Annotated in this window: 35 protein-coding genes (1 of these 35 running past the window's edge); 17 read left to right on the forward strand and 18 right to left on the reverse strand. The window is 61.3% G+C overall.

Going from position 1 to position 40986, the window contains the following annotated elements:
• Positions 1 to 391 carry the end of a glycosyltransferase gene (locus tag HF949_RS07400; RefSeq protein ID WP_292899485.1) on the forward strand. 626 nt of this gene lie to the left of the window's left edge, so only the last 391 of its 1017 coding nucleotides appear in the window; its start codon lies beyond the left edge, outside the window; the stop codon is at positions 389 to 391.
• 92 nt (positions 392 to 483) lie between these two features.
• Here the strand turns inward: HF949_RS07400 and HF949_RS07405 are convergent, their stop codons facing one another.
• From HF949_RS07405 to HF949_RS07460, 12 genes are all read right to left on the reverse strand, one after another.
• A complete protein-coding gene (locus HF949_RS07405; RefSeq protein ID WP_292899486.1) occupies positions 484 to 2055 on the reverse strand; it encodes an ABC transporter substrate-binding protein in 1572 nt (523 codons plus the stop codon).
• Between the two features lie 43 nt (positions 2056 to 2098).
• Positions 2099 to 3184 carry a DUF917 domain-containing protein gene (locus HF949_RS07410; protein WP_292899488.1) on the reverse strand — a complete coding sequence of 362 codons (1086 nt, stop codon included), beginning with the start codon at positions 3182 to 3184 and terminating at the stop codon, positions 2099 to 2101.
• Entirely contained in the window at positions 3181 to 4302 is a 1122-nt protein-coding gene (locus tag HF949_RS07415; RefSeq protein ID WP_441338390.1) for a DUF917 domain-containing protein, read from the reverse strand. The genes HF949_RS07410 and HF949_RS07415 overlap by 4 nt, the downstream gene beginning before the upstream one ends.
• Positions 4292 to 5848 (reverse strand): hydantoinase/oxoprolinase family protein, encoded by a 1557-nt coding sequence (locus HF949_RS07420; RefSeq protein WP_292899490.1) that lies wholly within the window; start codon positions 5846 to 5848, stop codon positions 4292 to 4294. The genes HF949_RS07415 and HF949_RS07420 overlap by 11 nt, the downstream gene beginning before the upstream one ends.
• 29 nt (positions 5849 to 5877) lie before the next feature.
• On the reverse strand, positions 5878 to 7557 hold the full coding sequence (locus HF949_RS07425; protein ID WP_292899492.1) for a dipeptide ABC transporter ATP-binding protein: 1680 nt from the start codon (positions 7555 to 7557) through the stop codon (positions 5878 to 5880).
• A gap of 2 nt (positions 7558 to 7559) precedes the next feature.
• Positions 7560 to 8435, reverse strand: coding sequence for an ABC transporter permease (locus HF949_RS07430; RefSeq protein ID WP_292899494.1), 876 nt, complete (start codon positions 8433 to 8435; stop codon positions 7560 to 7562).
• Positions 8435 to 9463: an ABC transporter permease gene (locus HF949_RS07435; protein ID WP_292899496.1), complete on the reverse strand. Its 1029-nt coding sequence runs from the start codon at positions 9461 to 9463 to the stop codon at positions 8435 to 8437. Before HF949_RS07435 ends, HF949_RS07430 begins: the two co-directional genes overlap by 1 nt.
• 131 nt (positions 9464 to 9594) lie before the next feature.
• Positions 9595 to 11496: a helix-turn-helix transcriptional regulator gene (locus tag HF949_RS07440; RefSeq protein ID WP_292899498.1), complete on the reverse strand. Its 1902-nt coding sequence runs from the start codon at positions 11494 to 11496 to the stop codon at positions 9595 to 9597.
• A gap of 176 nt (positions 11497 to 11672) precedes the next feature.
• A complete protein-coding gene (locus HF949_RS07445; RefSeq protein WP_292899500.1) occupies positions 11673 to 12458 on the reverse strand; it encodes an ABC transporter permease in 786 nt (261 codons plus the stop codon).
• Positions 12458 to 13252: an ABC transporter ATP-binding protein gene (locus tag HF949_RS07450; RefSeq protein ID WP_292899501.1), complete on the reverse strand. Its 795-nt coding sequence runs from the start codon at positions 13250 to 13252 to the stop codon at positions 12458 to 12460. Before HF949_RS07450 ends, HF949_RS07445 begins: the two co-directional genes overlap by 1 nt.
• Positions 13249 to 14253 carry an ABC transporter substrate-binding protein gene (locus HF949_RS07455; protein WP_292899502.1) on the reverse strand — a complete coding sequence of 335 codons (1005 nt, stop codon included), beginning with the start codon at positions 14251 to 14253 and terminating at the stop codon, positions 13249 to 13251. Before HF949_RS07455 ends, HF949_RS07450 begins: the two co-directional genes overlap by 4 nt.
• A gap of 110 nt (positions 14254 to 14363) precedes the next feature.
• Complete coding sequence (locus HF949_RS07460; protein ID WP_292899504.1) at positions 14364 to 15200, reverse strand: IclR family transcriptional regulator; 837 nt, start codon at positions 15198 to 15200, stop codon at positions 14364 to 14366.
• Positions 15201 to 15268: 68 nt separating this feature from the next.
• On the opposite strand from HF949_RS07460, the gene HF949_RS07465 reads away from it, so the two are divergent.
• Positions 15269 to 16216, forward strand: coding sequence for a cupin (locus tag HF949_RS07465; RefSeq protein WP_292899506.1), 948 nt, complete (start codon positions 15269 to 15271; stop codon positions 16214 to 16216).
• A gap of 85 nt (positions 16217 to 16301) precedes the next feature.
• Here HF949_RS07465 and HF949_RS07470 read toward each other — a convergent pair whose 3' ends face one another.
• Positions 16302 to 17432, reverse strand: coding sequence for an FAD-dependent monooxygenase (locus tag HF949_RS07470; protein ID WP_292899508.1), 1131 nt, complete (start codon positions 17430 to 17432; stop codon positions 16302 to 16304).
• A gap of 288 nt (positions 17433 to 17720) precedes the next feature.
• Between HF949_RS07470 and HF949_RS07475 the strand changes: the two genes are divergently transcribed.
• The 15 genes from HF949_RS07475 (at position 17721) to HF949_RS07545 (ending at position 31353) form a co-directional block, all read left to right on the forward strand.
• On the forward strand, positions 17721 to 18023 hold the full coding sequence (locus HF949_RS07475) for a recombinase-like helix-turn-helix domain-containing protein (RefSeq protein WP_229447728.1): 303 nt from the start codon (positions 17721 to 17723) through the stop codon (positions 18021 to 18023).
• Positions 18013 to 18783: an ABC transporter ATP-binding protein gene (locus HF949_RS07480; RefSeq protein WP_292899511.1), complete on the forward strand. Its 771-nt coding sequence runs from the start codon at positions 18013 to 18015 to the stop codon at positions 18781 to 18783. The genes HF949_RS07475 and HF949_RS07480 overlap by 11 nt, the downstream gene beginning before the upstream one ends.
• Before the next feature lie 26 nt (positions 18784 to 18809).
• On the forward strand, positions 18810 to 19784 hold the full coding sequence (locus HF949_RS07485) for an ABC transporter substrate-binding protein (RefSeq protein WP_292899513.1): 975 nt from the start codon (positions 18810 to 18812) through the stop codon (positions 19782 to 19784).
• Positions 19781 to 20611 carry an ABC transporter permease gene (locus HF949_RS07490; RefSeq protein ID WP_292899515.1) on the forward strand — a complete coding sequence of 277 codons (831 nt, stop codon included), beginning with the start codon at positions 19781 to 19783 and terminating at the stop codon, positions 20609 to 20611. Before HF949_RS07485 ends, HF949_RS07490 begins: the two co-directional genes overlap by 4 nt.
• An 89-nt stretch (positions 20612 to 20700) precedes the next feature.
• Positions 20701 to 21732 carry a Rieske 2Fe-2S domain-containing protein gene (locus HF949_RS07495; protein ID WP_292899517.1) on the forward strand — a complete coding sequence of 344 codons (1032 nt, stop codon included), beginning with the start codon at positions 20701 to 20703 and terminating at the stop codon, positions 21730 to 21732.
• Positions 21729 to 22469, forward strand: a complete 741-nt coding sequence (locus HF949_RS07500; RefSeq protein ID WP_292899519.1) for an SDR family oxidoreductase — start codon at positions 21729 to 21731, stop codon at positions 22467 to 22469. Before HF949_RS07495 ends, HF949_RS07500 begins: the two co-directional genes overlap by 4 nt.
• 7 nt (positions 22470 to 22476) lie before the next feature.
• Positions 22477 to 23289: an alpha/beta fold hydrolase gene (locus tag HF949_RS07505; RefSeq protein WP_292899521.1), complete on the forward strand. Its 813-nt coding sequence runs from the start codon at positions 22477 to 22479 to the stop codon at positions 23287 to 23289.
• 20 nt (positions 23290 to 23309) lie between these two features.
• On the forward strand, positions 23310 to 24236 hold the full coding sequence (locus HF949_RS07510; RefSeq protein WP_292899523.1) for a VOC family protein: 927 nt from the start codon (positions 23310 to 23312) through the stop codon (positions 24234 to 24236).
• On the forward strand, positions 24236 to 25024 hold the full coding sequence (locus tag HF949_RS07515; protein ID WP_292899525.1) for an SDR family oxidoreductase: 789 nt from the start codon (positions 24236 to 24238) through the stop codon (positions 25022 to 25024). The genes HF949_RS07510 and HF949_RS07515 overlap by 1 nt, the downstream gene beginning before the upstream one ends.
• A gap of 10 nt (positions 25025 to 25034) precedes the next feature.
• Positions 25035 to 26708 carry a thiamine pyrophosphate-binding protein gene (locus HF949_RS07520; protein WP_292899527.1) on the forward strand — a complete coding sequence of 558 codons (1674 nt, stop codon included), beginning with the start codon at positions 25035 to 25037 and terminating at the stop codon, positions 26706 to 26708.
• 3 nt (positions 26709 to 26711) lie between these two features.
• Complete coding sequence (locus HF949_RS07525; protein WP_292899529.1) at positions 26712 to 27536, forward strand: aspartate dehydrogenase; 825 nt, start codon at positions 26712 to 26714, stop codon at positions 27534 to 27536.
• Between the two features lie 13 nt (positions 27537 to 27549).
• Entirely contained in the window at positions 27550 to 29043 is a 1494-nt protein-coding gene (locus HF949_RS07530; RefSeq protein WP_366931298.1) for an aldehyde dehydrogenase, read from the forward strand.
• Positions 29040 to 30290 carry an FAD-dependent oxidoreductase gene (locus HF949_RS07535; protein ID WP_292899531.1) on the forward strand — a complete coding sequence of 417 codons (1251 nt, stop codon included), beginning with the start codon at positions 29040 to 29042 and terminating at the stop codon, positions 30288 to 30290. Before HF949_RS07530 ends, HF949_RS07535 begins: the two co-directional genes overlap by 4 nt.
• Positions 30287 to 30754, forward strand: coding sequence for a flavodoxin domain-containing protein (locus HF949_RS07540; RefSeq protein ID WP_292899532.1), 468 nt, complete (start codon positions 30287 to 30289; stop codon positions 30752 to 30754). Before HF949_RS07535 ends, HF949_RS07540 begins: the two co-directional genes overlap by 4 nt.
• Entirely contained in the window at positions 30754 to 31353 is a 600-nt protein-coding gene (locus HF949_RS07545; protein ID WP_292899534.1) for a pentapeptide repeat-containing protein, read from the forward strand. The genes HF949_RS07540 and HF949_RS07545 overlap by 1 nt, the downstream gene beginning before the upstream one ends.
• Here HF949_RS07545 and HF949_RS07550 read toward each other — a convergent pair.
• From HF949_RS07550 to HF949_RS07570, 5 genes are all read right to left on the reverse strand, one after another.
• On the reverse strand, positions 31344 to 32120 hold the full coding sequence (locus HF949_RS07550) for an IclR family transcriptional regulator (protein ID WP_292899536.1): 777 nt from the start codon (positions 32118 to 32120) through the stop codon (positions 31344 to 31346). The two genes, HF949_RS07545 and HF949_RS07550, sit on opposite strands and share 10 nt — an antisense overlap.
• Positions 32121 to 32404: 284 nt before the next feature.
• Positions 32405 to 35542 carry a UDP-N-acetylmuramoyl-tripeptide--D-alanyl-D-alanine ligase gene (locus tag HF949_RS07555; RefSeq protein WP_292899538.1) on the reverse strand — a complete coding sequence of 1046 codons (3138 nt, stop codon included), beginning with the start codon at positions 35540 to 35542 and terminating at the stop codon, positions 32405 to 32407.
• A gap of 10 nt (positions 35543 to 35552) precedes the next feature.
• A complete protein-coding gene (locus HF949_RS07560) occupies positions 35553 to 36746 on the reverse strand; it encodes an HlyD family type I secretion periplasmic adaptor subunit (RefSeq protein WP_292899540.1) in 1194 nt (397 codons plus the stop codon).
• A gap of 2 nt (positions 36747 to 36748) precedes the next feature.
• A complete protein-coding gene (locus HF949_RS07565) occupies positions 36749 to 38947 on the reverse strand; it encodes a type I secretion system permease/ATPase (protein ID WP_292899541.1) in 2199 nt (732 codons plus the stop codon).
• A gap of 74 nt (positions 38948 to 39021) precedes the next feature.
• The coding region (locus HF949_RS07570) for an Ig-like domain-containing protein (protein WP_292899542.1) at positions 39022 to 40986 on the reverse strand (1965 nt) is incomplete at its 5' end.

The raw sequence follows: 40986 nt of genomic DNA on the forward strand, positions 1-40986 counted from the left end.
CTCGCATGTGACCGATGTCGTGTGTGTGAAAGGGGTGGTGCTGCAGCGCCTGCGCAATCAGCGGCAGATCAGCCTGGGCGTGCGGCATCTGGCCGAGGCATCGGATCTCTCGCGCTTCTACATGATGCGCAATCGCGGGCTGCTCGTGCACTATCTGCGCGCAAAGGGCTGCTACAGGCCGATACCCTTCGCCTTCGGTACGGCGCTCGTCGCCCTCAAGGAAATCCTGCGGCTGGTGGCAGTGGAGCGCCGGTTGAAGGGGATGGGAAGCATCACGCGGGGCATGCGCGAGGCGCGGCGCATTGCGCGCGACGATGCGTGGTCGGGCCTGCCGGAGGCGGCGGCAGGCGGCGCCCCTTCGCACGCGCAAAAAGCCTCGGCCCGATCCTGACCGGCAGAAAAGCTGATGGCCAAACAAAAACAGGCCCCGAGCGGTTTCGGGGCCTGCTGGCTTCGGTTGCGGTGGGATGAGCCGCTTAAGGCTCAGCCCTCGCAGGACCACCACATGCGCGAGAAGTCATAGTCCCAGCTCTGCATGGGCACTTCCGCATAGCCCTGGAGGCAGGAGTGAGCGGCCATGCGCTTCAACTGGGTGAGAAGCGGGATCTCGGCCATGTTTTCGTGGAGGCGCGCCTGGATGTCCTTGTAGATGGCGTTGCGCGCCGCCTCATCCACCGTTGCACGGGACTTGTCGATCATCGCGTCGACCTCGGGGTCGTTCACCCACGACATCGAGGACCAGGTGCCCGCAGCGCGCGAATGGTATTGCACGAAGAACACGGAATCGGGCGAAGGATAGGTCGGACCATAAAACACCTGTGCCGTGTTGGGCGTCGTCTCCACCTTGGTGGCGAGCTCGGTGATGCGGTTCCACGGCTCCGGCTGCAGATCGACCTCGAAACCGATGGTCTCCAGCGTCGATTTGAAAAGCAGACCGATCTCCTCCTCGAACGCCGTGTTGGCGACATAGGCATGGCCGAGCTTGATCGGCTTGTCGCCGGCATATTTTGATTTGGCGACTTCCTCGGCGGCCTTCTCAAGGCTGTATTCGGGGGAGGGGAGCTCGTCCAGATGCGCCTCGGAGAACAGCGAGGAAAGAACGCTCTTCATCTCGCCGCCGGGATAGATGACCTCACGGATGGTCGCATAATCCAGCGCATAGGCGATGGCGCGGCGGATGTGCACGTCATCGGTGGGTGCGAGCTGGTTGTTGACCTTGAGGTAGAAGCCCGTCGCGGTGCTTGCCTCGATGAGCTTGTAGGTGTCGAGCGCCTCGATGGCCTTGTAGGTCTCGCTGCTCTGATACTGGGAGGAGAGACCCAGCTCGCCACGCTGGGCGAGCGCGCGCACCGTGGCTTCGTCGCGCGTAACGACGAAACGCAGTTCGTCGATCGGACGATCCTTGGCCCAGCCGGCGTGGTAGCCCTCATAGCGCTGCATGATCATCTCGGCGCCGCGGGTCCAGCCGCTGAGATTGTAGGGGCCGGCGCCCAGGCTGTTTTCGGCCAGGTAATCCTCGCCCCACTCGCCGTCCTGTTCTTTGGCCACATCAGAATTGACCACGAGAACCAGCGGCGTGATGGAAATGAACGGCGCGTAGACGCGGTTGATCCGGATTTCAACCGTATGGTCATCGAGCGCCTTGACGTTCTCCGGATCGACGAGATCGGAGAAGAGGTAGGCCGGACCCTCGTTCAGCGAAAGAAGGCGCTGCAGGGTATAGACAACGTCCTTGGCTTCCACCGGGCTGCCATCCTGAAAAGTCGCATCCTGCTTCAGCTTGAACGTGTACGTCTGGTTGTCGTCGGAGACCTCCCAGCTTTCCGCGAGCTGGGGCACCACCTCACCGCCACTGCTGACGGTGGTGAGACCGTCATAGAGATTCACGGCAGCCATATATTCGGTGTAGTCGGTGATCTTGGCCGGGTCGACCGTACCGAAGATCTGCACCACGTTGACGACAAGCGAAAGCTTGTCCTGAGCCATAGCCGGCGCAGTCAACGCTGTGGTGGCAGCGAGAACCGCACCGGCCAGCGCATGTTTCAAAAGTCTCATTGTCCTGTTCCTCTTCTCTGGTTCCATCAATGTTGCGTCCTTCTCACCGGGACATCTGGTTCAGCGGCACGTAGTCATGCTCGTAGCCGAAGTATCGGGGCCCAACGAGCTCAAGTCCCTCGGGGGTCGACCATTGGGGATCACAGGCAAGCCCGATCATATTGACCGCCAGCCCGTAGCGAAGCTGCTCTGTTGTGACGGGAAGGCCGCCATCGGCATCGAGCGCGCAGATCAGATCGGGTGTGACGGCCAGCAGGCCATCATCGTCGCGGCAGACCAGGAACTCGTTCTGGAACTCGACGGTGAAGCTGCGTCCCTCGTCTTCGTCGATCCCCTTGAAAAGAGCCTTGCCGCGGGCAAAGCCCCCGACGGTTCGCCGGTCGATGTCGACGACGCGGCCTGTAAACAGGCGCTTGCCGTCCAGGCGCTTCAAAAGGGCGGCCGCAGGATTGCGGCTTGCCTTGCGCTCCGCCGCCATCGTCTCGCCGATCTCCTTGATCAGCGACATGGTGCCGTGAAGAATGCCGCGTTTCACCTCTGCTCCACTCATGGGGTAGAGTGCGACAAGTGCCGCGCCGCCCATTTCCACCGTCTGGCAGCGCGCCAGTCTTTCGGTCCAGCGGTTGGAGATCGCATTGATCACCGAGCTGTTGCCCTTGTCATCGGCCAGCACCATCGGTGTTGCCGAAATGCCATGGATCGTCAGCGTCACCATCTGCAATTCCGGAAATGCCCGGCCCATCCCGTCGCCATCGACCAGCGGCAGCCCGGTGGCGGCTGCAACGGCATAGGGGATGGTGGAATTCAGGCCACCGGCCTCAATGCAGATGAGGGCATCGGCCTTGCGACCCAGAAAGGTCTCGAGCTGGCTGAGCGCCTCGCGCGCTTCCTCGCCATTGGGCAGTTTCTCGACCATCACGGTCGGAGCTCCCATCATGCAGACGGGGATGCACAAGGCGTCGTCGGGAAGTTCGTCGGCGGAAATAACGGTGACAGGACCGTGCGAGGCTATGACCTGCTTTGCCATCAGCTTTCCGATATACGGATCGCCACCGCCGCCGGTACCCAGAAATGCGCCACCCAACGCAATGGCGTCCATGTCATCCGCGTTCACGGAGAAGGATGTCATGCCGCGCCTCCCTTGTCGTTCATGTCCATCGGCTTGAAGGCGATGTCTCCGAAGCCGAACCCTTTCGGGCCCACCACATCAAGCGCTTCGGGGCTGCGCAGGAGCGGATGGCAGGGAAGGGCGAGCACGGCCACGCGCTGGCCGTATCGCAGCATCTCGGTGGAGATCGCCTCGCCGCTGTCGGCGTCCAGAACGACGATCAGATCAGGCACGATGACCTCGATCTCGCCGTTGCGCGAGAAGATCAGGAACTCGTTCTGAATGTGAATGGAGGCCTGATCGTCTTCATGGATGTCAAAACCCTGGATGATTGCTTCGCCGCGGACGAAGCCACCGGCCAGGTGTCGTTTGAGATCGACGATCTTGCCCCGAAACACCACTTCGCCGTTTTCGCTCTCACAGATCGCTTCGACGGGATCGCGGTGCTCGCGTCGGGCATCGAGTACGGCGTTCCCGAGCGAAATGGCTTTGCTGTAGGAGTGCGGAATGGCGTAGCGCTTGATGAATTCTCCCGACATGGGAGCGCTTGCCAGCGTCGAGGCGCCGCCCTGGGAGACGACGCAGGCTCTTGCCATCCGCTCGTGCCAGAGTTCTGAAATCGCATGGTCGAAGATCACCACATTGCCGTGCGGATCGCACATGACACTTGGCGTCGAGCGATGCCCGTAAATGGCATAGGTGGTCATCTGCATTTCAGGAAACGCGCGGCCCATGCCGTCGCAGTCGACGACAGGCAGACCTGCCATGGCGGCGGCGATGAGGGGTTCCATGGAATTCTGGCCGCCGATCTCCTCACAGGCAATCGCGTCCACCTTAATGCCCAGGCGCTCTTCCAGCGCCCTGACACAGCGCAGCCCTTCGCGTCCCTCCTTGATGCGTTCATGCGAAACGAGAGGCGCGCCAATGCCGCCCATCGCCACGATGCGTGCCTCGTCAGGAACGCTTTCCAGAGGGATGATCTCCATGACATGGCCATCACGCAAAGCCTGGCGCACCCGCAGTTTGCCGATATAGGGATTACCGCCGCCGCCCGTGCCGAGAATGCCCGAGCCGATTTCCAGCGCGTCGACCATCGCCTCATCGAGGCGCCAGCGGCCGTCCAGGCGATCAAGCATCATGACCTCCCATCTCGCCCACGACCTTGACGTGAATGCGGGTCGCATTTCCCGGCAGATAGGCCAGCGGCACATCTTCGCGCTCGATGGTCTCGATCGTTTCGGCCACGGCACCGGAGCGGATGGCCTTTTCGCGCGCCTCGTCCTCGGCCTGTTTGAGGCAGATTTCGCGCGTCAGTCCTTTCTCCAGCGAGAAGATGCGGTCGACCTCCCCGCTGATCTGCGCGATTGCAGCGCCAACAGCATTGGCCACGGCGAAATTTTCCGGCCGCATGACTTTCAGGTCGCCGATCTGCTCCGGCATCAAAATCGAGCCGCCACCGACTGCAATGACAGGGACGGGGTCAGGAGAAAGGCGCGTGCGCTCGATGGCGCGCTCCAGCATGCTGGTCATCTCGGTGCGGGCTGCTTCCAGAAGGGCCGGATCGAGATCGGCGACACGGGCGCGGTCACCCACCTCCGCTTCACCCCGGGCTACGGCGATATCGGTCGTGGTGAGCGTGTCACCGCCAAAGACACGTGCTTCCCGCGTGATGCGGTAGCCCACGGATTGCGGGCCAACGGTGACCCGGTCGCCCGATTGGCGCACAAGCGAGCCGCCGCCCAGACCGATGGAGAACACGTCGGGCATGCGGAAGTTTGTACGCACGCCGCCGATGTCGACCACAGTGGCCGCCTGGCGCGGAAAGCCGTGCTGGAGCGAACCGATATCTGTGGTGGTGCCGCCAATATCCACAACGATGCCGTCGCGCACTCCCGTGAGGAAGGCGGCCCCGCGCATGGAATTGGTCGGGCCTGACGCGAAGGTCAGCACCGGGAAGCGCTTTACCGTCTCCGCGCCCATGAGAGTGCCATCGTTCTGGGTGATGAAGAACGGGCAGTGAAGGCCGGCCGATTTCAGGGCCTCTGCGAAAGCTTCAACCGTACGCGCACTGAGCTGAAGCAGGCTTGCATTCATGACGGCAGCGCTTTCGCGCTCCAGGAGTCCGATACGACCGATCTCGCTGGAGAGGACCACCGGGATGTCAGGGCACTTTGTCAGGAGACGCTTACGGGCTTCCTCTTCCATCTGCGCATTGATGGGACCGAATACGGATGTGATCGCGACGGCTCCGATGCGCTTGGCGTTGATGTCGTCGGCAATTCGGTCGATCTCCTCAAGGTCGAGTGCGGCAAGCTCGCGGCCATCGAATTCGTAGCCGCCGCGCACGAGATAGCCATGGCCCCCGACTGCCTCGCGCAGGTCGTCCGGCCAGTCGACCATCGGTGGCAGACAGGCGGTTGCCGGCAGGCCAAGTCGGATCGCAGCAACCGGATTCACATGACGGCGCTCGATCACCGCGTTGGTGAAGTGTGTCGTGCCGATCATGACGGTCGTGATTTTCGAACGGTCGATATCGGCCTTGGAAATTGCCGCTTCCATCGCTTCGCGCACGCCGGAGGTGACGTCCTCGGTTGTCGAGGCCTTGACGCCGGAAAGCACATTGCGGCCCTGCATGATCACCGCATCGGTGTTCGTGCCGCCAACATCGATCCCTAGACGATACATTTTTCTGGTCCTGCCTTTCTGAACGGTTCTCAGGCCGCCGTGTCGACGAGGTAGCGTCGCCGCTCCTCATCGCTCACGCGGGGTTTGTGGGCTTCTTCCTCGTCGCTGATCACCGGAACGGCGGCGATGAGCGCGCGGGTGTATGGGTGCTGTGGCGCCTGGAACAGCGTGCGCGGTTCGCCGGCCTCGACTATCTCTCCGCGCAGCATGATCGCGATCTGGCTGCAGAAATTGCGCATCAGTGACAGGTCGTGAGAGATGAAGAGATAAGTCAGGCCGAGCTCTTCGCGCAGCCGCGTCAAAAGCGCGATGACATTCTTCTGCACGGAGACGTCGAGCGCGGATGTCGGTTCATCCAGTACAATGATTTCCGGATCGGCGGCGAGGGCGCGGGCAATGGCGACGCGCTGCTTCTGGCCGCCGGATAGTTCATGCGGGTATTTTCCGACATAGCTGGCCGGCAGGTCGACCTGCGCGAGAAGGTCAATGATCCGCGTGTCTCGCGCCTTGCCGTGCATGCCGGCAAATGTGAGCGGGACCGCAAGCGTCTGACCTACGGTGCGCTTCGGATTGAGAGAGGTGCCGGGGTTTTGATAAACGATCTGGATCTTTCGCCGGAAGGCATCGCTGCCGCGTTCGCTTGCGACCGATTTTCCATCGACAGTCACCGTACCGCGGGATGCATCGATCAGCCCCATGACCATGCGCGCAACGGTGGTTTTTCCCGAACCCGATTCACCGGCAAGGCCGAAGACTTCTCCGCGCCGCACCGATAGCGACACGTCCGAAACGGCCACATGTCTGGTTCGCCGGCCGATCAGGGGTTTCTGCTCAAAAACCTTTGTAACGTTCTGCATCTCCACGATGGGCGCAGCTGTCGCGGGCTTCTGGTCTTCCACCTTCTTCCCATAAAGGGGCGGGATCGCATCGATCAGTTCACGGGTATAGTCCTGGCGCGGTGTGGAGAAGATCTCGCCGAGACGTCCGTGCTCAACGATCTCGCCATAACGCATCACATAGACATCGTCCGCCATCTGCCGCACGACACCGAGATTGTGAGTAATCATCAGCAGGGAGAGGCCGTTTTCATCGACGAGACGGTTGATGAGTTTCATGATCTCATCCTGCGTCGTCACGTCGAGCGCGGTCCCCGGTTCATCGGCGATCAGGAGATCCGGCTGGTGCAGAAGGGAAAGCGCGATCAGAACGCGCTGACGCATGCCTCCGGAAAGCTGGGAAGGATAGGCGGAGACAATCCGCTCCGGATCATTCAGCTGAACGCGGCGCAGGACTTCGAAAATCCGCTTTTGACGCTCCGCCGCGCCCGTTCTGCGTCCGAGACGCCGGTCGGCATGATACAGGACGTCATCGAGATGCCTGCCGATCTTGAACACCGGGTTGAACGAGGAAAGCGGGTCCTGCATGATCACGGAAAAGGCGGTGCCCTTGAGCGCGTCGCGCCGGGCTGTCGGCATGCTCAGAACATCCTCATCGCGATACTTAATCGATCCGCTTTCCACCCGTGCGTTGCGCGGCAGCGTTCCCAGAATGGCCTTGCTGGTGACCGATTTTCCGGACCCCGTTTCCCCGATCAGGGCGACACGACCACCTTGCGGGATTGTCAGAGCAACATCCCGCAACACATGGTGCCGGCGTCCATAGGTCTGGAAGGCGACGTTAAGGCCCGAGACATCGAGAAGTGCGGTCATCGTCAAACCTCCACGTCGAACATGTCGCGGAGCCCGTCGCCCAGCAGGTTGAAACCCAGGGTGGCGTAGAAGATGGCAAAGCCGGGTGCCAGAACGCCCCACCACATCTCCGGCAGGAACTGCCGACCGTCTGCCACCATGGATCCAAGGTCTGGCGTCGGTGGCTTGACCCCGAGGCCCAGGAAGGAGAGCGTCGCACCGAACAGGATGACGAAGGCGGCATCCAGGGTCGTCTTGACAGAGATGACGGAGATGCAGTTCGGCAGGATCTCGCGGGTCAGAATATGCCAGTGGCTTGCGCCGGCAAGCCGCGCCGCCTCGACAAAATCTTCAGCCGCGATCGACTTGGAAACGCGATAGACAAGACGCGCATGCCAGGTCCACCACAGAAGGGTGATGGCGATCATCGCGTTGACGAGATTGGGTTCAAGCACATTGCCGACCGCAAGCGCCATGACCAGCGGCGGGATGGCCAGCATGACATTGGTGAGCCCGGTGATGAGGCGCTCTGTCCAGCCGCCGAAGTAGCCGGCCGCCAGCCCCAGTGCTGCTCCAAGCGGAACCGCCACGGCAAGAACACCCACAACCAGAAGAAGGGAAACCCTGAACCCGAAAATGACCCGGGTGAGAATGTCACGTCCGACCTTGTCGGTGCCAAGCCAGTAGGTAAGGTCTGGTGCGGCGTGTCGCGCCCGGAAATTGACGGCCGCTCCCACATGTTCGGGATAGGGCACAATCAATGGTGCGAGGATCGCCAGCAGAATGACCGATAGCACCATGGCTGCGCCGATGATGGCGGTGGGATTGCGCGTGAAGCGGTACCACGCCATGTAGCGCGGTGTTAGAGCTTCGAGTTCAAGAGGCCTGCTGGAGGGCATCAGCGCGCCTCCTTCAGACGGAGACGCGGGTCAAGCATGAGCAGGATAATGTCGATAGCGATATTGGCGACGATGAAGAAAAGGCCTGACAAGAGGACAACGCCCATCACCGCATTGAGGTCCTTCTGGAGAATGGCGTTGAGGCCATAGGAAGCAAAGCCACCCCATGAGAAGACGAGTTCGACCACGAAAGCGTTGCCGATCAGCGAGGCGAACTCCAGTCCCATAATCGTCAGCGGTGCGATGGAAGACAGTTTGAGGAGATAGCGGAAGACAATGACGCGATCGGGCACGCCGAAGGACTGCAGTGTCAGCACATGATCGCGTCGCTGGTTCTCGATCATTGCGGACCGCGTTATGCGCGTGATCTGGCCGATACCCGACATGGCGAGCGCAAGCGCGGGAAACAGAATGCGCTGAAGCGCGTCCAGGAACACATCGAAGCGTCCGTGAACAAGGGAATCCACCAAGAGCAGCCCTGTGGGCCCCGTGGGTGCGGCCAGCGAATGGTCGATCCGGCCGATGATCGGCCAGTCCGTGAGGAAGTATGCTGCAAAGAGCTGGAGAAGTATGGCGAAGAGGAAGCTCGGCATGGTGACGCCGACGATCGAAAACAGCCGTCCCGTATTGTCGATCCAGGTGTTGCGATAGCGCGCGGTGATGACGCCAAGCGGAATGGCCAGCAACGCCATCAGGATGACGGTGACAAGGACAAGCTCCAGGGTCGCCGGAAGCAGGCTCGCGATTTCGGTGCTGACAGCCCGGCCAGAGATAAGCGAGCGGCCGAGGTCGCCCTGCAGCGCGTTGGTGGCGTAAGTTACGTATTGTTCGAGCAGAGGACGATCGAGCCCCATTTCCATACGCATCGCGTCGACCTGCTCTTGCGAGGCGCTCGGTCCGAGTGCGATGCGGGCGGGGTCGCCCGGCACTACGCGGGCGAGAACGAAAATCATCAGCGACAGAACAAACAGCACGCCGACGAAACCGGCAATGCGCTTGGCGAAGGTGTAGAGATAGTTCTCCTGCATGCAGCCTCGATCCCCGAACCGCCGCACCTGTATCGGTGCGATCTTTGTTCTGGTTATCCTGCGGCTGTGAGGCGTCCCGTCGCAACGCCTCAAGAGTCTAGGTTTTGATTAATATGGTATAGGTTTTTGCCTCAGAGCCAGCCAAGTGATCGCGCTGCTGCGACCGCTTCAGAACGACGCCGACAGCCCATCTTTCGGTAGGTATTGGTGAGGTGAAACTTGACGGTCACCTCTGAAAGCCGCAGTTGCCGCGCGACAAATTTGTTGGTGCCGCCTTCGGCCACAAGTCGCAAAACGCGTAGTTCCTGCGCGGTGAGCACCGTGGATTTGGCTTCACGCCCAGGAGAAAACCCGTGGAGTTTTCGTAGTGTCGCGCGTCGTTCGGCGGTCGATACCACTTGTGACCCCACCCGCTTGTCATCGACGAGTGCGTCCACCAGGCTTATGTCGCCGAGCAGGTGGGTGATGACACCGATGCGGGCCAGTTCGTCCAGAAGCTCTGCAAACAGGTGACGGGCCCGGGTCATGTCGCGGTGAACCCGTGCCAGGTAGGCGGCCCAAAGCCGCAACCGGCCCCTGTCTCTCTCGCCAATATGTTCATTGCGCAGCAGCGCTTCGATCTGGGCACGCAGCAGAGGCCTTCGGGGAAGGTGTTGAATGAGATGGCGCAACCATGCCATGGCTAGTTCGATTTCGATGGGGTCGACCAGGCGCGAGAGTGCTTCTTCTGCCGTTTCCACCCAAGTCAGGTTGATGCGCGACTGCACGGCCATGAGCCGGTCGGCGGCGGCTTGCCAGCGATTGGCGTTCTGAAGAAGCTCGACCTCGCGCATGGTGATCGCCGTGTTGAAGCGGCGGGAACGCCATTCCTGTACGCGCCACTTGTCGAGAAAACTGATCGCCGCGCCAAGCCCCACCTGGCGGCTGACCACCTGCGAGCAATAGACAAGCGCAAGCTCGACCACCGCGGGCCAGATTTCTCCATAGGCAAACTTGTCAAACTCTTCGGCCACGAAGCGGACCAGATATTCGGCGTCGCCCTTCTCGTAGGCCAGAACGCCTTCCAGCAAGGACATAAGTCGACGATCGGCAGGGACGTCGAAGGGCACGCGCTCAAGGGCCTTCCGCGCTGCCTGCACGCGCAGTTCCGCCTCTGAGAGCATGCCGCGTTGCAGCGAAAAGACGACACAATGCAGTTCGATGTAGAAGACGAGCAGATGGGCCTGTGCCTGCTGATAGTGATAAAGCGCGCGCTTGGCGATCTCCTCGGCCTCGTTCAGTTCCCGCCGCTGCAGGCAGACCGCGAGCATTGCGTTGTAGAAACTGCCGCGATGCAGATGATCGTCAATCGGCAGTTCGGCGAGCATGTCGAAGAGCTTTTCGCGGAGCTGATTGGAGATGGGTTGATCTTCATAGATCGCCATCAGGAACCGGAACTGCCGTACTGCCAGCGGGTAGCGCCCGCGCGCGGAGATGACAGCTTCGAGACTGTGCATTTCGTTGCCGAAATGCTGGGCCATGAGATAGCGTGCATGGGTGACGTTGCCAGCCTTGAGCGCGTGCATGGCAAGCGCCATGGTCAATGTTTCTTCGGTGTCCACCATGGCCCTGGGAAATCGGTTCAGGACGTCGAGACAGGCGTCGTTTCCATGGAAGTGGATGAAGTAGATGCCACCATTTTCCTCAAACAGTGTCAGCGCACGCTGGTGGTCCCCATTCTCCTGAGCGGCGACAATCTGCGTTACGGGATCGTCCATGGACGATTGCGAGCGCTCCTCTTGCGCCACGGTTCCCGACAAGTGTTCTACCGCGCTTCGCCTTGCCACAAGTGTGTTTTCTTCATGGTGATATCGGATTGTGCGGGGAAGCTTGCCGGCCAGCCTGCGGGCCGCGCCTCGCTCATGGCTTCCGACCAAAAGCGTGCACAGCTCAGAGCCTTCATTCCCGCTATGCAGACGAAGCAGAAGCGCCCGCTCGTCCCGGGGAAGCAGGTCGACAAGATCGGCGAGGAGATCAGGCAGCGGCGAACGCATGGGAAGCGGTATAGCGCTGCAAGGGGAATTTCACAAAGCCGTTATGGCTCTGGGAAAAGTCCGCTGCCGGAGGCCCTGGCAAGGAACGGCTGGCCACCGGACCACGGTGGAGGGCAACCCGCAGGCGTGAAAGGGTCGGACTTCCACGAATGCGAGCCTGTGCGAAACCGTTGCGGCTAGGCGTCCCGGGTTTTGCCTGCCACGGAAGCATGCCAAGGGGTCAGCCAGCCACGCAACTGGGCGATCAGCGTGTAGAGCGTTAGCCCGATCAGCGTCAGGAGCACGATGACGGCGAAGAGGCCGGGGACCTGAAGCTCCTGGAGCATGGCGACAGCGAGATAACCGAGGCCCTCATTGCCACCGATGAATTCGCCGACAATGGCGCCGATCATGGACATCACCACCGCCACTTCCATGCCGGCCAGAACCACGGGCAGGGCAGTGGGAAGGTCGAGCATGGTGAAGCGCTGGATCGGATTTGCCTGCAGCATGACGAACACGTCGCGGTCACCCGGTTCGACGGAGCGGAAGGCGACAAGCGCGTTTGAGAAGACCGGGAAAAAGGAAAGTGCCGCGGCGATGACGATTTTCGATTCCAGCCCGAAGCCGAACCACAGGATGAAAAGTGGAGCGAGCGCGATCTTTGGAATGAGCTGCAGGCACACGATGAAGGGTTTGAAGGCCCATTCGAGCATCTGCACACGCGCCATCGCCATGCCGAGCGTGATGCCAAGAAAGACGGCGATCAAAAAGCCTGAAACCGCTTCGATGACAGTCACCATCGCATGACGCCAGACCTCGGCATCGCTCACGAGCTCGATAAAGGCGACGACGATCTGAAAGGGCGTCGGCAGAATGAAGGCCGAAACCTCGGCGGTGCGGACATAAACCGTCCATGCGATCAGAAAGAGTGCTACCGTCGCAACAGGAAGTGCGACGCGGATCAAACGGTCGGTGCCCATCAGTGGTCTCCTGTCAGACTGGCGCGAAGGCGCAGGAGCATGTCCTGGAATTCGGCGTTGCGTTGCAGATCGAGCGTGCGCGGACGCTCGAAGGGCATCTCGACCACTTCGGTAATCCGCGCCGGACGGGCCGCAAGCACCACGACGCGGTCAGAAAGAAAGGCCGCTTCCGTGATGGAGTGCGTGACGAGAATTGTCGTGACATTTGCCTTCGCGCAGACCGACATCAGCTCCATGTTGAGCGTGTCGCGCGTCATGGCATCCAGCGCGCCGAAGGGTTCATCAAGCAACAGAACCTGAGGCTCGGTGATCAGGGCACGGGCGAGTGAGGCCCGCTGGCGCATGCCGCCGGAGAGCGCGGAAGGGCGAACTTTCTCGAAGCCCTTGAGGCCAACGGTTTCGCAAAGGACATGGGCGCGCTCTTCCCGCTCTGCCTTGCTGACGCCGCGCAGCCGCAGCGGCAGGGCAACATTTTCCGCGACCGTGAACCACGGAAAAAGCCGCGCTTCCTGAAACATCATGGAGATCGGGCGGGTGGCTTCCGCAGAGCGTTTGCCATTTTCCCAGACGGAGCGGTTTCGGACGATGATCTCGCCCTCGCTCGGCCGCTCCAGGCCGGCGATGATGCGCAGAAGCGTGGTCTTGCCGCAGCCCGATGGGCCGAGCAGGGAGATAAAGTCCCCCCGCTGCATGTCGAGCGTGGCATCGCCGATGGCGCGGACAGCGCTTTCGCCCTGTCCGAAGGTCTTGCCGACACCCAGAATGCGGATGTCGGCGGTATTTGCGGTGGTCATGCTTTGAGGGCCTGGTCCAGGAGCTCGTTGGTATAAAGCTCCGTGGCCGGGACCTTCCTGTCGATCAGCTTTGCATCGGCCAGCAGCCCGACGGCCATTTCCCAGACCTCCGGTACATTGCGCAGAATATTGTCATTGCCCTTGGAAGCCCAGTTCTCCGCGTTGGTACGCAGATCCTTCTGTGCCGTCTCGAGATTGTTCAGGCCGGTGACCTCGTGCTTTTCGCCGATGGTCCTGAGAATGGGCTGCAGATCCCCGGTCGTGACGATCTCGCTGGCTGCGCGATGGGTCGCACGCAGAAAGGCGACGAACTTCTTCGGGTTTTCCGCGATCTGATCGGGACGCGCCACATAGACCTGGCCGGGCATGCCATCGTCGATCGGCATGACGTTCACATCATCCCTTGCCGAACTGGCGATGATCATCGAGGACGTGTTGCCGAGGAAGGCACCGGCGCGACCGGCCTCGATCAGGGCAAAGGAAGCAGCCGAGTCCGCGACCTTGACCTTCTCCACCGTGTCGGGCGAGACACCGGCACCGGACATCATCAGATCGAGCGTGCCTTCCATGGAACCGCCGAGCGATGCCATGCCGACTGTCCGGCCTTCCAGATCACTGATTTCGTTCACCGGATTGTCCGTGGAGGAAAGAACAAAGAAGGGGGAGCGCTGCGCGATGGTGGCGATGGAAATCAGCGGTGCATCATTGTTGACGCGCGAAACGATGTAGTTGGTGCCACCGGTACGGCCCGAATCCATCTGCCCGGCAATGGTCATCTGCGCGGCAAGTGCCGCACCCTTGCCAGCCTGAAGGTTCATGGAAAGACCCTCTTCGGCGTAGTAGCCCGCAGCATCCGCATAAATGACCGGCGCGAACGCAAGCGAAAGCGAAAAGGGTGTAATAAAGTTGAAGGTCTCTTCGGTGTGTCCCTTGATGGGGAACGAGAGCATCGCTGCACTCCCCATCGCTCCCAGCATCAGGTTTCGTCTTGTCAGTTTCATTTTATGCGCCCCTCTGTTCAAATTTGAACTCAGTGTTCAATTAAGTCTAATCGTAAATCGGCGGCTCTGGCAAGAGCGGTTTGGCTAGCCGGATAACAAGCGTTTGGGGGTCATGTGTCCGTGATTGGGGAAGAAGGTTTTGGCAAACCTCCCAAAAGGCGCGTTATGGCATCTGCCGTGCGTTCGACCTCGTGCCGGACTGTTTCATCGATGCTGTCGACCCGGTCGGCCGATGCTGCCTGAGTGGCGTTTATGGCAGCAACGACATTGCCCTCAATGTCGCGCACGGGCGCGGCGATGCTAACGATGCCGGTCTCGAAATTGCCGATCTGAACAATCGACCGCGCATTCCGGTCACGCTTCCACTGTGCGGTCACCTCACTCAGACTGCGCGGCGTCTGGCCTGGCGCATTCTGGTAGGTCTCGTCGCGAAAGAGCCGGATCAGCTCTTCCTCGCTGAGATCCGCGAGCAGGACGCGGCCCATCGTGGTGCCGGCGGCAGGCAGGCGACTGCCGACATGAACAATGCTGGCAAGCCCCATATGGCTGGGCACGCGCAGCATGTAGAGCACGAAGCGACCATCGCGCACGCCCAGATGCGCCGACCAGTCGGTCGCGTCGCGGAGTTTTTCGAGCTCGGGCAGGGCCACCTCCACCAGCTCGCGCGTTGCCAGATACCCATAGCCCAGCCGGAGAACGGCGGGCCCAAGCGTGTAGCGTGCGGTTTGCTGATTGTGCAGGAGGTATCCCTGGTGCGTCAGCGTGTAGACCGTCCGAAAGGCCGCCGAGCGGGTGGTGCCGAGCTGGCGGGCGATGTCCGAAAGCGTCATTTCTCGGTTATTGGGGGTGAAGGCCTGCAAGACCTGAAGGCCGCGGATCAGGCCGGGGACAATGTATTTGTCGTCGGAGAGTACAGTGTCTCGGGAAGGTGTGGGTGTTTTATCCATAAAACGCTGTCTAGCAGGTAAAACACTCTTGTCCTAGCCTGCGGTCAACTCACAGGAGAGGAAAACCGATGACCATACACACCACTGCTGCTTCGGCGCTTGCTCAGGAACTTGCCGCCCATACGGGACGTTTCACCGACAAGACGTTTGACTGGAATGCCTTTCCGTCGAACGCAGGTTTTGACGATCTGGCGCGTGCGCAGATGCGCTATATCGGCGCCGGCGGCTCGCCGAAAGTGGGCGACACATCGACCCTGAAGCCGGATCATTTCACGCTGAGCCTGATCCACAAAGAGCCCGGCAAATATGCAGCCTGCCATAGCCATGAGATCGAAGAGAGCTTTCTCATCATTGATGGTGTTCTGGTGGTTGGCTGGGAGAAGGATGGCGAGGTGGTCGAGGTCAAGCTTGGCGCCAGGGACATGATCCTCAACGCCCGTGAGATCGGCCATGGCTTCCGCAACGACGGCGTGGTGCCGGTGCTGATGTCGATTTCGGTCGATGTGGGCAAGCCGCTGCCGCCGGTCTATCACTATCATCCCAAGGAGCATCCGGCGGAGCTGGCGCGCAGCTTCGGCGCCGAGCCCGGCAAGACGCTCCCCTTCGATCGCAATGGCAGCCACCCGCTGCAGAAGCTGATGGCGCAGTATGTGGTGCGCCACAGCGAACTGCCAACGATCTGGGAGAAGGCGGGTTTTACCCGCAAGGTTTATGTGGGCGAGGGCGGCATCCAGCATGACACATGCCGCAAGGAAATGCTTGGCATACCCTCCAAGGTTGGCATCAAGCCGATCGTGCGCGACGTAGAGGACGCCTATCTGGTTCTTGAAGGATCGCTCATTGTCGGCTGGGAAGAAAATGGCGAGACCGTGGAGGTGGAGCTCGGCCCGCGCGATCTGGTCAAAACGCCGGCCGGTCGCAAGCACTGGTTCCGCAACAACGCCGCAGCGCCTGCCACGGTGTGGTCGGTTATCGGTTCGTCGAAGCCCGACGGGATTGTCTACGAAGCGGCGTAGGATCACCCATCGCGAGATATGAAAATGCCCCCGGCTTCGGCAAGCCGGGGGCATTTTATATTGCGGTCATTGTTGTCGGCAGCACTCAGGCCATTTCGACAATCTCGACCGCCCACGCATTGTAACCATAGACCCAGTCGGCATTCGTGCCCTGTTTCAACCAGTCATTGGCGAGCGATCCGCGCTGGACCTCGGATGTGCGTGGTATGCGGGCGGTTTCGTAGCGCCGCAGGGCTTCAGGTATGGAGGCCGGGGTGGCGCCTTCGAGCGCCCGGGCCAGAACGACCGCGTCCTCGATTGCCATGCAGGCACCCTGCGCCATGAAGGGCACCATTGGGTGAGCGGCATCGCCCAGAAGTGTGATCGTGTCTCGGGACCAGCGCTCCATGGGGTCGCGCACATGCAGCGCTGAACGGGTCACGGTTTCGCAAGCGTCGAGCAGGGCACGCGCCTCGGGATGAAAATCCGCATAAGCGTCGCGCAGCTCCTGAATGGCTCCGGGCAGGGTCCAGCCTTCCTCGGTCCAGTCATCCTGCGGTGTGGTGGCAAAGACGAAGATTTCAGTCCCCAGATTGAGCGGAAAGGTGACGATCTGGCGATCTGGTGTCGGGCCCCACCATTTGGTGAAGGAATCGAGATTGGGAATGCCTTCACCGCGCTCGCGCGGGAACACGGCCCGGTAGGACACCAGACCGGTGAAGCGGGGATGGTCCTCGCCAAAGAGCGCGAGACGGACGGCCGAATGGATGCCATCCGCGCCGATCAGGAGGTCGGCCTCGAACCGCGTTCCGTCCGTCAGGATTGCCACGGCTCCATTGTTGGTCTCTTCGGCTCCGGCGACCTGCGCGGCAAAACGGATCGTGTCTGGAGCAAGTGCGCCTTCGAGTGCGGCAAGAAGGTCCGCGCGGTGAATGGTCAATTGCGGCGCGCCATAGCGTTCTTCGGCTGCCGTGCTCATGGGAAGGCGAGAGGTCTCCTCGCCGCTATCCCAGATGCGGCTGATGCGGTATTCAGGGCGCGCTGCCGTCTTGCGCAAGACGTCGCCAATCCCAAGCCCGTCGAGCGCATGCACCGCGTTAGGCGTAAGGTTGACGTCGGCGCCGATGCGTCCGAAGGCGCGGGCGCGCTCGAAAATCGTGACGTCGTGCCCCTGTTTTTGCAGCGCGATTGCCGTTGCCATTCCACCGACGCCGCCACCGGCTATGCCGATCTTCATCCAGCTCACTCCCGATATGTTCAAATAAGAACTTATAGTTCAATAAATAACGGTATTCCCTGTGGTGTGCGGTGTCAACGCGGAGCTCTCCCCTGGCGCAGCACAAAGCCTTGCGCACAGCCCTGCCACGCGGTCCTTGCCGGAAGATCACTGGGAAGGAGAACCGAAGATGAAACGCTTTCCAGCGGCCAGTGCCGCTCATGAAGGGGCAGTTGACAAGGGCTGCGGGATTCGTCATTCTAATTTTGAACAATATGTTCTTATTTGAACATGATGCGGGAGAATGAGATGGACGCCTTTAAAGATCGCCTGTCACAGCGTGCCTTCGACACGGGGCGTCCCGGGCTGGAGCATCAATGCCGGGGGCGTGAGCTGGATGAACGCGAGAACGCGCTCGCCGACGCCCTGATGGCGATTTACGCCACCGGCGAGCACGACTTTTCCGCCGTGGCACAGCAACTGGCCGAAAAGGGCGTGGTTGCGCCACGCTCCGGAAGAACAGACTGGACGGAAGAGCTGCTTAACGAAGAGCTCGTGGCGACGAACAGGGAACTGGACGCGGCATACGAGGCTCACGGCTATGGCGCTTGAGTTTCGCTCTGTCACCAAGGAGTTCACCACCGGAGCGGGGCAGAACCTTGTTGCCGTTAACGATATCGGTTTCCGGGTGAACGAGGGCGAATTCGTTTCCGTGGTAGGCCCCTCCGGTTGCGGCAAGAGCACGATCCTGAGCATGACCGCCGGACTCTACCAGCCGACGCGCGGTGAGGTTCTGGTCAGTGACGAACCTGTCAGCGGCCCCAATGCGCATGTGGGCTTCATGTTGCAGAAAGATCTGCTTCTGCCCTGGCGGGACATTGTCTCGAATGTCGAGTTCGGTCTGGAGGCACGGGGTGTCGCGCGGTCGGAGCGTCGCGACCGGGCCATGGCGGAGCTGAAGCGCTGTCATCTGGCGGGCTTCGAGAACCATTTTCCATACCAGCTCTCCGGCGGCATGCGTCAGCGTGCGGCCCTGGCACGGACGCTGGCGATCAAGCCGGAAATCGTCCTGCTCGATGAGCCCTTTTCCGCGCTCGACGCGCAGACCAAGCTCCTGCTGCAAAACAGCTTTGCCCGAACGATCTCCGAGACCGGCAAGACGACGCTTCTGATCACCCACGATCTGGCCGAGGCGGTTTTGATGTCCGACCGTATTCTCGTCCTGTCCGAACGCCCCGGCACGGTCGTGGCGGAGATCAAGGTCGATCTGCCGCATCGCGACGAGCCGCTGCAGCGCCGCGTCATGCCCGAAGTCAGCGACTACGCGGCGCAGATATTCAAGCATTTGAAGCTGGAAGAAAAAGCCATCTGATTGGCCACAAACAAAGGGGAATTCCGATGAAACGCATGCTCAAATCGGCGCTTGCCGCTGCCATTCTGACGGCCTCGGCCGTGAGTGCGATCGCTGCCGAAAAAGTGACTTATCTCTTCCCGGCACCTGACTTCCTGCCGGCTTTTGCACCGTTCCAGCTCGCCAAGAGCAAAGGCTATTTCGGCGATGCTGGCCTTGATGTGACTTTTCAGGTGGGCAAGGGCGGCGCCGATGTGGCCACCCAGGTCGCGGTCGGCAATGCAGATCTTGGCGGAGGCATTGGCGACACGCCGATCATCGTGCGTGCCAACGGGCTCGACATTCGTGGCGTTGCCCTGCTCGGCGGGCGCGGCCTGACGCAGCTTGCCTGGCGCAAGGACAGCGGCATCACCGGTCCTGCAGATCTTAAGGGCAAGTCGATCGGCGTTCTCGCCTTCCAGGACACCACTTATTACAACCTGCTTGGCGTGCTGGCTTCGGTCGAGTTGAGCAAGGCGGATGCTGATATCCAGGCGGTCGGCCCGGGCGGCATCATTCAGTTGACCATTGCCGGAAAGCTGCACGCCATGTCCGGTGTGCCGGAATGGATTGCCGCCATCGAGGCAGCAGGCGTCGAGATGGAGCAAATGCCGGTCGACGAGGTCTTCCCGGCCATGGCGCAGGCCATCATCGCTTCCGACAAGACCATCGAGGAGCGTCCCGAGGTGGTGCGCGGCTTCGTCGGTGCCGTTCTGAAGGCGGTTGCCGATATTTCTGCCGATCCGGCACAGGCGGCAAAGGACTATGTCGCCGCCGTTCCGCAGCATGCGGGCAAGGAAGCCGAGATCGAGGGCATTCTGCGCTCCTATGCCACGCTGGTTTATCCCGAAGGCGAGAACCAGCCGCTCGGGGCATTCGATCCGACACGCATCGGCAAGGTGCAGGCATTCTATGTCGACAACGGCATCGTCCAGACCGCCGTTCCGATCGATGATCTTTACACGAACGAATTCGTCCAATGACACAGGTCGGTTCGATGGAGACCGGGGCGAAAGCCCCGGCCGAGGTGGCAAAGCCCGTTATGAGTTCGCAGAGTAAGACATATCTGGCCAGTCTGGCGCTTCTGGTGCTCGTTTTGCTCGCCTGGCAGTTCCTGCCACCGGCGCTCGGGGTGCCGAAATTCATCATCCCGACGGTGACGGACTGCCTCATCGAGATGAAGCGCATGCTGCTTCAGGAAGGGTTGGTGGGCCACACGCTCTCGACGGCGCTCTATACGGTTCTCGGCTTTGCCATCGGAAGCCTGCTTGGTGCGGTGATCGGCTATCTGCTCGGCATGTCGGAGTTCTGGGAGAAGGTGCTTTCGCCCTACATCCTGGCGCTGCAAATCGCTCCGAAGGTTGCCTTCGCGCCGCTGTTCATCATGTGGTTCGGCTACAACGCCATGCCGAAGCTTCTGGTGACCGTGTTGATCGTGTTCTTTCCCGTTCTGGTCAATGTGCTGCAGGCCATGCGCACGGTCGACCGTGATCTGGTCAATCTGGCACGTGCCTACAACCTTTCCCGCTGGGGCATTTTCATGAAGGTCGAGATGCCGTCGACCCTGCCCAATCTGATGGCCGGGCTCCGGATCGCATCCACGCTTGCGGTGATCGGTGTGACGGTTGGCGAACTGGTGGGCGGAAACACCGGGCTCGGCTTCCTGATTTCCTACGGCGGCGGACAGGCGAATGCGGCGATGGTCTTCAACGCCATCGTGCTTCTGACCGTGATCGGCTTCCTGCTCTACACGGTGCTCGTGCGGATCGAGGAACGGGTGCTGCACTATCTGCCGAAAGCCCAGCATTAGACCGGCGCAAGACAGTGGCCCGAAGCTGGCTTTGAACAAACAAGACCACCGGAGGCGGGAGGCTTCCGGGATCCAGTACGGAGACGGACATGACAGGCATCGACAAGAAATCGCTGATCGAGGAGCGGGTGAACACCGGTCTGCATGGCCAGTGGTACCCGGTGGCCAAATCGGTGGAGGTCAAGGCGAGCAGACCCTATGGAACACGCGTGCTCGGCAACAGGATTGTCCTGTGGCGCGATGCGGAGAACCGGCTGCACTGCGTGGAGGATTTCTGCCCACATCGCGGCGCGCCGCTCTCCTACGGCGAAATTCACGAGGGCAATATCGGCTGCCGGTATCATGGTGTTGTCGTGAATGGCGAGGGTGTGGTGGTGCGGGTTCCGGCCATGCCCGAATGCGCGCTGGAAGGGCGCAAGGCGCTTAAATCCTTTGAGGTGGCGGAAGCTGGCGATGCCGTATTCGTCTACATACCCTCCGCAGAACAGCCCGAAGCGCCGCCGCTGGCGCTGCCGAAAGAACTGACCGATGAGGCCTGGACGGGCTTTCTGTGCACCGGCGAGTGGAAGACCAACTACCGCTACGCGCTCGACAATCTCGCAGACCCGATGCATGGCTGCTACCTGCATGCGGAAAGCTTCACGCTTGCCTTCGGCTCCAAGCAGGACCTGATGAAGCTCGACAAGACCGACACGGGCTTCCGGGTCAGCCGCGTCGGCCAGGTCGGCGAGAATTTCGACTGGACAGAGTTCGAGGTTCATCCCGGCTCGATGTTCTGTTTCCTTGAAATCCCCTATCCGCCGGCAGCCGGTCCGGGCGGCGTGTTCCGCATCATCGGCTTTGTCACGCCCGTCGATGCCACCACCTGCAAGGTCTTCTTCTGGCGCATGCGCAAGGTCTCGGGGCTTGCCCGCGAAAGCTGGCGGTTCCTTTATCGGGCGCGTCTGGAAAAGACCCATTGGGACGTGCTCGAGCAGGATCGGGTGATGCTGGAGGGCATGCCCGATGACGCGCGCAGACGCGAAATGCTCTATCAGCACGATCTCGGCGTCTCCCGCGTCAGGCAGATCCTGACCCGCGCGGCCAAGAGCCAGATCGAAGCCGAGATGGCGGCCGAATGATGCTTCAGGGACGCACCATACTGGTGACGGGAGCCGCACGCGGGCTTGGCGCCGAGATCGCCAGATGCCTGGCGAAACACGGTGCGGATCTCGTGCTTGCCGACATCGCCGAGGAGGAGGGCCGCGCGGTCGCAAAAGAGATCGGCGCGCGCTTTATCCCGCTCGATCTTGGCGAGCCGGCATCGATCGATGCGGCGGCAAAGGCGTTGGGCGAGGTGAATGGCGGCACCCTGCATGGGCTCGTCAACAACGGCGCCATCGCGACAGGCATTGGCGGTATTCCCTTCGATGAAATCGACATCGAAAGCTGGGACCGGGTGATGCGGGTCAATGTGCGCGGCACCTGGCTGATGACGCGTGCGGTCGCGCCGCTTTTGAAAGCTGCGGGCTCAGGCCGGATCGTGAATGTCGCGTCTGACACGGCGCTCTGGGGCGCGCCGCGCCTGATGTCCTATGTCGCCAGCAAGGGCGCCATGATGTCGATGACGCGGTCGCTGGCGCGCGAACTCGGTCCCGACCGTATCGGCGTGACGGCGGTTGCCCCGGGCATCCTGACGACGGAATCCACGGACTACGTGCCGGAAGCCCGCCACCGGCTTTATGCCGAGGGCAGGGCGGTGCCCGGAGCACAGGCCCCGGGCGAGATCACGGAAACCATTGCCTTTCTGCTCAGCGAGGGCGCGCTCGCGCTCACCGGGCAGGTCCTGCCGGTCAACAATGGTTTTGTCTTCAATTGAGGCGGTCATGACGTTCAAAGAGCACATATCCGGCAATATCGCCTATCTCGAGCGCCCCGGTGCGGGCGGTCCGACGCTGGTGATGCTGCACGGGGTCGGCTCCAATGCGGCCTCTTTCGTGCCGCTCCTGCCGCATCTGCCGCGCGACTGGCGCATCGTCGCCTGGAACGCGCCCGGCTATTGCGGATCGTCACCGCTCGATGCCGAATGGCCGCTGGCGAGCGATTATGCCGAAGCGCTGAAGGTGTTTCTCGACCGGCTGGAGCTGGAGCGGGTCATTCTTGCCGGCCACTCGCTCGGCTGCCTGATGGCGGCGTCCTTCGCGAGCACGCACCGCGACCGCGTTGCCCATCTTCTTTTGAGTTCGCCGGCGCTCGGCCATGGCGTCCCGCGGGGTGCCACGCTGAGTGCTGCCGCTCAGGCGCGCATTGACGACCTTGAGGCACTGGGCGCGGAGAAATTCGCCGCGCTGCGTGCGCCGCGGCTGGTCTTCGAGCCTGAAGCCAACACCGACATCGTGGACCGTGTGCGCCATGGCATGGCGCAGGTGAGCGTGCCGGGCTACCCGCAGGCAGCGCGCATGCTGGCGTCCGGCCGTCTTCTGGATGATGCGGAGCGCCTGCAGGTGCCGACAGACGTCATCGTCGGTGCGGAGGATGTCGTGACGCCGCCCGATTCTGCCCGCCGTGCCCATGCGGCGTTGCGCCAGCCATGGCGTGGTGCGCTCACGCTGGTGCCGGGTGCCGGGCACGCCCTTTACCAACAGTCGCCCGCCGCCTTTGCAGCGGCGCTGGACGCGTTTGCGGAAACAGCCGGCTGAAGCCGGCAGGAGGAACGAGCATGGCAGATACAGTTCGCGTCGGCAGCCTTCGGGGCATCATGATGCGCGGGCCTGGCATCACCGGCACGCTGCCGTTTTATGAGGATATGTGGGGGCTAAGCCTCGCCCACAGGGAAGACGGCGTGGCGCTTCTGCGTGGCACCGGCAGCGAGCCATTCCTTTATGGACTGAAGGATGGGCCGGTCTACGGCATCGAATATGTGCATTTCGCGATGCCCGATCGGGCATCGATGGACGCGCTCCACGCCCAGGTCATCGAGCGCGGTGGTGTGGTGCTTGGTGAGCCGGGACCATTCGACGATTATGCCGGTGGCTATGGTTTCGAGATGCTCGATCCGGACAACAGGCGCCTTCGGTTCCGCACCGATGCGCTGAGCCTTGACGAGGAACCCGAATGGGCCAAGCCGCGCAAGGTGAGCCATGTGGTGCTGAACACTCCGGACATGGAAGGCGTTCAGGAATTCTATACCCATGTTCTGGGTTTCCGCGTTTCCGATTACTCCGCCGACCAGATGGTCTTCCTGCGGTGTAATTCGGATCACCATTCCATCGCTCTCGTGCGGGGCAATTATGCAAGCGTCAATCACGTCGCGTTTGAAATGCCCTCGATCGACGAGTTCATGCGCGGCATCGGCCGCATGAAACAGAAGGGTCATGTGCCGACCTGGGGGCCAGGGCGGCATGGGCCGGGCAACAACCCCTTCGCCTATTTTGTCTCGCCCTCGGGCTTTGTCATCGAGTTCACCTCCGAGCTGCAGCAGATCGATGAGGAAACGCACGAGGCCCAGGTCTGGCCACGCGACAAGCCGGAAGCGATGGACCGCTGGATGACGGCGGGCCCGCCGACACCTGCCCAACGCGCAGTTATGCAGGGCAGGCCCGATCCCGGCTTCCCCGAACTCGCACCAGCCGGGGGGAATGTCTGATGCACTACGGATATGACGGCAAAGTCGCGGTTGTCACCGGCGGTTCGTCCGGGATCGGTCTGGCAACGGTGGAAACACTGCTTCAGTCGGGCGCGAGCGTCGCATTTTGCGCCCGTACCGAAAGCCGCTTGAACGACGTGGCCGCGGTTCTCATTCGCGATCACGGCGAAGAACGCGTGATGGCGCAGGCCTTTTCGGTTCTCGAACCGGAGGCGGTAAAGGATTTCGCCAGGGTGGTGGAAGACCGCTTTGGTGGCTGTGACCTTCTGGTCAACAACGCCGGGCAGGGACGCATTTCCACCTTTGAAGACACATCGGACGATGACTGGCGCGCCGAATACGAACTCAAGCTCTTCAGCCAGATCCATCCAACCCGCGCCTTCCTGCCGATGCTGCGCCGCGCAAAGGGTGCCATCGTCGCGGTCAACTCGCTTCTGGCCTACCAGCCCGAGCCGCACATGGTCTGCACCTCTTCGGCGCGTGCCGGGGTGCAGAACCTCGTCAAATCGCTGAGCGTTGAACTGGCTCCCGATGTTCGGGTCAACTCGATCCTGCTTGGGCTCGTAGGTTCCGGTCAGTGGTCGCGCCGCTTTGCAGAACGCGAGGACCAGAGCCAGAGCCGCGCCGAATGGTACGGCGCGCTGGCGGCCAAGAAGGGCATTCCGCTCGGCCGCCTCGGCAATCCGGCGGAAGCGGCTGCCGCCATCGCTTTTCTCGGTTCGCCTGCGGCGAGCTACATCACAGGCGCCCAGCTCGAAGTTTCGGGCGGCCTGTCTCGTTACATTTGAAGGACACGGGATGAAACTCGAGACAATCACAGCCACCGAGACGGTCGGGGATCTCATTGCCCGCTATCTCGCAGAGATCGGCGTTACCACCGTGTTCGGGGTCATCTCCATTCACAACATGCCGATCCTTGACGCCATCGCGCGACAGCAGCGCATCCGGTTCGTGCCGGCGCGCGGCGAGGCGGGCGCCATGAACATGGCCGATGCCTATGCGCGTGTTTCGGGAGAGCTGGGTGTCTGCCTGACCTCCACCGGCACCGCTGCCGGCAATGCGGCGGGCGCACAGGCCGAAGCCCTGACCGCCGGTTCGCGTGTTCTGCATATCACGACGCAGGTCGATCTGGAATTCGCCGACCGTGACCGTGCTGCCATCCACGATGTCCCGCGCCAGCCGGAAATGCTGCGTGGCGTTTCCAAGGCGGTGTTCCGCATGTGGGACGCCAACGGCGCAGTAGGCGCGTTGACCGCCGCGGTTTCGGCAGCACTTTCGGCTCCGAGCGGGCCGGTCAGTCTGGAAATACCGGTCGACGTTCAAAGATCGGTAGCCTGCTCAACAGCACGCATCCACAAACCGCAGCCGATCCGACCGGTGGCGCCCGACAGCGTGATTGACGAGATTGCCGAGCTGGTGAAGGCGGCAAAGCGCCCGCTTCTGTGGCTTGGCGGTGGTGCCAGCGAAGCCGGCAGGGAGGCAACCGAGCTGATGCGTCGCGGTTTTGGCATCGTTACCTCGACCAATGGCCGCGCCATCGTTTCGGAAGCGGAACCAGCGAGCCTGGGCGCCTTCAACATGACGCCGGAGGCCGTCGAGCTATATCAAAGCTGTGATCTGATGATCGTGGTGGGCTCGCGCCTTCGCGGCAATGAAACGCGCAACAACAAGATGCCGCTGCCCCGGCCACTGGTGCAGATCGACGCTGACGCGTCCCAGGGCGGGCGCAACTATCCGGTCGAAGTGTTTGCCCATGGCGACGCCGCAGATACGCTGGCGCGCCTGCTTGAGCGCCTGCCGGACACACTCGACACCGACACCAACCTTTCCTTCGATATCGCCCGCACACGGGCACAGGCCGAAGGCCGGATGCGCGATGTGCTTGGACCCTACCGGGTTGTGGCCGACACGCTGGCTGACCGGGTGTTCACCAATGGCCATGCCTGGGTACGGGACGTCACCATCTCCAACTCCACCTTCGGCAACCGCTATGTGCGCATTGCCGCACCCAATCTCGGCGTTCACGCGCTGGGTGGCGGCATTGGCCAGGGCGTCGCCATGGGCGTCGGGGCAGCGGTTGCCTCCAGGGGGGCGAAGGCGATCACGCTTCTGGGCGACGGCGGAACCATGCTCGGTCTGTCCGAGATGATCACCGCGGTCGAAGAGAATGCGCCGCTCGTCTATCTCCTGATGAACGACAAGGCCTATGGCGTGATCCAGAACATCCAGGACGCACAGTATGACAGCCGCCGCCATTATTCGGCACTGGCGACGCCGGACTTTGCCGGGTTCTGCAAGTCGATCGGCATGCCCCACCGGGTGATTAGCGATGTCGCAGACTTCCCTGCCGCCTTTGATGAAGCTGTCGCCGCTGAAGGGCCGCAGCTCATCGAGATCGATATGTGCGCCATTGGCCCCTTCAACGAAGCCTTTGCCGGCCCGCCGGCGGGTGCTGCAGGCAAGGAGGCGTAGGGAATGAGGCTCGGACTGATCGGCTTTGGCAACATTGCCGGGACGCTGTTTGATTTGCTGGCGAAAACGCTCGATACCCCGCTCGCTCATCTGTGCGTGGTAACGCGACCGGAGTTTGCCGCTGAAACGGAGGTGCGTCTGCGGGCGGATTTTGGTTCCCTGGCAAAGGACATTTCCGTTGCCGGTGATGCCGAAGCGCTGCTCGCCAAAAAGCCGCATCTGGTTGTGGAGTGTGCCGGTCATGCGGCCGTGGTGGCACATGTGCCGCCGGTTTTGCGCGCTGGCACGGATGTGATCATCGTGTCCATCGGCGCGCTATCCGATGCGGCGCTCGAGGCCGATCTTCGGGCGGCAGCCAGCGCCGGCGGCGCACGTCTCATTCTGCCGGCCGGTGCGGTTGGCGGTATCGACCTGCTCTCTGCTCTGGGAGCGGCAGGCGGGCTTGAGGTGCGCTATCGCGGCTCCAAACCGCCGCACGCCTGGAGCGGGACACCCGCCGAAAACACCGTCGATCTGGCGAACCTGACCAAAGCAACCACATTCTTCACGGGCAATGCCCGTGAAGCCGCACGCGATTTTCCAAAGAATGCGAATGTCGCCGCGACGCTGGCACTGGCGGGAGCCGGGTTCGAGGCGACGCATGTGGAGCTGGTCGCCGATCCCTCCGCATCCGGCAATGTGCACGAATATTCGGTCGTTTCACCGCTGGCGAAATACTCGATGCGGATCGAGAACCTGCCATCGGCCGGCAATGCCAAGACATCCGTTTCAACGGTCTACAGCGTTTTGCGCGAGATCCGGAACCGGATCGGTCCGGTGGCGATCTGAGAGGGAAACAAAGATGATCGAACTGCCGCAGAACAGGCTCTTCGTCGGTGGAGAATGGGAAGAGGGAAGCGGTGCCGAGATCACCTCGATCTTCCCGGCCGACGGGAGCGTCAACCGCGTGCTTCGCGGTGCAAGCATCGCCGACGGAGAGCGTGCCATCGAACGCGCGAAGAAGGCGCAGGCAGATCCTGCCTGGCGCAATCTCAAACCGCATGAGCGGGCGCGCTTTCTCTACGCCATAGCCGACGGGATCGAGGCGAATGCAGAGCGTATCTCCCATATCCAGAGCCGTGATACGGGCAAGACCCTGCGGGAGACGGGGGCGCTGGCGGCTTCCGCCGCCGGTACATTCCGCTATTTCGGCGCGGTGCTGGAGAGTTCTGATGAAGCACTGACGGTCCAGCGCGGCGACGCGCTGACCATGTCGGTTCATGAACCGCTCGGTCTTGTGGGCGCGATCACGCCATGGAACTCGCCGATTGCCTCTGATGCGCAAAAGGTCGCTCCGGCGCTGGCTGCCGGAAACGCGGTGCTCTTGAAGCCGGCCTCCTGGTCGCCGCTGGTCTCGCTGGAACTGGCGCGGATCGTCGAGGCGTCGGGCCTGCCCAAGGGGCTGTTTTCGGTGCTGCCGGGCTCGGGACGAGAGATCGGAAACCTTCTGGTCGAGCATCCCGATATCGCCAAGATCAGCTTCACTGGTGGCACGGCGACGGGACGTGCGCTTGCCGTGAAGGCAGCACAGAAACTGATGCCGGTGTCGCTGGAGCTTGGCGGAAAGTCTCCGACCATTGTCTTCGCCGATGCCGATATAGAGCAGGCGCTCGCCGGCGTTCTGTTCGGCATCTTTTCGTCAACGGGCCAGAGTTGCATTGCCGGCGCGCGCCTCTTCGTTGAGCGGCGGATTTATGATCAGTTCGTCGAGCGCCTTGTCGCGGCGACAGGGCGTCTGAAGGTGGGACATCCCTTCGAGGCTGAGACACAGGTTGCGCCGATGGTCCATTTCGATCATCGCGACAGCGTCGCGGAGCATGTCAGAAGGGCGGTCGAGGAGGGAGCCGAACTCCTGACGGGCGGCAAAGCGCCCGAAGGCGAGGTTTTCGACAAGGGTGCATATTATCTGCCCACCATTCTTGCCGGCGTCGACAACACGGCGCGCATCTGCCGTGAAGAGGTATTCGGGCCGGTTCTCGTAGTCCTGCCGTTTGACAGCGAGGAAGACGTCATAGCGCAGGCCAACGATAATGAATATGGTCTGGCGTGCGGCCTGTGGACGCGCGATTTTCCGAAAAGCTGGCGTGTCGGCAATGCCATCGGGGCGGGCACGGTCTGGATCAACACTTACAAGCAGTTTTCAATCTCCACGCCCTTCGGTGGTGAGAAGGAAAGCGGCATGGGGCGCGAGAAGGGTCGCGACGGCATTCGCGCCTATATGGCCCAAAAGTCCTTCTACACTGACCTTTCAGGCGCGCCGCATCCCTGGGCGGCAGCCATGGTGAAAGAACAATGAGCCGGGCGGTCGCCATTGTCGGGTCAGGTCCGTCCGGCTGCTATCTGGCGCAGGCGCTCCTGAAGGCGGAGCCGGATCTCAGCGTCGATCTGATCGACCGTCTACCCGTGCCCTACGGTCTCGTGCGCTATGGCGTGGCGGCCGATCATCAGGGCACCAAGGGGGTGATCCGGCAGTTTGAACGCCTGTTCGAGCGACAGGGGGCAGGGTTCATCGGAAATGTCACTATCGGCGAAGATGTCAGCCTCGATGAGCTGCGCACGGCCTACGATGCCGTGGTACTCGCTGCCGGCCTGTCTGCCGATCGCGCGCTTGGCATTCCCGGCGAAACGCTCAAGGGGGTCCATCGTGCCGGTCGCCTGACACGCGCGCTTTATGAACATCCCGATGCCGAGCCTCTCCCCGAACTGGGGTCGCGCGTGGTCATCATGGGCAATGGCAATGTTGCCATCGATATTCTGCGCCTCCTTGCCAAGACCCCGGAAGAACTGGCGGGCTCCGATCTTGGTGCCCGACCGACCGCCTGGCTTGCCGGTTCTGCAATCGAGGAGATTGAGATTGTCGGTCGTTCGCCGGCAGCAGCGGCAAAGTTCGATCCCGTCATGATCAAGGAACTGGCAAAGCTTGAAGGCGTGAGCATTCGCGTCATCGCTGCGGGCGAGGGCGACGATCCGGAGGCGGCAAAGAAGCTCGCAGCCCTAGAAGCGATTGACGGTCATGGTTCCGGCCCGCGTCGTATCACGTTCCGATTTGGTCTCACGCCAGTCGAGCTTTCGGGCATCGATGGTGATCTGAAGGAAGCGCAGTTCGAGGACGGGCAGGGTAACAGGGTGTCCCTGCAATGCAGCGCCTTTATCACCGCCATTGGTTTCAGCGCCCAGGAAGGCTTGCCACGCGATGCGCTGATTGGCGCGGCGAAGGATGGTGCACTCGGGGTTCTCGATACGGGGCTTTACGCGACGGGCTGGTTCCGCCGCGGCCCGCGCGGAACGATCCCGGACAACCGTGCTGATGCGCAGCGTCTGGCAGAGCGCATCCTTGCGGATTTACAGGCGGGAGATGGATCGCCTGCAAAACCCGGTCGGAGCGCCTTTCCGGACTGGGCGGATGCGGTTGACTATCAGGGCTGGAAACGTATTGACGCGGCTGAACTCGCTGCGGCCCCGGAAAACCGTTGCCGCGCCAAGATTGCCTCGCGCGACGCCATGCTGGCGCTCGCCACTCATCAAGAGGAGCCTCAACAATGAACATCACGGTTCTTTACGGCACCGAGACCGGCAATGCCGAAATGCTGGCCGAGGACGTCATGGCCGAGCTTGAAGGCGAGCATGATGTCGAGTGCAGCAATCTATCGGACTTTGCGCCGGATGCCTTCGATGCCAGGCGGCTGTACCTGATCGTCTGCTCGTCCTATGGCGACGGCGAACTGCCGGCCTCGGCCCAGCCCTTTGCCGACGCCCTGCAGGCAAACATGCCGGATCTGACGGGGGTTCATTTCGGCATTTTCGGTCTCGGTGACACTGAGTACGAAGAGACGTTCGGCTTCGGCAGCAAGACGCTCTCCGAACTTCTGAGTGCAAGGGGGGCAGTGCAGATTGGCGAGCGCATCACGCATGATGCCTCCGGTAGCGACATGGCCGAGGATCTGGCGTTTCCCTGGGCAGCGCAAATCGTGGCGCTGGCTGAGGAAAAAATCGGCGAGACCGTGTGATGAAGGCCGCCGAAATTCGGGCGCTGGTCTGCACACCATGGCGTCATGGGGATTGCGTCGATCTCACGGGCGTCATCTGTGAGGGCCCGCTTGATCTTGCCGGCTGCGACGTCACTGGCGTGAATTTCACGGGTGCCTTCTTTCCGGACGGGTTCGATGCGACAGGCGCGCGCTTTCTTGGCGTCAGCTGGTTCAGCCACAGCCAGTTCGGCAGGGCGGCCAGCTTCGTGGAGTCGGTATTCACCAATGATGCGCGGTTCGATCAGGCAGTCTTTTCCGGGAAGACGTCATTCGAAGGCGCCGAGTTCCGCGGCATCGCCCGGTTCGACCGCGGTGATTTTGTGGCGGGGGCGAATTTTCGCAGCGTTGCGTGCTACGGAAACTTCTCGCTACAAGGCGTATGGATGCGCAAACAGGCGAATTTTCAGGGAGCCGAATGGCTGGGTGGCTTGTGGTGCGAGGCAGCGCAACTGCCCGAGGACACCGACTTTGCTGATACCCAGGTACACGGCCGCTTGTGGCTGCGGCATGCACTCCTCGGCGAAAGGCCGCTGCAAAGCAGCGCCTTTCCGCTTTCGTATGGATACACCTACAATTGATCGGCTGACCAGCCGCGATAGCCCAAAGCTTCTGACATGGAACGGGCAACGGTCTTGAGTTCCCGCTCGATTTTTCCTGCGTGGGGGCCGTTCTCATCAAAGATACTGGCGTGACCGGTCACATTGATGGCGCCGACGGCGCGTGCCTGATGGTCGTGGATCGCGACGGCGGCGGACCCGATCTCGCGTTCAAAGTTTGCAACGCTCCACGCAATTCCACGGGCCCGGTCCGCCTGTAGTTGCTGTTCCAGATCGGCGAGCGTCGTGCGTGTCTTGGTTGTGAAGGATTCCATCGTCTGACCGGCATATAAGGACCGGAGTGAGGCAGTCGGCAGTTCCGCCAGCAGTATACGGCCGATCGTCGTTGCATGCGCAGGCAACCGCGTTCCCTCGCGCACCGTACTGGCGAGGTGGGAATTTGGTGTTTCACGCGCCAGGTAGACGATCTCGCGCCCCTCAAGAACGCCAAGGTGGGCCGACAGGTTAAGTGAATCGACGAGTTGCTTCAGGAAAGGCCGCGCCACATGCAGGATGCTGCGCTCGTTCAACGCTTCCGAGGCGAGGGCGATCAGGCCGGTCCCGAGACGGTACCCGCCATCATCAGCAATAGGTTCGATGATGCTTTCGGCCTCGAGTGTTGCAAGGAGCCGAATGAGCGTCGTTCGGTTGATGTTGAGCGCCTTTGCCGCACTGCTGATGTTGCGGCACCGGTTGCCTGCCGCGATATAGCGAAGCAGCGCAATTGCTCGGGTTACCGGGGGAACCACATAAAGGGGTTCTTTTGTTTCATTTTTATGCTCTTCTGCCACCTATGGCCCCGCTGAATCGGTCTTATTTGCTCACAGTTATCATATTTGAACAGGTTCCAGTAGCAGGCTGGCTTAATGAATGCCGCAAATGTCACGCTTATTTGCCCTCGGGACCGGGAATTGTTCTGCTGATGCTCCCGGAGGGGCGGATTTTCGGCTCCGGCTCCCGTAGCGGAAAGAGATCGCGGCAAGCATTCTCGCTATGATGCCCAAGATGCAAAACCGCATATGAGCTGGAGTTGTCAGTTCGCAGCCGCTGGTGTCGTCCTGGGACCGTTCGCCATGGCGGCTGCAAGCGTATGGAGCTTTGTGCTGTTGGATCCCTTGATCAGCACCATGTCACCGTCACGGATGTCGGCAAGGAACGCCTTGTGCATCTCTTCGAGTGTTGCCGCACGACACCCTTTGCGAGCATCGGGTAGTGCGGCCCAGAAATCCTCGTAGAGAGAGCCGAGAACGTGAACGCGGTCGATGCCGTTTGCCTCGATCAGGGGGGCGAGATCAGTGTGAAAGCGTCGGGCGTCCGTACCCAGCTCTGCCATCTCTCCCAAAAGGGCGATCCGCCGACCATCGCCGGTCCGCTTGCCGAGATTCGCGAAGGCGGCTCTCATGGAGGCCGGGTTGGCGTTATAAGCGTCGTCTATCAGATCGATGGATCGTCCGTTGACGGTGAGCCTATGTTCTGCGCCGCGTCCAGGAAGAGGCAAAAAACTGGGCAGTTGGTTTAGCGCCGCATCAAGGGGGTGCCCGAGGGCCGCCACAGCAGCAAGGATGGCGAGGCTATTCAGCGCCATGTGCTCGCCGGCGGCACCGAGCGCATAGCGCACCGCCTGCCCTTTGATGCAGGCAGCAACAATCCCGTTTGGCGCATCGTAATCGAGGAGCCGGTATTCGCAGTCCTCGCCGGCGCCATAATGGAGGATTTTCAGGTTGCGGGCCTGGGCGGCGGCGTGGACCACATCCCACTCCTGCATGTCGCGGTTGAGGATCGCCACGCCACCGGAGCTCATGCCCTGAAAGATCGCGCTTTTCGTCACGGCGATGTCGCGCGGCGTGGTGGTCTCGGAAAGGTGCGCTGGCGCAATGTTGGTGAAAATGGCGACATCAGGTTTCGCCATGCGCGCGCTCTGACCCATGCGGCCGACCGCCAGCTCGAGCACCACGTGATCCGTATCGGCAGATATCGAGGCAAGGTTCCAGGCGACACCGTGTGGAAGATTGGCATTGTGCGCGGTCTGGGCGACGCTTCCATATGGAGTTAGTGCGTGGGCAAGCATTGCGACAGATGTCGTTTTTCCGGCGCTGCCCGTGATGGCGAGGAGCTTGCCGCTCATGCACTGGCGCGCATGGCGCCCCAGGGCGAGAATGGCTGCACCGGTATCGCTCACCGCAAGAACGGGAATATTGTCGGGGAATGGTGCCTGTGGATCGTCGCTAATGATCGCGGCCGGTGGAGGCTTCATCCCGGCAATCACCTTTGGCGGAATTCCTCTGCCTGTCTTGCCAACACGCATGGTGACCATCTGCCCTGGTTTGCGCGTGGGCGCGTGGATGCACAGTCCCGTGGCTGTCCAGTCAGGCGCCGGCGGAACCATCCAGTGGCCACCCGTTGCCTCGGCAACGCTGGAGGCGTGCCAGATGGCGGCGGTCGGCGTGCGCATGGCAGGCTTGTGGCCGGTGGCACCGCGTGAATCGAGCGCCACCAGTGACTGGAAACCGGGGCGCCGCTCGAGATAATTCCGGTATGCTACGAACCCGGACAAATAGTGCTCCACATCGTCGATGCGCACCCGGAACGCATGGTGGCGAATGAAGAAGCTCCCCGCCACCCGGTTCGGCGTTCGAAAGAACATTGCTGTCTCTGGCCAGAAGAAGCCGTTCAACAGGTATCGGGCGCGAAACTCGAGCGCTTCGCTGAATGCGACAAGATCGATCCTGCGCAGCAGATGCGTCATCTGGGGCATGTCGCCGATCCGACTGATCAAAGAGCGTGCAGCCATCATCAGTTCAAGAAGCGTGGGAAAAGTGGTGATGCGCTGCCGGACGAAGTCCAGATGACCGGCGACATTTTGCAGTCCAAAGATGAAATAGCGCTCTTCCGGTCGATGGCGGGTCAGTTCGTTGACGCAATAGCTCAGCCAATGGTCGTGATGGCGCCAGTGGTTTTCGGCAATGAAGTGGTCGAATGCCTTCTCCACCGCGTCCAGCCAGCGAGGGTCCCTGGTGATGTCGTAGAGACGCATCAGACCGAAGGCGGCTTCGCCCTCGTAATAGATGGTGCGGAAAGCCGTCTTCACTTCCAGGGAGGGATAGTGCAGCACATGGATGAACGATCCGGTTCGCTGATCCTGCATGTATAGGATGCCGAGCGCGAGCATCTCCATCAATGGTAGATGGGTCCGGTCGCCGGTGGTGGTTGTGTATTTGCTGAGCGCGAGCAAAGCGACTGCATTGCCCCCCAGCTTGATTTCGTCTCCGACATCCACCAGGAACGCAGCCCGCCGGCCATCCGGAAGTTCCGCTTCGCGAATGAACTCTCCTTTCATACGTGCGAGCGAGCGGTCTATGGCGTTCTTCAGTGTCGCTTCACGCGTCACTTCCCATGCTTCAAGCATGGCGTAGGTGGTGCTTGCATGACGCAGCGTGTTGTATGCTTCTATTCGACGGTCGAAACAGGGGTGAAATCCGTAAGCGAATGCGCCGTCATCCTTTACCTGCCGGGCGAGATATCCGGAGGCAGACTGCACCAGATGCTCGACCAGGGGTCCGTCGAGAACCTCGATATGCCGCCGCCCGGTGTCCGGTCCCAGCTCGTTCAGTGGATACAGGCCGCCATCGACATCGCGGAACACGCCTTTCGTGGAGAATATGAAAACTGGCTGTTCTTCATTGAATTCCACGGCGGCCCCCCCGGGGTATTTCGACCCCGCATACCGTGCGAAATTCTTTTCGTTGAGGACGGCATGCGCTACGCGATTGCCGCCATAGAGCATCGCGTTTGCGTTCAGCTCCTGCTCGAGAAAGGCCCTGTCAAAGCTGGCATCAAGCGCCACGCCGCACCGAAAATAATTCCGCTTGGTCCGGGCCAGGCTTTCCCTGAGGTTCTTCCATGTGCTGACTTCGGCCCGATCAACCCAGTCCACCCGCAGCCAGCGCCCTTCCAGCCTGTTCTCCCGCATGACCTGCCGCAACTGCGACAACCCGTTTTGCCACGCAGCTTCCAGAGTGTCGCCTGCAGCGTTGACGACGCGCGCACGTGCTTCCCCGTCGGAAACGGAGAAAAACAGCACAACCGGTGGAAACGGCGCCCCAAGCGGCACGATACCTTTGCGCAGAGCCGTTCTGATTTCAGAAAAATCGTCGAATTTCTCGTGTCGCATGGTGTACGCCCTAACGTTCGCGCAGTGCTTCGCGCGCACGGTTGAAAGGTTTGATGAGGTAGTCCAGAACGGTTTTGCTTCCGGTGTGAATGTCGACGGTGGCGACCATGCCGGGCACGATGGGAAAGCGCTTGCCAGCTTTGTTGACGAGCGCGTCGTCCTGGGTCTCGATAAAGACGCGGTAGTAGTATTTGTCCTTTTCCACCTCGTCCTGAATAGTGTCCGGTGAGATCGTCGTTACCTCTCCGTCAATGTCTCCGTAGATCGCGTAGTCATAGGCGCTGATCTTGACGCTCGCTCTCTGGCCCGGATGAATGAAAGCTATGTCGCGTGGCGAGATGCGTGTTTCGATGAGCAATTGATCATCGAGCGGAATGATGTCCATCAGCTTGCCATTGGGGGGGACAACGCCGCCGATGGTGGAAACCTCGATGTTCTTGACGATGCCACGCACAGGTGAGCGGTGGGTCAGCCGCGCGAGACTGTCGGAGCGTCCGCGAACAACCGGAGAAAGGGCGCTCATCTCGGCGTTGGCCTTGGTCAACTCCTCACGGGCGCGAACGAGATACTCGGATTGGACTTCGGCCTTTTTGAGTTCCAGCTCGGCGGCCTGACGCTGGAGGCGGATGATTTCGACATTGCTTGCTGCGCCGATGGCAGACAGCGATTTGTTGATTTCCAGCTCCTTGGTGACGAGAACGAGCGATTCTTCGATCCAGCGCAACGATTCGCGCAGTGAGCGCCGCCGCGCCTCGTAGAGCTCTCGTTCCGATCTGATCAATTCGGGATAGTTGCGAAGTTCGTCAGGAAACTGGAGCGGTGTCTGGTTGACCTCCGCCTGCAGCCTTGCGGAAGCAGCCTGAGCGGCCCGGTACTTGGCCGCGCTTTCCTCAACGTCGGACTCTTTTTTCGTAGGATCGAGCTGGGCCAGTAACTGGCCCGGATTCACCACCTGATCTTCACGAACGTGAAGCGCGGCGAGAATGCCCCCTTCGAAAGATTCAATCGCCTGTTCACGCTTGGTCGGGATGACGCGCCCGCTGCCCGATGACACCTCGTCCAGCATCGCAAAATAAGACCACACAAGTGCTGCCGCCAGCAGAAGGCAAAGAACCCGAACGATGCGCGTGGACCGTGACAGCCGCACATCGTCGTGATCGCCATATTCCCAGCCGGTCACTTCGTCTTTGCGGAGCAGCGCCATGATCAGCTCCCCTCGCTCGCGACTTGACGATTCCCGGATCGGTTGGCCGGCACGACCTTTTTGACGCCCTGCAGTACCTTCAGGGCCGCATCCTTGCTGTCGTCCAGCGCCACGTGACCGTTGTCGAAAACCACGATCCGCTCGACCAGTTCGAGGATGCGCATACGGTGCGTCGCAATCACCACGGTTCTGTCCGTCGCCCAATCGTGGAAGCGTGTTATGAACTGGCGCTCGGTGGCCTCATCCATGGCAGCCGTGGGTTCGTCGAGAAGGACGATCGTCGGTTGTCTGATCAACAGGCGGGCCAGCAACAGGGATTGGCGCTGACCGCCTGAAAGTCCCAGTCCTCCCTCCTGGATGGGGTGATCTAGACCTTTCGGCAGGCGGCGTATGAATTCGTCAGCACCCACCATGGCAAGGGCCTCAAAAAGCGCCTCGTGGGAAGCGTGCGGCGCGCCAAGCGTGACATTGTCCCGGATCGTGCCATGGAAGAGCCGCGCGTTCTGTGTGAGCAGCCCGACATCACGCCTGACATCTGCCGGATCGATCTGGCCGAGCGCAAGACTGTCGAGCGTGACATCTCCGGAAAGCGGTTCCAACATGCCCGAAAGGGCTTGCAGAAATGTCGACTTTCCGGCGCCGTTTTTGCCCAGAACAGCGATCTTCTCCTCAGCCGCAATGTCCAGGTCCTTAACGGTCAGCGCTGGCTTCATACTGAAATCGCCATAGGTAAAAACCGCCATGCGCATGCGGTATGAGCCGCGCAGGGCCGCTGCTGGCACTCGCACCTCCGCATCGGGATGATCAACCGGCATTTCCATAATGGTGTTGAGGCTTTTCAAACCGACTTTCGCCTGCTGGAGACGGCCGAAAACCTGGGTGATCTGCGCCATCGGCGCCATCATCCGCGAGCCCAGAATGGAACAGGCAACCAGCGCGCCCGTGGTCATGTCGCCATTCATCACCATCGGCGCTCCGAAGAAAACGATGACGGCGAACGTACCTGTCTGCACCGTATGGCCCCACCCTGTGAGTGCGCTGGTGATCGAGCGAAGGCGCAACTGGGCGCCGGCTGCCACGGCGTTGAAATGGTTCCAGCGCTGCTGGAAGCGCTCCTCGGCCTGCAGTGCTTTCACATCTTCTATMCCCTGCACCGCCTCGACCAGCATTGCGTTGCGCAGTGAGGCCTCCCGCATGGCTTCGCGCGCACTGGCGCGCAGCTTGCCTTGAGCCATCAGGCCCGGAACGATCAGCAGCAGGAGGGCTGCTGCTGGAATGATCACCAGCGGTCCGCCAATGAGCCAGAATATGCCAAGGAAGAGAAAGAAGAACGGAAGGTCCGTGACGGCCGACGCCGTTGTTGACGTGAGCAATTCGCGGACCTGCTCCATATCACGCAATTGCGCAATGAACGTTCCCGTGGATGTGGGGCGGGCGCTGTTCTTCACCCGCAATGCATGGCCGAAAAGAACGTCAGACATCCGCAGGTCGACGCGTTTGCCCACCGTGTCGAGGATGCCCGTTCGCAGCCGACGTATGATGAAATCGAAAAGCACCGCCAGCAACACGCCTGAAAACAGAACGAAGAGGGTGTTCATCGAGTTTGCCGGCACCACCCGGTCATAAACCTGCATTGAGAAGATGATACCCGCCAGCGCGAGGAGGTTGGCCATGAGCGAGGCCAGCATCACATGGGCGTAGGGCCGTAGATCACGCAGAGCAATGCGCCGGAACCAGTGTTTGCGATAGGGGGCGATGTAGGCGTCGACGCGTTCATCGGCGATTGCGCGTTCTGGACGGGCGAGCACCATCAGCCGTGTCTTGGCCAACAGGTCGTCGAGCGGAATGGGAGTGGACTGGCCGGCATCACCGCTGAAGACCACTGATGCGTGACGGTCCGCACTGAGTGCGGTCACAACGCCGACAAGTCCGCTTTCCAGCTCGACCAGAACCGGCAGGCGCCAGGTATGGAGCTTGCGAAACTGCACCGGCTTTGCCTGCAGTCCCAGTTTTCGGGAAACCCTGACGATGCCTTCTGCTTTGTCGGGCGTCTCGAGGGCTTGCGCCAGTTGCCGGGCACCCTGTGCGGAAAACGGCACATTGTAATGCCGCGCCACGTGCTCCAGCGCCTCGATCCAGGCCCAGAGATCTGGCCCATCTCGATCAGGTAGTTCCGTCTGCTCCATGTCGGGGCCGATCATGCGATCCCCTTCGGTTGATCAATCGGTATGTTTCGGTTGCGCGATCTCGTGACCGCGCAACGAAGTGTCTGGGGCTACACGCCCGCCGAGCCGGTGTCGTCCAGGTCGTCTTCTTGCACCAGGTGGCCGAACGGATCGAGAGGCTCGCTTTCGCCGAGGACGGATCCGCCATCGTTGCCCGTGTCCTTGGCAGTAGTGCTTTCCGTGTCCCGCGAAAGCGTCTCGATGTTGTCCAGCGGCACTTCCGGACTGCCTTCCTCATCTAGCAGACCGAGCATTCTTGCGCCGTCCGCAAGTGTGGCCTGGCCAGGGCCGCTCTCTTCCTCGTTCGGTTGGTCGAGCCCTTCGAGCCCGACCACATCCTCCGTGGCAAACAGCGGCTGGGTCGATGCGATTGCGACAAACGTGCCGGGCCCGGCGCCATGCTCGATATCAATGGTGAGCGTGGCTTCGGCAGTCGTGCCGTTCGGATGCTCCAACCGATAGATGAAGACGTCTGACTGGCCGATCGAGGCCGTGTCCGGATCCGGCTCGTAGCTGTACCCGCCATCGGCGAAGATCGTGAGTGTGCCGTAGGAGCCCACAATCTGCGTTCCCGCCTGTGCAGGTTCTTCATAGGTCACCCCGTCAGGCGCCACTTTCAGAACCGTATAGGTTGACCCCAGCGTGTCGTCCTCGAGCACATTGCCCTGTGTCGATACGCCCCCTTCGGCAACGATCTGTGTCAGATCGCTGTTCTCGAAGGTCAGGTCGGCGCTAACGGTGACGCCGATGGCGATCCCGCTATTGGAGACATTTAGGCGATACTGACCTGTCGGCAGGTCATCAATCGTCGCTTCGATTGTTTCGCCAACGATACCGATCACGTCGATCAGCCCGCCCTCGCTGCTGTTCGCGATCTCCACCCAGGCACCGTCAATGAATTGTTCCAGCGAGAACTCGATGGACTCAAGAAGATTGAGCAGACTGGAAGAACTGACTGAAATGGACAGGTCGCTCTCGACCTGATCCGCAACGCTGAAATCATAACTCCCTTCGCCACCGCCCAATACGTTCGTGTACTGGATGGCATTGTCGACCTGCTGCGTGGTCACGACATAGGTCGTGTCGATCCCGGCTGTGCCGGCGTCGTCCACAGCAGTCATGTCGAGCGTGGCGGCTTGGGTCGGATCGAGATCGTTCCACACCAGGCCTTGCCCGGCACTGTCGATCTGCACATAGAGCGTGGCTGTCGAGGTATTTCCTGTCGCAGGATCGTTCAGCGTGTAAGTGAACGCATCCACCTGACCGATACCATCGCCCGCTGCATTGGGCGTATAGGTGTAGCTGCCGTCGGGATCGATGGTGAGCGTGCCATAGGTGCCGACGATGGTCGTTCCCGGTCCGGCCACGGCCTCACCGTTCACCTGTGCGATCACGGTCGTGGGGGTGACATCATCGACCTGCCCGTCGTCATTCACGTCGGTGATGACATTGCCGGAAACCGGAACCGGATCGTAACCACCGATCTCGGTGTAATCGTAGTCAGTGCCGGACACCTGCAGGTCGCCGAGCACACCCGCCCCGACACCTTCGAAGGTCATGAAGGCCCGATACTGGCCGGATTCGAGCAGTTGCTCAACGCGGTACTCGTTTCCGCTCAACAAGCCAAGCTCGAGCAGCGTCGCTTCACCCGTGCCGTCAATGCCGGTCCATTGCGTGCCATCCCATTTCTGGATGACCAGTGCATAGTCGCTGAGCACACCGAGAGAGGCGAGAGCACTGTAATCGAAGTCCGCTTCCAGAGTGTGGTTCTCTTCTACGCTGAAGTCGACGGTGGATGTTCCCAGAACCTCGGCCTGCAGGTCGAGCACACCGATTGAAACCAGTGCCAGATAATTTGCGCTGCCGTGGTCGACGGATGACGACGTCGGGAGGATGTTCACCTCTGCTCTGGCAAAATCATCATAGGCCTGAATATCAGCGTCTGCATCTGCGTCTGCATCTGCGTCGGCATCTGCATCTGCGTCGGCATCTGCATCCGCATCGGCGTCTGCATC

The sequence above is a fragment of the Nitratireductor sp. genome (assembly GCF_017794765.1).
Classification (GTDB): domain Bacteria; phylum Pseudomonadota; class Alphaproteobacteria; order Rhizobiales; family Rhizobiaceae; genus Nitratireductor.

Excerpts from the sequence above, each read along its gene's own strand:
- HF949_RS07505 (WP_292899521.1), top strand. The coding sequence starts at position 22,477 with ATGACGTTCAAAGAGCACATATCCGGCAATATCGCCTATCTCGAGCGC.
- HF949_RS07485 (WP_292899513.1), top strand. The coding sequence starts at position 18,810 with ATGAAACGCATGCTCAAATCGGCGCTTGCCGCTGCCATTCTGACGGCC.
- HF949_RS07430 (WP_292899494.1), bottom strand. The coding sequence starts at position 8,435 with ATGCCCTCCAGCAGGCCTCTTGAACTCGAAGCTCTAACACCGCGCTAC.
- HF949_RS07410 (WP_292899488.1), bottom strand. The coding sequence starts at position 3,184 with ATGACATCCTTCTCCGTGAACGCGGATGACATGGACGCCATTGCGTTG.
- HF949_RS07420 (WP_292899490.1), bottom strand. The coding sequence starts at position 5,848 with ATGTATCGTCTAGGGATCGATGTTGGCGGCACGAACACCGATGCGGTG.
- HF949_RS07535 (WP_292899531.1), top strand. The coding sequence starts at position 29,040 with ATGAGCCGGGCGGTCGCCATTGTCGGGTCAGGTCCGTCCGGCTGCTAT.
- HF949_RS07545 (WP_292899534.1), top strand. The coding sequence starts at position 30,754 with ATGAAGGCCGCCGAAATTCGGGCGCTGGTCTGCACACCATGGCGTCAT.
- HF949_RS07510 (WP_292899523.1), top strand. The coding sequence starts at position 23,310 with ATGGCAGATACAGTTCGCGTCGGCAGCCTTCGGGGCATCATGATGCGC.
- HF949_RS07525 (WP_292899529.1), top strand. The coding sequence starts at position 26,712 with ATGAGGCTCGGACTGATCGGCTTTGGCAACATTGCCGGGACGCTGTTT.
- HF949_RS07470 (WP_292899508.1), bottom strand. The coding sequence starts at position 17,432 with ATGAAGATCGGCATAGCCGGTGGCGGCGTCGGTGGAATGGCAACGGCA.
- HF949_RS07480 (WP_292899511.1), top strand. The coding sequence starts at position 18,013 with ATGGCGCTTGAGTTTCGCTCTGTCACCAAGGAGTTCACCACCGGAGCG.
- HF949_RS07540 (WP_292899532.1), top strand. The coding sequence starts at position 30,287 with ATGAACATCACGGTTCTTTACGGCACCGAGACCGGCAATGCCGAAATG.
- HF949_RS07460 (WP_292899504.1), bottom strand. The coding sequence starts at position 15,200 with ATGGATAAAACACCCACACCTTCCCGAGACACTGTACTCTCCGACGAC.
- HF949_RS07405 (WP_292899486.1), bottom strand. The coding sequence starts at position 2,055 with ATGAGACTTTTGAAACATGCGCTGGCCGGTGCGGTTCTCGCTGCCACC.
- HF949_RS07440 (WP_292899498.1), bottom strand. The coding sequence starts at position 11,496 with ATGCGTTCGCCGCTGCCTGATCTCCTCGCCGATCTTGTCGACCTGCTT.
- HF949_RS07415 (WP_441338390.1), bottom strand. The coding sequence starts at position 4,302 with ATGATGCTTGATCGCCTGGACGGCCGCTGGCGCCTCGATGAGGCGATG.
- HF949_RS07475 (WP_229447728.1), top strand. The coding sequence starts at position 17,721 with ATGGACGCCTTTAAAGATCGCCTGTCACAGCGTGCCTTCGACACGGGG.
- HF949_RS07520 (WP_292899527.1), top strand. The coding sequence starts at position 25,035 with ATGAAACTCGAGACAATCACAGCCACCGAGACGGTCGGGGATCTCATT.
- HF949_RS07555 (WP_292899538.1), bottom strand. The coding sequence starts at position 35,542 with ATGCGACACGAGAAATTCGACGATTTTTCTGAAATCAGAACGGCTCTG.
- HF949_RS07435 (WP_292899496.1), bottom strand. The coding sequence starts at position 9,463 with ATGCAGGAGAACTATCTCTACACCTTCGCCAAGCGCATTGCCGGTTTC.
- HF949_RS07495 (WP_292899517.1), top strand. The coding sequence starts at position 20,701 with ATGACAGGCATCGACAAGAAATCGCTGATCGAGGAGCGGGTGAACACC.
- HF949_RS07465 (WP_292899506.1), top strand. The coding sequence starts at position 15,269 with ATGACCATACACACCACTGCTGCTTCGGCGCTTGCTCAGGAACTTGCC.
- HF949_RS07455 (WP_292899502.1), bottom strand. The coding sequence starts at position 14,253 with ATGAAACTGACAAGACGAAACCTGATGCTGGGAGCGATGGGGAGTGCA.
- HF949_RS07500 (WP_292899519.1), top strand. The coding sequence starts at position 21,729 with ATGATGCTTCAGGGACGCACCATACTGGTGACGGGAGCCGCACGCGGG.
- HF949_RS07515 (WP_292899525.1), top strand. The coding sequence starts at position 24,236 with ATGCACTACGGATATGACGGCAAAGTCGCGGTTGTCACCGGCGGTTCG.
- HF949_RS07530 (WP_366931298.1), top strand. The coding sequence starts at position 27,550 with ATGATCGAACTGCCGCAGAACAGGCTCTTCGTCGGTGGAGAATGGGAA.
- HF949_RS07490 (WP_292899515.1), top strand. The coding sequence starts at position 19,781 with ATGACACAGGTCGGTTCGATGGAGACCGGGGCGAAAGCCCCGGCCGAG.
- HF949_RS07450 (WP_292899501.1), bottom strand. The coding sequence starts at position 13,252 with ATGACCACCGCAAATACCGCCGACATCCGCATTCTGGGTGTCGGCAAG.
- HF949_RS07560 (WP_292899540.1), bottom strand. The coding sequence starts at position 36,746 with ATGGCGCTGCTCCGCAAAGACGAAGTGACCGGCTGGGAATATGGCGAT.
- HF949_RS07445 (WP_292899500.1), bottom strand. The coding sequence starts at position 12,458 with ATGGGCACCGACCGTTTGATCCGCGTCGCACTTCCTGTTGCGACGGTA.
- HF949_RS07425 (WP_292899492.1), bottom strand. The coding sequence starts at position 7,557 with ATGACCGCACTTCTCGATGTCTCGGGCCTTAACGTCGCCTTCCAGACC.